This window comes from Salinicola endophyticus (assembly GCF_003206575.1).
GTDB classification, from domain to species: Bacteria; Pseudomonadota; Gammaproteobacteria; order Pseudomonadales; family Halomonadaceae; genus Salinicola; species Salinicola endophyticus.
The window spans coordinates 143,239-200,069 of record NZ_PZJO01000010.1; the positions used below are offsets into that span (position 1 = coordinate 143,239).

Consider the following 56,831-nt stretch of genomic DNA (forward strand, 5'->3'; position numbering starts at 1 on the left):
GCGTGGCTGCACCGGCCACGGCTTACATCAGGGGCGTGACGATTTCCAGCGGCGTCATGGTGTCGCTGTCCAAGGTGCGCTGGCCCAACTGATCGAACTGCTGCTGGCTGCGATTGACGTACTTCAATATCTCGTAATAGCGGCGCACGTTACGCACGTAGATCACCGGCTCCCCGCCCCGAGCATACCCATGGTTGGCTTGCGAATACCACTCGCGCTGCTGCAGCAGCGGCAGCGCCTCGCGCACGTCGATCCAGCGGTCGGGGTCGCCGCCGCGCTGGGCGGCGATGGTGCGGGCGTCGAAGAGGTGGCCAAGCCCCACATTGTAGGCCGCCAGCGCCATCCAGGTGCGGTCGGGTTCGGGGATCGAGGCGTCCAGCCGATCGCGCACGTGAAGCAGATAGCGCGCGCCGCCGTCGACGCTCTGGCGTGGGTCGAGGCGATTGTCGATGCCGATCTCGTCGGCGGTGGGTCGGGTCAGCATCATCAGGCCGCGCACGCCGGTGGGCGAAGTGGCATCCGGCCGCCAGTGCGACTCCTGATAACCCAGTGCGGCGAGCAGACGCCAGTCGAAGCCGGTATCCCGGGCGGCTTCCTTGAAGTAGGGCACGAAGCGCGGCAGGCGGTTGCGCACATGGCGAATGAACAGGCGCGCGCCGACGTACTCGAGATAGTCGTCGTGGCCGAAGTAGCGCCCGATCAGCTCGTCGAGATCGCCGCTCGAGCGTTGCTCCGCGATGAAGCGGTTGGCTGCTTGCTGCAGCGCCAGCGGCTGGCTGGCGGAGAACGCCCAGACCAGCGTCAGCGGCTTGCCCAGGGCGAAGCCGCGCTCGACGTTGGGGAAGAACAGCCGGTTGAGCTTGAACTGGTGGGTATAGATCACCGCGGCATCGAGATCGTCGCGCTCGACCATCTCCAGCAGATCGGCGATGGCCAGATCGTCGGCTTCGCGCCAGCCCAGGCCGGGCAGATTCTGCTGCTGGGCACGCAGCGCGGCGGCGCTGCCGGAGCCGGCGATCACACCGATCCGCAGATTGAGCAGGTCATCGAGGGTACGCACCGGCGGCAGCCCGCGGCGATAGACCACCAGCGGCTGCAGGGTCAGGATCGGCTGGCTGTAGCGCAGCCCGCTGCGGCTCTGATCCAGGGTGAGCGCGGCCGCGCCGAGGTCGGCCGTGCCCCGGCGGACGTCGTCGAGCACATCCATGATGCGGCTGTCGTTCTTGACCGCCAGGCTGACCCCCAGCGAATGCGCGAAGCGCCGCACCAGCTCGTACTCGAAGCCGGTCGGCCCATGGCCACCCTGATAGAAGGTGATCGGGCCATTGCGGGTAGCGACCTGCAGGAAGTCGCGCTGACGGATCGAATCGAGTCCGTCGCCCAGGCGCGGCAGCAGCTCGGCGGGGCATAGCAGGGTGGCCAGGGCCAGCAGTACCGTCAACGCAGCACGCAGGCGCTTTGAAAGATGGAGCATGCGATGGGATCGGTCACGGCGTGACGCCACACCATAGCCGGCCGCGGCGCCGATGTCATCTCCTCCGCGGGCGCGCCGGCGGGCGCTAATTAAGGTGCGATTGGTGGTAGGCGCGGTTTCGGCGCTGCCCGCGGTGCGGGCTTAGCGAGCGGCGCCGCTTTCCAGTATCATGGCGCCCTGATTCGGCCGTGCTGCCCCGATTCGCCCGATCGATCCGCGCTCAGACAGCCACGCGATCCCTGACCGTCCTGGAGGCTTTCCTCGCCATGCTCGAATTGCAAGGCGCTCCCGCGCTATCTGCATTCCGTCACGCCAAGCTGCTCGCCGACCTGCGCGACGCAGTGCCCGAAGTCGAGACCCTCGAAGCCCACTACGTCCATTTCGTCGACCATCGTGACGATCTCGACGCCGCGGCCCGCGAGACCCTCGAGCGGCTGCTCGACTACGGTCACGACACGCCGGCTGGCCACGACACGCAGGCGCGTGGAACGGCAGGCAACGACGCCGCGGCGCACGGCCACCGTTTCCTGGTGGTGCCGCGGATCGGCACCATCTCGCCGTGGTCGTCCAAGGCCACCGATATCGCCCGCAACTGCGGTCTGACTCAGGTCGCCCGGCTCGAACGAGGTATCGACTACCGCGTGACCTTCCGGCAGGCGCCCCAGGCCGAGGCCTTCGCCGCGCTGATCGCCTGTCTTCACGACCGCATGACCGAGAGCGTGCTGCAGGATGCCAGCGATGCCGCCAAGCTGTTCTCGCAGCAGGCGCCGGTGCCGCTGGCCACGGTCGACGTGCTCGGCGGCGGGCGCCCGGCGCTGGCCGCTGCCAACGGCGAGCTGGGGCTGGCCCTGGCCGACGACGAGATCGACTATCTGGTCGCGGCGTTCGGCGAGCTCGGGCGCAACCCGACCGACGTCGAGCTGATGATGTTCGCCCAGGCCAACTCCGAGCACTGCCGCCACAAGATCTTCAACGCCGACTGGGTGATCGACGGCGAGGCGCAGAGCCACTCGCTGTTCAAGATGATCAAGAACACCTTCGAGCAGTCGAGCGACAAGGTGCTCTCGGCCTACAGCGACAACGCCGCGATCATCGAGGGCAGCCGCGCCGGCCGCTTCTTCCCCGCGCCCGAGACCCAGGTCTACGCCGCGACCCAGGAGCCGATCCACATTCTGATGAAGGTGGAGACCCACAATCACCCCACCGCGATCGCCCCGCACCCGGGGGCGGCCACCGGAGCCGGCGGCGAGATCCGTGACGAGGGCGCCACCGGCCGTGGTGGCAAGCCCAAGGCGGGGTTGACCGGCTTCACCGTCTCCAACCTGCGCATCCCCGAGTTCGTGCAGCCGTGGGAAGCCTTCGACTACGGCAAGCCCGAGCGTATCCAGTCGGCCCTAGACATCATGCTCGAGGGGCCGATCGGCGGTGCGGCGTTCAACAACGAGTTCGGCCGCCCCAACCTCAACGGCTTCTTCCGCACCTTCGAGCTCGACGCCGTGGGGGCGGCGGGCATCGAGCGCCGCGGCTACCACAAGCCGGTGATGCTGGCCGGCGGCTACGGCAGCGTGCGCGACGCCCATGTGCTCAAGGGCGAGATCCCTGTCGGTGCCAAGCTGATCGTGATGGGCGGCCCGGCGATGCTGATCGGCCTCGGCGGCGGTGCCGCGTCGTCGATGGCGTCGGGTGCCTCCAGCGAGGATCTCGACTTCGCCTCGGTGCAGCGCGGCAACCCCGAGATCGAGCGCCGCGCCCAGGAGGTGATCGACCGCTGCTGGGCGCTGAACGAGGCCAATCCCATCGCCTTCATCCACGACGTCGGCGCCGGCGGGCTCTCCAATGCGCTGCCGGAGCTGGTCAAGGATGGTGGCCGCGGCGGCCTGTTCGATCTGCGCGCGGTGCCCAATGCCGAGCCCGGCATGAGCCCGCTGGAGATCTGGTGCAACGAAGCCCAGGAGCGCTACGTGCTGGCGGTATCGCCGGACCAGCTCGAGCGCTTCGATGCCATCTGCCAGCGCGAGCGCTGCCCCTACGCGGTGGTCGGCGAGGCCACCGAGGCGCACCATCTGAGCGTGCGCGACGACCAGTTCGAGGCCGATCCGGTGGATCTGCCGATGAGCGTGCTGTTCGGCAAGCCGCCCAAGATGCAGCGCAGCTTCGAGCGTCACACCCTCAACCTGCCCGGCCTCGGACTCGACAATCTCGACCTGCGCGAGGCGCTGGACCGGGTGCTGCGGCTGCCCACGGTGGCGTCGAAGAGCTTTCTGATCACCATCGGCGACCGCTCGATCACCGGCCTGGTGGCGCGCGACCAGATGGTCGGGCCGTGGCAGGTGCCGGTGGCCGACTGCGCGGTCACCACCGCCAGCTTCGACACCCATGCCGGTGAGGCGATGGCCACCGGTGAACGCCCGCCGGTGGCGCTGATCGACCCGGCGGCGAGCGCCCGCCTGGCGGTGGCCGAGACCATCACCAACCTGGCGGCGGCACCGATCGCCGCGCTCTCCGACGTCAAGCTCTCCGCCAACTGGATGAGCGCGGCCGACCATGCCGGCGAGAACCAGGCGCTTTACGATGCCGTGCACGCCGTGGGCATGGAGCTGTGCCCTCAGCTCGGCATCGCCGTGCCGGTGGGCAAGGACTCGATGTCGATGCGCACCGCCTGGCAATCCGACGATGAAGAGAAGAGCGTCACCGCGCCGCTGACGCTGGATATCACCGGCTTCGCCCCGGTCACCGATGCGCTCGCGACGCTGACCCCGCAGTTGCGTCTCGACCAGGACGAGAGCGACCTGATCCTGATCGATCTGGGGCGCGGCCAGAACCGCCTCGGCGGCTCGGCGCTGGCCCAGGTCTACGGCCAGGTCGGCAATGTCTGCCCGGATCTCGACGAAGCCGAGGATCTGGTGGCGTTCTTCAACGTCATCCAGGGTCTAAACGCCGACGGCAAGCTGCTGGCCTACCATGACCGCAGCGACGGCGGGCTGATCGTGACCCTGCTGGAGATGGCCTTCGCCGGTCACGGCGGACTGGAGATCAAGCTCGACTGGCTGACCGACGATGCGGTGGGCGCGGTGGATGCGCTGTTCGCCGAGGAGCTGGGCGCGGTGATCCAGGTCAATCGCCACGAGACCGAGTTCGTGCTGGCACAGTTCGCCGCCGCCGGGATCGACACCTGTGGCGTGATCGCGCGCCCGCGCTACGATGATCAGGTGCGCGTCACGCTGTTCGAGGAGCCGCTGCTCGAGACCACCCGAGCCATGGCCCAGCGCACCTGGTCGGAGACCAGCTACCGCCTGCAGGCGCTGCGCGACAATCCGGAGAGCGCCAAGAGCGAGTTCGATGGCCTGCTCAACCTGCGCGATCCGGGGCTTTCCGCCAGCCCCACCTTCGACGTCGACGACGATGTCGCCGCGCCCTTCATCAACCAGGGCGTGCGGCCGCGGGTCGCCATCCTGCGCGAGCAGGGGGTCAACGGCCATGTCGAGATGGCGGCGGCCTTCGATCGTGCCGGTTTCGAGGCGGTCGACGTGCACATGAGCGACATCCTCGCCGGGCGCATCACCCTGGACGAGATGAAGGGGCTGGTCGGCTGCGGCGGTTTCTCCTACGGCGACGTGCTCGGCGCCGGCGGCGGCTGGGCCAAGTCGGCGCTCTACAATCCGCGGGCCCGCGACCAGTTCGCTGCCTTCTTCGCCCGCGAGGACACCTTCGGGCTGGGCGTGTGCAACGGCTGCCAGATGTTCTCGCAGCTCAAGGAGCTGATCCCCGGGGCCGAGCGCTGGCCGCGTTTCGTGCGCAACCACTCCGAGCAGTTCGAAGCGCGGGTATCGATGGTCAAGGTCGAACAGACCCCCTCGATCCTGTTCGCCGGCATGGCCGGTTCGACCCTGCCGGTGGCGGTGGCCCATGGCGAAGGGCGTGCGCTGTTCGCCGACAGCAGCCATTTGCGCGGAATGCAGGGCAGCGGCCAGATCGCGCTGCGCTATGTCGACAACGACGGCCAGGTGACCACGCGTTACCCGGCCAACCCCAACGGCTCGCCCTCCGGGGTGACCGGGCTGACCACGCCGGATGGACGCGTCACCATCATGATGCCCCATCCGGAGCGGGTCGCCCGCGCGGTCACCAACTCCTGGCGGCCGGCCGAGTGGACCCGGGACGGGGCCTGGATGCGGCTGTTCCGTAACGCGCGGGTATGGGTGGGCTAGACCACGCACCAGCGTAGCGGTCGAACGCGAACCAGCCGGCTTGCCCCAGGGCAAGCCGGCTTTTTTGTGCTCTTCATTCGGAGACCGACGCCCGCCAGTGCTAGAGCGGCACGATTAGAGCGGCACGATGGCGGTGAAACGCCCACCCCCATCGAAATACAGCCGAAAGCGGCCGTGTACGCCGTCATGGCTCACCAGGCGGTGCAGGGCGCGGGCGGGAAAGCGCACCCGCCGCCCATCGAGGGTGTAGGTCTGAATGCTCTCCACCGCGCCGGCGTAGTAGCTTCGGCACTGGTCGAGGCTGAGATCGAGCGTGATATCGACGCTGGGCATGGGGTGTCCGGGGATCTGACGAGCGGCCAGGCCGCAGCGTGCCTCAAGCGCGGCCGCCGGGCAATGCCGTGCCGGCGGTCGGGGGCTCAGCCAGGCTGGCGCCGCTCGCGCTTGACCTGCTGGCGCAGCCTGGGCAGCTGGCGTGCCACCGGCGGCAGCCGCAACAGCATCAGACCGGCGCCGATCGCGGCGTACAGGCTCCACTCGCCGAGATCGGCGCGCACCACCCAGAAAAAGTGCAGCAGGCCCAGCGCCAGGACCAGGTAGACCAGCTTGTGCAGCGTCTTCCAGCGCTTGCCCAGTCGGCGCATCGAGGCGCGGTTGGAGGTCACTCCCATCGCCACCAGGCCAAGCAGCGCCAGCATGCCGACGATGATATAGGGGCGGCGGACGATCTCGCTGCCCAGCCGGCTCAGGTCGAGGCCGAGTATGAACAGCGCATAGCAGAGCAGGTGGGCCACCGCGTAGGCCAGAGTCCACAGCCCCATCTGGCGCCGGATCAGGGCGAAGCCTTTCCAGCGGGTGAGCTTGCCGAGCGGGGTCAGGCTCAGGGTGGCGAACAGCATCCACAGCGTGCCCTGGCCGATATTGAGCAGCAGGTAGCGCCCGGGCTCGGGGCCGGCGGCGTTGAGCGCGACCTGATAGCTCCAGTAGAGCAGGGGGGCCAGGGCGATGCAGAAGACCGCGACGCGCCACAGCGTCAGCGTAGAGCGCGGGGTGGCCATCAGAACTGCTTCCTCAGGTCCATGCCGGTATACAGGCTCGCCACCTGGTCGGCGTAGCCGTTGAACATCCGGGTATCGATGATATGCGGGTTGAACAGGCTATTGGGCAGGCGCCGCTCGGTGGCCTGGCTCCAGCGCGGATGGTCGACCTGGGGATTGACGTTGGCATAGAAGCCATATTCGTCGGGGGCGATCGCCTGCCACGAGTTGACCGGCTGCTCGCTCACCAGCGAGATTCGCACGATCGACTTGATGCTCTTGAAACCGTACTTCCAGGGCACCACCAGGCGCAGCGGGGCGCCGTTCTGGTTGGGCAGCTCGCGGCCGTACATGCCCACGCCGAGAATCGTCAGCGGGTGCATCGCCTCGTCCAGGCGCAGCCCTTCGGTGTAGGGCCAGTCGATCAGCGCGAAGGCGGAGTCCTGCCCCGGCATCTCCTGGGGCCGCACCAGGGTCTCGAAACGCACGTACTTGGCCTTGGAGGTGGGCTTGGCACGTGCGATCACGTCGCCCAGCGGAATCCCCAGCCACGGGATCACCATCGACCACGCCTCGACGCAGCGCAGGCGATAGATGCGCTCTTCGAGCCGTGACGGGGTGATCAGATCCTCCAGCGCCACGCGCCCGCCGTTGTCGACCTCGCCATCGATCACCACGCTCCATGGCTGGGTGGTGAGCGAGTCGGCGCGCTTCGACGGATCGCCCTTGCCGGTGCCGAACTCGTAGAAGTTGTTGTAGGTCGAGGCGTCCTGATAGGGGGTCAACTTGTCCAGTTCGGGGTCCTGCGGTACCACCGCATCCCACTGGGCACGCTCGATCTCCCCGGCGAGCCACGCGGGCGGATGGCCGGCGGGTACGTCGGTGTAGTCCGCGGCGGCCGCCTGCGCGCGTCCGGAGAGCGCCAGGCCCGCGCCGACGCCGGCCAGGCCGCCGAGGAACCGCCGCCGTGACAGGTAGACCGACTCGGGGGTGACGTCCGACTCGCGCAGGTCGCCGGGTTGGGGGATCTTGATCAACATCGCGGGTACTCCCTGTTCTGGCGCATGGCTCGCGCTGGCGGGCCCTGTCTCCGTGCCCCTGGGGTGCACTGGCCGACGCCGTTCGCCGAGCCTCACAAGCGCATACGCAGGCTGTCGACGCCTGGATGCAGCCGCTGTCTACCAGGGCTCAGAACGCGCCCAGCCAGCGCCACCAAAGATAGTCCAGCGGCCACAGCAGCACGATGGTGATCAGTGCCAGCGGCAGGGTGACCCGGATGGCGTGGCGCAGATCCACCCGGGCGGCGAGCAGGCCGACGATCAGCGGTGGCGATTGATAGGGCAGCACGATGGTCGAGAAGCCGAGCACCTGGATCATCACCGCCGCCTGTGGCGACCAGCTGGTGACCTCGGCCAGCTGCGGTGTCAGCGGGGTCATCACCGCAGGGATGCCCGGCAGCGTCGCCAGCATCCCCAGCAGGGTGGCGAGGCCGGCGAGCCAGCCGAAGTTGCCGGCATCCGCGCCGGGGGCCAGCGGCAGCACCCCCAGCAGATGTCCGGCGAGTGCTGCGCCGACGCCGCTGGCATGGGCCAGGGCGCCGAGGCTGACGATCCCGGCGACATACAGAAACGGCTCCAGGTTCATCTGCGCCAGCGGCTTGGGCGGCAGCAGGCCACTGCCGGGGTAGAGGCACACCAAGGCCACCAGCATGCCGATCCAGGCCGGCGAGATGCCGTGCCAGGCATCGGTCATCCACATCACCACGGCGAATGCCAGCAGCGCCACCATGATCAGGTTGGGACGCCCCTCGGGCAGCGTCGGTGCCACCGCCGACGTCTGATGCGGCCCCGGCGCAGCAGGGAACAGGCGCAGGATCAGGCCCAGCATCAGCAGCCACTTGAGCAGGCCCAGCACCGGGAAGTGGAGCAGGAAGTAGTGGCCGTAGCTGGGCGAGAAGCCGAGTACCGCCTCGCTGGTGCCCATCAGCACGTTGTTGGGTACGTTGGCCGGGAGGATGGCGAAGGCGGGGAGGAAGCTCGACATGATACCGCTGAGCAGAAAGCCGCTGCGTGCCGGGTCGCCGGGGGCGTAGCCCAGGCGCTCGACCAGCGTCAGCATGATCGGCGTCAGCAGCAGGATGCGACCCATGGAGGAGGGCATCACGAACGACGCCAGCAGTGCGGCGAGACCGATCCCGAACACCGCCTGCGGATAGCCCGAGGCCAGATAGGGGCCGATCCGCACCGCCGCACGCTCGCCCAGCCCGGTGTGATTGATCGCCGCGCCGATCACCATGCCCGAGAACACCAGCCAGGTCGCCGCCGACTCGAAACCCGAGAAGGTCACCGCCGCGGGGGCCACCTTGGCGGCCATGCACAGGGTGAAGAACACCAGGGCGGTGAGCCACTGCGGCAGCCAGCCGGTGGCCCACAGGCCGATCCCCAAGCCCACCACCATGGCCGCCCGGGTCAGCGGCGCCAGCCCCGCGCCCAGCAGGAGGGCAAAGACCGTGAGCACGGCGAGCGCGGCGACGGTGTGACGCCACGCCAGCGGCGGATGGGCTGAGGACATGCAGGGCTCCTGGGCTGTACGGACACGAGGCGACGGGCAGTATATCAGCCCGCTGGGGCCGGACCGCGCCCACCTTTGCGCCCTCGGCCGCGCTAGCGGCTACGCTGATAGCCTGGGCGCCGGCGGTTCCGCTGCGGGGCGCCATCCGCGATATCGGAAATGCCCGTCATGGGAGGAGGAGACATGCGCGCCATGGCCACGCTGTGCCTGAGCGGCGAGCTGATGAGCCGGCTGGAGGCGATCGCCCGGGCCGGTTTCGGCGGCGTCGAGATCTTTGTCGACGATCTGCAGCGCGATACGCACAGCGCGCGGCGCATCGGCGAACACTGCCGCGATCTCGGGCTCGCGGTGGTCGCCCTGCAGCCGTTCCGCGACGCCGAAGGGCTCACCGGAGAGGCCCACCGGCGCATGCTCGACCGCGCCGCACGCCACTTCGACACCCTCGCCGACCTGGGCGGCACCCAGCTGCTGGCGACCAGTACCACCCTGGCCGAGGCGCGCCCCGAGCTGACGGCAGCGGCCGACAGCCTGGGCGAGCTGGCCGAACGGGCTGCCACGCGCGGCATGACCATCGCCTATGAAGCGCTGTGCTGGGGCCGGCATGTCAACGATTACCGCCAGGCGTGGGAGGTGGTGACGCTGGCAGACCATCCGGCGCTGTCGCTGGTGCTCGACAGCTACCACGTGCTGGCCCTGGGGCTGGAGCTGGAGACCCTGGCTGCGCTGCCGGCGGCGCGGATCGGGCTGGTGCAGCTGGCCGACGCGCCGGCACCGCTGCGTGAAGATCTGCAGACCGTCAGCCGCCATCGGCGCGCCTTCCCGGGGGAGGGAGAGCTCGAGGTCGAGCGTTTCATCGCGGCGCTGGCGCGCACCGGCTATGCCGGGCCGATCTCGCTGGAGGTGTTCAGCGATGTGCTCGGCGTGATGCCCACCGGAATGACCGCGCTGGCCGGCTGGGAGCGGCTCGAACGGGCGTTGCAGGCAGCCGGCTGAGGGCGGCACGTCTCAAACCGTGGAGCGCCGTACTTGTCAGCCGGTGCCGAGCAGCCACTGGTTCGACAGCCAGATCCCCACCGCCAGCGTCAGGGCTGAGAGCAGCGTGGCCATCACCATCGCCGCGGTGCCCATCTCGGCGAAACCGTAACGTTGCCCCAGCAGCGGGTACATCGACAGCATCGGTGCGCAGGCGAAGACGATCGCGGCGGTGGCCAGCACCGGGTCGAGGCCCGGTATCAGCATCACCATCAGCGCCACGCACAGCGGATGCAGGGTCAGCTTGGCCAGGGCGATGCGGGTCACCCGCTTGACCATGCCGCGCACGCGCAGTCCGCACAGGGTGCCGCCGATCACGAACAGCGCCACCGGCGATGATGACGCCGCGAGCATCTCCAGCACCCGCGCCAGCGGCGCCGGCGGGTGCAGATCGAGCCCCGCGAGCAGGCTGCCGGCGGCGATGGCGAGGATCAGCGGATGGCGCAGGATGCGCAGCGCCACTGGGCGGATGGTCGCCCACAGGCTGCCCCGGGCCTGGCTTGCCAGCTCCGCCAGCACCAGCGCGGTGGGGATCACCAGCAGGTTCTCGATCAGCATGTTCAGCGCCAGGGCGATGCCCGCGCTGGGACCGACCACCAGCACCGCCACCGGGTAGCCGATGAAACCGCTGTTGGAGGCCGAGGTGCCAAGTGCGTACATCGCCCGGCGCGCCAGCGGCGCGTTGCCGCGCAGTGTCACCAGGGCGAAGGTGAGGGCGAAGGCGAGCCCCGAGCCGAGCCCGTAGACGAGCAGGTAGGGGACGTTGAAGACCTCGCCCAGCGGGCGTTGCAGCAGTGCCTGGATCACCAGCGCGGGCAGCGCGATATTGATCACGTAGCGGCCCATGCCCTGGATGTGTGCCTTGTCCACGACCCGCTTGAGCACGGCCAGATAGCCGATCGCGAGCAGAATGAAGATGGGCACGATGGCGCCGAAGATGTGACTCAAGGCGGGGACTCGAAGAGGTGGAGAGGATCAGGCTTTAGACTTAGGTCGAATAGCATGATCCTCGGCGACGTTCGGGGCAAGTGCGATCGGTGCCGGGGTCAGTTGACCTGGGTCGCGATCTGCGCCGCCTTCTCGCGCAGCAGCGGCAGGAAGGTCTCGGTGAGGGTGGCGAGCTCGACGCGTGCCGCATTGGTGCTGACGTTGAGTGCGCCGATCAGCTCGCCGTGGGCGCCGAAGGCGGGGATCGCCAGTGAGCGCAGGCCGGAGTCCAGCTCCTGGTCGACCACGCAGTAGCCCTGCTCGCGGACCCGGGCCAGGCAGTCGCGCAGCGCGGCCTTGTCGGTCAGGCTGTGCTCGGTATGGCGCTGGAGGTTGACCCGTGCCAGGAAGGCGTCGTGCTCCGCCGCCGGCAGCTGGGCCAGCAGCACCCGGCCCATCGAGGTGTAGGCCGCCGGCAGCCGCGTGCCGATCGCCAGTGAGATCGACATCAGCCGGTGTGGCGCCGCCGAGCGCGCCACGTAGGTCACGTCGTCGCCGTCTAGCACGCCCATCGACGACGACTCGCCGGTGGCCTCGGTGATCGCCTCCAGATGCTGCTGGATCACCGTGCGATAGCCGTTGGAGGAGAGAAAGGCGTAGCCCAGCTGCAGCGCCTTGGGCGCCAGCTCGAAGGTGCGCTGCTGCTTGCGCACGTAACCCAGCGCATGCAGCGTGAGCAGAAAGCGCCGCGCGCGGGCGCGGTTCATGCCGGTCTTGGTGGCGACCTCGCTCAGCGTCATGCGCGGTGTGCGCTGGTCGAAGGCCAGAATCACCTCGAGCCCGCTGGCCAGGGCGGTCACGAAGTCGCGATCCTCGGGGGTGAGCGTCTCGTCGGCATCCATGCTGATCTCTTCCTTCCATTCGCGAGGCGGTGTCGGTACCCCCATCTTACGCAAGGTTCGCTTGGCGAACATCCGTTCAGATCGCGCCGGAGCCCAGGGAGGCTATTGGCCTGCGCCGTATGCTGGTCATGCTGCCGTCATGTGCCGGTCACGGTGCTGTCATGGTGACGGAGCAGGATTCTTGGCCTGTCAAAGCATGCCTGATCGGCTGCCGCGACTTCCCCGACCCGCCTGGAGCCTGCCGATGAATGCCTTGCCTCGCCGCCGTCCCAACCCGCTTTCCTGCCTGGCAGGGTCACTGCTGTTGACTGCCATGGTCTCCAGTGCCGCCCAGGCGGCACCCTCGCAGCAGCTGATCGACGCTGCCAAGCAGGAGGGCATGCTGACCACCATCGCCCTGCCGCATAGCTGGTGCGGCTATGGCGAGGTCATTGCCGGCTTCGAGAAGAAGTACGGCATCAAGGTCAATGAGCTCAACCCCAACGCCGGATCGGGCGACGAGTTGCAGGCGATCAAGGCCAACAAGGGCAATACCGGCCCCCAGGCGCCGGACGTGATCGACGTGGGCCTCTCTTTCGGGCCGGTGGCCAAGCAGGATGGCCTGCTGCAGCCCTACAAGGTCTCGACCTGGGACTCGATCCCCGATGACGCCAAGGATGCCGAGGGCTACTGGTACGGTGACTACTACGGCGTGCTCGCCATGGGTGTGAATCGTGACATCTACCCCGAGTCGCCGCAGAGCTTCGCCGATCTGAACGCCAGCGAGTACACCAACGGCGTGGCCCTGGCCGGCGATCCGCGCACCGGCAACAGCGTCATGATGACCGTCTACGCCGCCGGGATCGCCAACGGTGGCAAGGCGGGCGCCGATGCGCTCAATGCCGGTATCGCCTATTTCAAGCAGCTCAAGGACAAGGGCATTCTGGTGCCGGTCAATGGCACGGCGCAGAACATCGCCCAGGGCACCACGCCGATCTACTTCGATTGGGATTACAACCTGCTGGCGATGCGCGACAAGCTCGACGGCAACCCGCCGATCGATGTCGTCGTGCCCAGCGATGCGGTGGTGGCGGGGGTCTACGTACAGGGCATCTCCGCCTATGCGCCGCACCCCAACGCGGCCAAGCTGTGGATGGAGTATCTCTACTCCGATGAGGGTCAGCTCGGCTGGCTCAAGGGGTACTGCCACCCGATTCGCTTCAACGATATGGTCGAGCGCGATGTCGTGCCGCAGGCGCTGCTCGATCGCCTGCCGCCGGCGGAGAACTATCGCAAGGCGATCTTCCCCACCCTGAAGGCGCAGTCCGAAGCCAAGACGGCCGTGGCCGATAACTGGGCGCGGGAGATGGGAGTCCAGTAATGGCGCACCGCCTTCTCCGGGTGCGGGCAGAGGGGGCGAACCTGATGGGTTCGCCGCTGTGGCGCTGGCTGGGCCTGCTGCCGTTCGCGCTGTTCGTGCTGCTGTTTCTGGTGCTGCCGGTGCTCTATCTGGTGCAGGGGGCTTTTCAGACCCCGCAGGGGCAGTTCACCTTCGATAACTTGCGCGCGCTGGCGTCGCCGACGATCGCCAGCGCCTACTCGCTGTCGATTCGCCTCAGCCTGGTCTCCGCCGGGCTGGGTGCGCTCGGAGGGCTGCTGGTCTGCTATGCGCTGGTGCATGGCGGCCTGCCCTCCTGGCTGCGGCACGCCTTCACCACCTTCTCCGGCGTGGCCTCCAACTTCGCCGGCGTGCCGCTGGCATTCGCGTTCATTGCCACACTCGGTCGGCTGGGACTGGTCACCGTACTGCTGCGCGATCTGTTCGGGATCAACCTCTACGCCAGCGGCTTCAGCCTGTTCTCCTTCTGGGGGCTGGCGCTGACCTATCTCTATTTTCAGCTGCCATTGATGCTGCTGATCATCACTCCGGCGATGCAGGGGCTCAAGCGCGAGTGGCAGGAAGCGGCCGAGAGTCTCGGCGCCAGCCGCGCCCAGTATTGGCGCCGGGTCGCGCTGCCGGTGCTGACGCCGTCGGTGCTGAGCTGTTTCATGCTGCTGTTCGCCAACGCCTTCGGGACCCTGGCGACGGTGGTGGCGTTGACCGGTGCCAACTTCCCGGTGGTGCCGATCCTGCTGTTCCAGCAGATCCGCGGCAACGTGCTCTACAACCCCAATCTCGGTTTCGCACTGGCACTGGGGATGGTGGCGATCATGGTGGTGACCAATCTGCTCTACTTCGTGCTGCGCGCCCGCGCCGAGCGGTGGCAGCGATGAGGCTCGGCAAGGGGGCGCCCGTGACACGCTGGCCGCTGCTGTCGTGGAGCATCGTGCTGCTGGCGGCGGGCTACTTCCTGCTGCCGCTGTATGCCACCTTCCAGTTCTCGCTGGGCATGCAGCGCGGCGAGCTCAGCTTCGCCGCCTATCACTGGCTGTTCGGCAGCGATCGCTTCCTCGATAGCCTCTCCTATTCGGCGGTGGCTTCGCTGCTGGCCATTCTGGCGGGGACGCTGCTGGTGGTGCCAACGGTCTACTGGGTGCGGCTGAAACTGCCCCGGGCGCGTGGTGTGGTCGAGTTCGCCAGCCTGCTGCCGCTGATCATTCCGCCGATCGTGGTGGTGTTCGGCTATATGCGTCTTTACGGCGATGGCTCGCTGCTGCCGCTGACCACCAGCGATGGGCGCCTCGATCTGCTGCTGGTGATCGGCTATGTGGTGCTCGCGCTGCCCTATATGTTCCGTGCCGTCGATACCGGGATGGCGGCCATCGATATCGTCACCCTGACCGAGGCGGCGGAGAGTCTCGGCGCCTCGCGCTGGCGTATCGTCGTCAGCGTGATCTTTCCCAACGTGCGTTCGGCGATCGTGGCCGGCGCTTTCCTGACGCTGTCGATCTCGCTGGGCGAGTTCGTCATGGCGAGTCTGTTGAGTCGCCCCGCCTTCGGCCCCTATCTGGTGCAGATGGGGCAGGACTACGCCTACCAGCCGGCGGCGCTGGCGATCCTGGCCTTCGTCATCACCTGGGTGTGCATGGCACTGATGCAGTTCTTTGCGCTGCGCAAGCCGGGGCAGCGTGTGCTGCCGCGGCTGTGGGCAGGGCGCGCGACCAAGAAGGAACGGGAAGTCTCATGAGTTTTTTGCAATTGCAGGCCCTGGGCAAGCGCTTTGGCGAGCATACCGCCGTCGCCGGGTTCGATCTCGAGGTGGAGCAGGGGGAGTTCATCGCCTTCCTCGGCCCCTCCGGCTGCGGCAAGACCACGGTCCTGCGCATGATCGCCGGTTTCGAGACGCCCTCCGCCGGTGTGATCCGTATCGGTGACGAGGAGGTGACCCGGCTGCCGGCCAATCGCCGGCATATCGGCATGGTCTTCCAGAGCTATGCGCTGTTTCCCAACATGAGCGTCTACGACAACGTCGCCTTCGGGCTGAAGATCGCCGGCATGGCGAAGCGCGAGATCGATGTCCGGGTGCGCGAGATGCTGGCGCTGATCGATCTCGAACCGCTGGCGGGGCGCTATGCGTATCAGATGTCGGGCGGCCAGCAGCAGCGTGTCGCCCTGGCCCGCGCGCTCGCACCGCGCCCCCGGGTGCTGCTGCTGGACGAGCCGCTGTCGGCGCTGGATGCCCGTATCCGCGTGGCGCTGCGCGACGACATTCGCCGCATCCAGCGTGAGCTGGGCATCACCACGGTCTTCGTCACCCACGACCAGGAGGAGGCGCTGTCGATCTCCGACCGCGTGGTGGTGATGCATCAAGGGCGCGCCGACCAGATCGGCTCGCCGGCGCAGATCTACAACCGCCCGGCGACACGCTTCGTGGCCAATTTCGTCGGCACCCTCAACACCTTCGAGGCGCGCGTGGTGGCCCCGAGCGAGGCGCTCGTCGAGATGGCCGGTCAGCGCTTCTGCGTGCCGGCCCTGGCGCAGCGTGCGGCGGTCGCGGCGGGTGACACCATCACCCTGGCCCTGCGTCCGGAAACGCTGGGCATCCAGCCCCACGGTGCCGACGACGTCACCCTCGATGGCGAGGTGCTCGACTGTCGCTTTCTGGGCTCGGTGATCCGCGTCCAGGCCGAGGTGGCGGGCCAGCGGATCGCCTGCGACATCTTCAATCAGGCCGGGACGCTCGAGCCGCGCCCGGGAGAACGCATCGCGGTGCATTTTTCCGCCGGCGACGTCCTGCTGCTCGATGACTGACGCCATGCGTCCTTGCGTGCCCATGCGTCGATGACAAAAGAGAGAGTTCCCATGAGACCGACTGCCTTCTCCCGCCCCGGCCGCTTCTATCGCGGCAACCTGCATACCCACTCGACGTTCTCCGATGGTGCCCTGGACGCCGCCGAGGTCTGCCGACGCTATCGCGCCGAGGGGTACGATTTCATCGCCCTGACCGATCACTTCATCGGCATGTACGACTATCCCGTCACGGATACGCGCGCCATGCGTGACGAGGGCTTCACCACGCTGCTGGGTGCCGAGCTGCACAGCGGGGCGATGGGCAATGGCGAACTCTGGCATCTGCTGGCGGTGGGGCTGCCGCTGGATTTCGCGCCCTCCCACACGCCGAGCTTTCAGCCGGTCGACGGCCAGGAGAGTGGCCCCGAACTCGCCGCCAGGGCATGTCAGGCCGGTGCCTTCGTGGCCATCGCGCATCCCCAGTGGTCGGGGCTGACGCTGGACGATGCGCGCACCATCGAGGCGGCGCATGCGGTGGAGATCTACAACCATGGCTGTGCCATGGGGTGCGATCGCGGCGACGGCATGGCGATCGCCGACCTGCTGTTGACCGAAGGGCGGCGGCTCAGTCTGATCGCCACCGACGATGCACACTTCACCGAGCCGGATCACTTCGGTGGCTGGGTGGAGGTGAAGGCCGAGGCGAATACCCCGGAACGGCTGCTGGAAGCGCTCAAGCGCGGTGACTTCTACGCGACTCAGGGCCCACGCTTCGAGGACATCGTCGTCGAGGACGAGGCGGTCGAGATCGCTTCCTCGGCGGTGTGCACGGTCATCGTCCAGGCTTCGGGCACGGCGGCCAGCGCGATTCACGGCCACTCGATGACCCGGACCCGCCTACCGCTGGCGCGCTTTGCCCGGCGAGACTGGATCCGCGTGACGCTGATCGACGCCGCCGGGCGTCGCGCCTGGAGCAATCCCATCTGGCGTGAGTGAGCGCCGCGGTCGCCGACGTGATGCGTGCACCGGCAGCATTCTCCCGCGCGGCAGAGGCCCGCGCGGAGGGTTGTCGAGCCGCAGGTAGTGTCTCGAGTCATACTTTAGCATTAGTCCCGTGCCATGCTGCCCAGGCAGCGGCACCGCAAGGGAACATACTGAACTGATAAGAGAGGCTACCGACAATGAGTATTTCCGTCATTCCGTCGACCGGCATTGATGCCCGTCCAGGGCCATCGGATTCACGCACCGCTACGCGAACTTGGCTCTCTGCCCTGTCGCTGCGCCGCCAACGGCTGCTGGGGGTGGCCATTCTGTGGCTGATTCTGGCCGTCATGATCGGCATCAATGCGCTTCAGAGTCGCGCTCAGCTTTATGCCGAACGCGAAAAGCGCATGATCACCGCCGTGGATATCGGGGTCTCCACGCTGGCGCACTACCACCAGCTCGCCGAACAGGGCCAGCTCTCCATGCAGGAAGCGAAGCGGCAAGCCTTCGACACGCTACGCGATGTGCGCTTCGGCAAGAATAACTATCTGTTCGCCTTCAGCGGCGACCTGCACATGCTGGCTCACCCCAAGCGCCAGGTGGGCGAGGATCTCTCCCGGGTCAGAGACCCGGATGGCACGCCGATCTTTCAAGCCATACTGGACAAAACCCGGCCAACGGGTAGCGGCTTTACCGAGTACTACTCCAATTTCGCCCGCGACGGCGATACCAAGCCGAAAGTGCGCGCCTATGCCGCCGCCTTTCCCGCGTGGGATGCCTACGTGGCGAGCGGGGTTTTCGTCGGCGACGTGAACGGCGCCATCATGCACCAGATTCTAAAGAGCGTTCTGGTGGGCATTGTCGCGGGTGCCCTGGCGACCCTGGCACTCTGGGGCATGATCTCGCTCATTCTGCGCCGGCTGGGCGGAGAACCCCAGTACGCGGCGGGGCTGGTAAAACGCATTGCCAGGGGGGATCTGACCGCGCCCATCACACTGCGCCCTAACGATCAGAACAGCCTGCTGTGTGACATTCGCCAGATGCGCGACAAGCTGCACGAGGCCATGCAGGAGATCCATGCCACCAGCTCGGCGGTCGACCATAGCGCCGGCGACATCGCCGCCAGCAATCAGGAGCTCTCGTCGCGCACCGAAGAGCAGGCCGCTGCGCTGCAGCAGACGTCTTCCAGCATGGAGGAGGTGACGGCCACGGTGCGCCAGACCGCCGATAGCGTCGAGCAGGCCAAGGTGCTGGTGAGCAGTGCCAGCGACACCTCCCAATCAGGCCAGAAGACCATTGGTGATGCGGTGGTCTCCATGCAGGCGATCAGCGCGGAAGCGGACAAGATCAGCGATATCGTCACGCTGATCGATAGCATTGCGTTCCAGACCAATATTCTCGCGCTCAACGCCTCCGTCGAAGCCGCTCGGGCAGGCGAGCATGGACGCGGTTTCGCGGTGGTGGCGGGAGAGGTGCGCCAGCTCGCCAACCGTTCGGCCACCGCCGCAAACGAGATCAAGGGGCTGATCGAGGCGTCGAACGCCCAGGTGAGCAACGGGGCTGCGTTGGTGGATGCCGCCAAACAGCGCATGCAGGATATCGATCGGAGCATTCAGCGGGTGAACGATTTGTTTGCCGAGATCACTGCCGCCACCCATGAACAGACGCGGGGCATCGAGCAGATCAACGTCGCCATTGCCCAGCTCGACCAGGCCACCCAGGACAACGCCTCCATGGTCCAACAGACCGCCCACTCTGCCCACGACCTGAAACAGCGCTCCCTGTCGCTCAATCAGGTCGTCGGCCACTTCACGTTGGAGGCGTAAACCCCTCGGCCGCCGCCGACGCTGACGCAGCGCGCGTCGTCAGGCGGCCTTCTCCCGGCGCAACAGACGCTTGAGCGGCGAGTGGCCGAGCAGCAGAAAGAGCACCGCCAGGGTCAGCACCAGCGACAGCGGATGGGTGAACAGCGCGCTGACGAAGGCGGCGCTGTCGTTGCCCACCGAGGCCATCGCCTGGCGGTAGGACTTGTCCATCAGCGGGCCCAGAATCACGCCCAGGATCACCGGCCCCATCTGGAAGCGGAACACCTTCATGAAGTAGCCCAGCAGGCCGAAGCCGAGCATCCAGTAGACTTCGGTCATGCTGCCGTTGAGCGAGTAGGTGCCGACCACGCAGAGCACCAGGATCAGCGGAATCAGGATCGCCTTGGGCAGCTCCACCACCTTGGCGAAAAGCTTGATGCCGGTGAGCCCGAACAGCAGCAGGAACAGGTTGGCCAGCACCAGATTGCCTACGGTGAACCAGAAGATGTAGGGCGTCTCGATCATCAGCATCGGGCCGGGGTTGAGGCCGTGGATGGTCAGCGCACCGATGATGATCGCGGTCACCGCATCGCCCGGCATGCCCAGCGTCAGCATCGGCACGTAGGCCCCGCCCACGGCGGCATTGTTGGCGGTCTCCGGGGCCACCAGACCTTCGTAGGCACCTTCGCCGAACGGTTTGCTCGGCTTCTTCACCGTGCGCTTGGCATGGTCGTAGGCGAACAGCGAGGCGATGTCGCCGCCGGTACCGGGCAGGGCGCCGACGATCACCCCGATCAGCGAGGTGCGGATCGACAGCGGCAGAAACTTCAGCACCAGACTCAGCGACGGCAGGATCTTGTCCACCTTCTGGCGCACCGGCTGGGTATCGAGCTGGTGCAGCTGGAAGAACGCCTCGGCGACCCCGAACATGCCGATCATCACCACCACGTAGTGGATGCCGCCCATCAGCTGCATGCTGCCCAGGGTGAAGCGCGGGTCGGCGGTCACCGGATCGAGCCCGACCAGACCGATCACCGCGCCCAGGGCGGCGGCGAAGATCCCGCGGGAGAGCGATTCGGCGGCCAGGCTGCCGACCAGCAGCAGGCCCAGCGCGGCGATCAGGAAGTAGTCGCGCGGGGCGAACTCGAGGGCCATGTCGGCGAGGAAGGGCGACACGCTGGCCAGCACCAGGGTGCCGAGCAGGCCACCGATCACCGACATCACCGTGCTCAGGCCGATGGCGCGGCCGGCCTCGCCCTGCTGGGCCAGCGGATAGCCGTCGAAGGCGGTGGCCACCGACGAGGGGGCGCCGGGAATGTTGAGCAGGATCGCGGTCCGCGAGCCGCCGTAGACGCCGCCGGTATAGATGCCGACGATCAGCGCCAGGGCGTCGTTGACGTCCCAAGAGAAGGTGAAGGAGATCAGAATCGACGTCGCCATGGTGACCGAGAGACCGGGAATGGCGCCGACATAGATCCCGGCCAGGGTGCCCACCGCGGTCAGGATCAGCAGCGAGGGATCGAGCCAGGACATCAGGAAGAAAGAGAGGGTATCACCCATGGAAAACCTCGTTGGCGAAACGCTGGCGGCTCAGAGGGGGGGGTACAAATTCGACGAGCGAAGGCGAGACAAGGCGAAATCGGCCGAAAAGACGGAGTTTACGCGGTGTAAATGAGTACTTTGAGGTCGATTTCAACGCCGTATCGTCGAGCGCAGACATTTTGTAAACACCCTCTCAGGGGAGATAGACCTGGAACAGCAGTGTGAACAGCGCATAGATCACCGCGGTGATCAGCACGGTGACGAGCACGGCGCTGAGCCAGTGGCCGCGCCGCAGACAGAGCTGGGCCACGAGCAGGAACAGTGCCGTGGCAGCGATGAAACCGAGTGCCGGCAGGGCCAGCAGATAGCCCACGGCGAGCAGCGAGAAGAGCACCACCGGTAGCGGGAAGTGGGTGGCGAGGAACTGGCGCCACTCGCCGAGGACACCGCCGGCCGCGGGGCGGGGATGGTGGCGCTGGCCGAGCAGGATCGAGACCATGGTGACGATCATGATCGCCCCCAGCAGCAGCGGAAAGGCGCCCGCCGAGTTGGGCAGATCGAAGCCGGAGATGCGATAGGCCTCGTAGAACACGCCGACGCTGAACAGCAGCAGCAGCAGATTGAAGGCGCGCTCGCCGGCCTTCAGTGGCGGGGGGTGTGACATGCGACACTCCAGGTCGGCGGCGTTCGGCGCCGTCGAGGGTGGGCGGAATGGCGCGCCGCTCCGCGCTCATGTGCGGCGGGGCGGCGCGCGTCTATCGTTTTCAGGCAAGGGCGTTTTCAGGCCCGGGCGCTTTCAGGATCAGACGTCGTCAGGATCAGGCGCGTTCGGGCCCGCATGCCTCAGGGCTTGGGGATCCCCACGCTTTCCGGCGAGACCTTGGCCGAGCCGGCTTTTTCCAGGGCCCAGGCGGTCACCGATTGCCAGCGCTTCAGGAACTGCTCGGCCTCCGCGCCCTGCAGGTTGAGCGACTTGGCGCTGTTGTCGGACAGAAAGCGCTGGAACTGCTCGTTGGCCACGCCCTTGGCGTAGGCGTCGCTGAGGGTGTCGACGATCGCCTCCGGGGTATCCTTGCGCACCGCCACGGCCCAGAACGGGCCCCACGGCAGGTAGGCGGCAATGTCGGGCAGCGCCTGGGTGATCGGCGGGGTGTTCGGCAGGCCATCGACCGGCTCGCGGGTGAACACCGCCAGACCCTTGAGCCGGCCGGCCTTGATCTGCTCCTTGGCCGCGGCCAGGCTCAGCGGCATGAAGTCGATATGGTCGCCGAGCATGGCGGTGATGCCGGGGCCGTCGCCGCCGAAGGTGACGCTGCGCACCTTGAGACTATCGACCGAGTTGATCATCGCCAGCAGGGTGCTGGGCAGGCCACCGGCACCGGTGTCGCCCATGCGCAGCTCGTCGGGGTGCTGATGGGCGTAGTCGAGCAGGTCCTGGAAACTGTCGAACGGGCTGTCGGCGGGGGCGGCGATCATCACCAGGCCCTGGGCGATGACGTTGATCGGCTGCATGTCGGCGTAGGTGAAATCGGCCAGGCCCATGATCGGATAGAGCTGCGGGTTCTCGGCGCCGTAGAGCACGGTGTAGCCGTCGGGGCGTTTGTGCATGACCGCGTTCATGCCGATCACGCCGGTGCCGCCGGGACGGTTGTTGAGGATGATCTTGGTGCCCAGCGCCTCCTCCACGTGCGGGGTCAGGCTGCGTGCCACGTTGTCCGTGGCGCCGCCGGCGCCCCACTGGATGATGCCCTGGATGTTGTGCTCGGGGTAGTCCGCCGCGGCCAGCGAGGTCGCCGTCAGTCCAGTGGCCAGCGCCAGCGCCGTGAGGGTGTGCTTGAGCATGGGAGAAGCCTTTTGGATATTGTCTCGGGTGTGTCAGCGTACTGTTGTTCGTTCTGCGAGTGGCGGTGCTCGGGGGGCGAGCACGCCTTGATGGCCGGCCAGCGCCGGGGCGCCCACCCACCGGGTGCCGATTATGCCTGAAAGCCGCGGCCTCTTGGTGGCCGGGTTATCATAACCCTTTGTCTATCATCTCTTCGCAATAGGGGCTCTCACATGCAGTTGGGCTTGATCGGCCAGGCGATCCAACACTCCAGCGCGCCCGATCTGCACCGGCGTCTCGGCCGGCTGATCGGCGTGTCGGTAAGCTACACGCTGTTCGATGCGCTGATCGCCCCACCCCCTTCGGTGCCGGCGCAGGTGGATGCGCTGCGGTCCCAGGGCTTTCGCGGGGTCAATGTCACCTACCCCTATAAAGAGCAGGCGCTGGCGCTGGCCGACAGCGCCGGTGAGGGCGCGCGGCTGGTGGGGGCCGCCAACACCCTGATCTTCGGTGCCGACGGGGTGCACGCGGAGAACACCGACTTCACCGGCTTCCTGGCCGGTTACCGCGCCACGCTGGGCGAGCGCGCGCCGGGCCGGGTGCTGATGCTCGGCAGCGGCGGGGTGGGCAAGGCGGTGGCCTTCGGACTGGGCCAGCTCGGCGCCGAGGAGATCCTGCTGCTGGACCTCGACCGTGCCAAGGCCGAATCCCTGGCGGACCAGCTCGCGGCGGCCGGGTTCGCCGCGCGGGCGGTGGCGCCCGAGGCCCTCACTGCGCTGGCCGGCGAGTGCGACGGGCTGGTCAACTGCACCCCGATCGGTCATGAGAAGAGTCCTGGCTGCCCCCTGCCCGGGTCGCTGATCCGCGCTGACCAGTGGATCTTCGATGCCGTCTACGTGCCCGCGCGCACCGAGTTCATCGCCCTGGCCGAGGCCGCCGGCGCCGCGGTGATCAGCGGGGTCAGCCTGTTCGTGTTCCAGGGCGTCGACGCCTTCAAGCTATTCTGGGGCGAACCGGCTCGGGCGGCCGAGGTCGACGCCCAGACGCCGGCGCTCTATCGCCACTATCACCAGCAGCTGTTGGGCGGCGCCGGCGGGTGACTGCGGCGACGGTCTGCCCCCGCGCCCCGTCGGGATCTGCTCGATGGGGTATCGTATCTCGGCGGGCTCGTCGACAGATCCTCGTGCGACGCGATGGTCGACTGGCGCCATAACGACATCGGCGCCCATGGCGCACGGGAGAGCATATGCATACGCCCACCATCATCCTCTGTGGTGTTGTCGTCTCGCTCGCGGCCGCGGTTGCCTGGCTCTGGTGCTGGCCGGCGCGTACCACCGCGGGCGGGCTCGACTACGCCGGGGTGACGGACGCCCTGGAGCCGGCGCCGCTCGTACACTTCACCGCTCGCGACGGCAACGAACTCGACTATCGTGCGTATCCCGACGGTGACGCCCGTACGCTCGCCATCGTGCTGCACGGCTCCGGCGCCGACAGCCGCTACCTGGAACCGATGGCCCGTACGCTGGCCGAGCAGGGCGTCGCGCATGTGGTGACGCCCGACATCCGCGGGCACGGGCGCAGGCCCGCCCGCCGCGGCGATGTCGACGATGTCGAACAGCCGCAGCGCGACCTGGCCGACCTGATCGAGCACCTGCGCGGGCAATGGCCGGTCGACCGGGTCGTGCTGATCGGTCACTCCTCCGGTGGGGGGCTGGCGGTGCGAATGGCCGGCGGGCGTTTCGCCGGTCTCGTCGACGGCTATGTCCTGCTGGCGCCATACCTCGGCCACAAGGCGCCGACTTCGCGCGCCGGCGCCGGTGGCTGGGCCCAGGCGAACGTCGGGCGAATCGTGCTGATCGAGATCGTCAGTCGGTTCGGGCTCGATTCCGCCGCCGGCTGCAACGTCGTGCGCTTCAATATCCCCGAGTCGCGTCGTGACGAGTACTCGACCCCCGCTTACTCCTACCGCCTGCAGCAGGCGATGGAACCGCGCGACTGGCGCCAGGATCTGGCGGCCATCGAGGTACCAGCGCTGCTGCTGGTGGGCGCGGAGGACGAGAGCATGCACCCGGACGCCTATGGGCCGGCCGTCGCCGACCATTTCGGCGGTACCGTGGAGGTGCTGGACGGGATCGGCCATCTCGGTATCGTGCGCGCCGAACCGGCCATCGAGCACGCGGCCCGGTTCATCCGGAGGCTGGCGACCGACGCGATGGCGAAACCGGATACGCCGTGACCGCCGCCGATCCGGGGTTGTGTCGGTACTGCCCGCGCCGCGGGGCATGACCGTGCCGCGCTTGCCCTGTCGACGCGCGTCGACCTAGCATGGGTGCGTATCACGAACATTCGTTCGCCACGCGATGCGCGCCGGGAGATCCCTCCATGTACGACACCCTGTTCCGCCACCCCTTCATGAGTGCCGCCGGCCTCGCCGCCCTCGAGGCCAGGGAGGTCGTCGCGGCGATGCGCGAGGTGGAGCTGGCGCTGGCCGCGGAGCAGGAGGCGTGTGGGCTGCTGCCGGCGGGAACGGCGGACGCGCTCACTGCGGCACTGCCGCTAGCGGCGTTCGATCTGACGGCGCTGGCCGCCGAGGTCGAGAACGGCGGCAATGCCGCCATCCCCTTCGTCAAACAGGCCAAGGCGCGACTGTCGGAGTCGCTGCGGCGGCACTTCCATCGCGGCGCCACCAGCCAGGATATCGTCGACTCGGCACTGATGCTGCTGCTGCGCCCGCGACTGGCGGCGCTGCGCGAGCATCTGGCGTGCAGCCGGCGTGCCGCCTGTGCGCTGATGCGGCGTCACCGGGGGACACCGATGATCGGGCGCACGCTGATGCAGCAGGCGCTGCCGATCACTTTCGGTGCCAAGGTGGCGCAGTGGGCCTGGGGGCTCGAGAGCGCCGACGCGCGCCTGGCAGCGGTGGCCGAGGGCGGGCTCTATGTGCAGTTCGGCGGTGCGGTGGGGGTGCACTCGGGGCTCGACGACCAGGGGCTCGAGATCATGGCCGGGCTCGCTGCGCGGCTCGGGCTGGCGGCGCCGCTGCTGCCGTGGCACACCGACCGCCAGCCGCTGCTGGCGCTGATGGGGGCCCTCGATGCCGCCGCGGTGGCGGCGGAGAAGGTGGCGCTGGATATCGCCCTGCTGTGCCAGAGCGAGGTGGCCGAACTCAGTGAGCCCGCCGCCGAGGGGGTGGGCGGCTCGTCATCGATGCCGCACAAGCGCAATCCGGTCGCCTGCGCGCGCATCCGCGCCGCCGCGCGTCAGGTACACGCGGCCCATGCCACCGTGGTCAACGCCGGGGCCCAGCCGCTGGAGCGCGGTCTCGGCGAGTGGCATGCGGAGTGGGCGCCGCTGCTGGATGGGGTGCTGCTGGTGGAGGGGGCACTGGGTTCGCTGGCGCCGCTGCTGGCGGGGCTGGAGGTCCACGTCGAGGCGATGGCGCGCAACCTGCGCCTGAGCGGCGGGGCGGTGCTGGCGGAGCCGGCGGCGCGTCTGCTGGGGGAAGCGCTGCCCAGCGCGACGGCCCAGCGGATCGCCCGCGAGGCCGGCGAGACGGCGCGCCGCGAGCAGCGTGATTACGCCGAGGTGGTGCTGGCCCAGCCCGAGGTGGCGGCGGCGGTGGAGGACGCGACGCTCGATGCCGCTGCGTTGCGTGCCGCGCTGACGATCGACTTATACATTGGTAGTAGCGAGGCCCAGGTCATGCGCGTGCTGATGCGCCTCGATCCCTCCTAACTTACTGTTCTGCAAGACATCGTCGACGCACTTCAGCGAGTCGGCAACGATCTCGGCGAGGCCTCCATGGAGGCCTCTTCGCGTTGTGCGATTGACCGCGGGTCACGGTGGGGATAGCGTGTTCGTATCACAAACCGTTGTTCGCAATGCGAACATTTGCCAGTGTCACTGGGAATGTCGATACCCACCGGGGGCCGCGCTGGCGGTCGCTGGTTTCCCGTCACCTGACAGCCCATCACCTAACAGGGAGTCGCGCACGATGGCCGAATTCCTCTCGCTCCACGACGCCGTGGCGCGTTACGTCGAGGATGGGGCAACCCTCGCCATGGAAGGGTTCACCCATCTCATTCCGTTTGCCGCAGGGCACGAGATCATCCGCCAGGGGCGGCGCGAGCTGACCCTGATCCGCATGACCCCGGATCTGATCTTCGACCAGATGATCGGCGCCGGCTGTGCCCGTCGCCTGATCTTCTCCTGGGGCGGCAACCCCGGTGTGGGCTCGCTGCACCGCCTGCGCGACGCGGTGGAGAAGGGGTATCCGCAGCCGCTGGAGATCTTCGAGCACAGCCACGCCGCCATGGCCTGCGCCTTCGAGGCCGGCGCCGCCGGTCTGCCGCTGGCGGTGCTGCGCGGCTACGTGGGCAGCGACCTGCCCAAGGTCAATTCGCAGATCAAGTTCATCGAGTGCCCGTTCACTGGTGAGCGCCTGGCCGCGGTGCCGGCGGTGCGCCCTGACGTGGGTATCGTCCACGCGCAGAAGGCGGACCGCGCCGGCAACGTGCTGGTAGAGGGGATCATCGGCGTGCAGAAGGAGGTGGTGCTGGCGGCGCGCCACAGCATTGTCACCGTCGAGGAGGTGGTCGATGAGCTGCAGGCGGGGCCCAACGCCTGCGTCATTCCTGGCTGGGCGATCGATGCCATCGCCGTGGCCGAGCAGGGCGCCTACCCCTCCTACGCCCATGGTTACTACCCGCGGGACAACGCCTTCTACAAGGCCTGGGATGAGATCGCCCGCGACCGCGAGGCCTTCGCCGCCTGGCTCGAGGAACATGTCTACCACGCTGGAGGAGCTGCCTGATGAGCCTCGACTACACCGCTGCGGAAATGATGACCGTCACCGCCGCCCGGGCGCTGGCCAACGGCACCACCTGTTTCGTCGGTATCGGCCTGCCCTCCGAGGCGGCCAACCTGGCGCGCCTGACCCATGCCCCGGAGGTGGTGCTGATCTACGAGTCCGGCACCCTGCAGACCAAGCCCAATGTCCTGCCGCTGTCGATCGGCGATGGCGAGCTGTGCGAGACCGCGCTGACCACCGTCTCGGTGCCGGAGATGTTCCGCTACTGGCTGCAGGGCGGGCATGTCGACGTCGGCTTCCTGGGTACCGCGCAGATCGACCGCTACTGCAATCTCAATACCACTCTGATCGGTGACTACCGCGAGCCCAAGGTGCGGCTGCCGGGTGGCGGCGGAGCCCCTGAGATCGCCACCAATGCGGGTGAAGTGTTCATCACCGTCAAGCACTCCCGGCGCACCTTCGTCGAGGCGGTGGACTTCGTCACCACGGTCGGCTTCGGACGCGACGGCCGCGCGCGTGACGGCGTGCCCAATATCGGTCGCGGCCCGACCCGGGTGATCACCGATCTGTGCGTGATGAAGCCCGATCCCGAGACCAAGGAGCTGGTGGTGGTCTCGCTGCACCCTGGCGTGACCGCCGAGCAGGTCCAGGAGGCCACCGGTTGGGAGATCCGATTCGCCGAGCGGCTCGAGACCACCCCCGAGCCCGGTGCCGAGGAGCTCAACGTGCTGCGCGAACTCAAGGCTCGCACCGCACGCCACCACGCCGGCAACGAGACGGGAGCGCAGGCATGAACGAAGTGTTTCTGTGTCGCCCGCTGCGCTCCGCGGTGGGCCGCTTCGGTGGCGCCCTGGCGAGCGTGCGCCCCGACGATCTGGCGGCGCGGCTGTTCGAGGCGGTGCTGGCGCAGCATCCGCAGCTCGATCCGGCGGCGATCGATGACGTCATCCTCGGCTGTGCCAACCAGGCCGGTGAGGACAACCGCAGCGTGGCGCGCATGGCGGCGCTGCTGGCGGGGCTGCCCACCAGCGTGCCGGGTTCCACCATCAACCGTCTGTGCGGGTCGAGCATGGACGCCATCGGCACCGCGGCGCGGGCGATCCGTGCCGGCGAGGCCGAGCTGATCCTCACCGGCGGCGTCGAGTCGATGTCGCGTGCGCCCTATGTGATCGGCAAGGCCGGCTCCCCCTATGCGCGCAATCAGCAGATGGAGGACACCACCATCGGCTGGCGCTTCGTCAATCCGCTGATGGAGAAGCGCTACGGGGTCGACTCGATGCCCGAGACCGCCGAGAACGTGGCCGAGCAGTTCCGTATTTCGCGCGAGGACCAGGACCGCTACGCCTACCGCTCGCAGCAGCTGACCGAGGCGGCGCAGGTGGCCGGCCGGCTGGGCGAGGGGATCGTGCCGATCGAGATTCCGCGGCGCAAGCAGGCGCCGCTGATCTTCGACCGCGACGAGCATCCTCGCCCCGAGACCACGCTGGAGGCGCTGGCCAAGTTGCCGACGCCGTTCCGCGAGAACGGTAGCGTCACCGCCGGCAACGCCTCCGGGGTCAACGACGGCGCGGCGGCGATGCTGGTGGCGAGCGAAGCGGCGCTCACTCGCTTCGGGCTCGAACCCATCGCGCGCATTCACGGCATGGCTACTGCCGGGGTCGAGCCGCGCATCATGGGCATCGGCCCGGTGCCGGCGACGCGCAAGCTGCTCGCGCGACTCGGCCTGAGCCTCGATCAGATGGACGTGCTCGAACTCAACGAAGCCTTCGCGGCCCAGGTGCTGGCGTGTGCCCGCGAGCTCGGCGTGGCCGACGACGACCCGCGGCTCAACCCCAACGGCGGCGCCATTGCGCTGGGCCATCCGCTGGGCATGTCGGGGGCGCGCATCATCAGTTCGGCGGCCTACGAGCTGGCGCGCAGCCGCCAGCGCTTCGCGCTGTGCACCATGTGCATCGGCGTGGGGCAGGGCATCGCCACGGTGATCGAGCGGGTGTGACGCCCGCCAGCAACTACCCATAACGACAACCCGATAACAGAGGGAACCTCGATGCAAGCGGTGACGCAGTTTTCCGTGCGTCTGGTGCAGCGCTATCTGCCCAGCGCCTTCGTGCTGGCGGTGATTCTCACCGCCATCGTCTTCGTGCTCGGCATCGTGCTCGGTGAGCGTACGCCGCTCGACATGGCGCAGTACTGGGGCGAGGGCTTCTCCTCGCTGTTCAAGTTCGGCATGCAGATGGTGCTGGTGCTGCTGACCGGCTACGTGCTGGCGCTGACGCCGGTGATGCAGCGCCTGCTCGGCGCGCTCACCCGGCAGGCCTCGACGCCGCGCCAGGCGCTGGCGATCACCATCGTGGTCAGCTTCGTCTGCTACTACCTCAACTGGGGCTTCGGCATGGTCGCCGGGGCGATCCTGGCCCGCGAGATGGGGCGCCGGGTGGCGGTGCACTTCCCGCTGATCGTGGCCGCCGCCTATGGTGGCGAACTGGTACGCGGGCCCTCGACCTCGATCCCGCTGGTGATCGCCACGCCGGGCCACTTCATGGAGGATGCGATCGGCATCGTGCCGGTCTCCGAAACCCTCTACGCCAGCTGGAACATCGCCCTGACGCTGGCGCTGCTGGCCCTGCTGGTGGGCTTCTTCATGCTGCAGAAGCAGCCGGAGCAGATCGTGCGCCTGGAGGCGGCGGACCCTGCCGAGGAGGCGCCGGCCCAGCGCGGCGACGGCAGTTTCTCCGACTGGCTCGAACACAGCCGGCTGCCGACGCTGTTCCTGGGTCTGCTCGCCGCGGTCTATCTGCTCGGTGAGGTGGTCAAGGGTGACTTCAGCATCAATCTCAATACGGTCATCCTGATCTTCTTCACCCTGGGGCTGCTGCTGCACCGCAGTGCGGCGGCCTACCTGGGCGCGGTGGAGAAGGCGGTGGGCGCCGCCCGCGGGATCATCGTGCAGTTCCCGCTCTACGCCGGGATCGCCGGCATGATGACCCACGCCGATCTGGTCACCCAGTTCTCCCAGGCGATCATCTCGGTGGCCTCGCGGGAGACCTTCCCGCTGTGGACCTTCCTCTCCGCCGGGGCGGTCAACTTCTTCATCCCCTCCGGGGGTGGCCAGTGGGCAATCCAGGGGCCGATCATGATGAAGGCGGCCTACGCCCTCGGCGCCGACCCCGCGCGCACCATCATGGCGTTCACCTGGGGCGACGGCTGGACCAACCAGATTCAGCCGTTCTGGGCCCTGCCGCTGCTTGGGGTGGCCGGACTCTCGGCTCGCGACATCATGGGCTATCTGTTGATCTGGCTGGTGATCTCGGGCGTTGCCATTGCGGGGACTTTCGTCGCCCTGGCGGCTTTCGCCTAGGCACTGTCTGAAAAGGACTGCGCTCGGCAATACGGCGTTAAAAATCGGCTCACTGAACAACGTTCAGAAGGTCCGTAGGACGGCCCGAAGGGCGAGCGGAGCGAGTCACATGCTCATTTACACTGCGTAAACTCCGCTCTTTCGCCTATTTTCGCCTTGTCTTGCCCACGCTCGTCGACTTTTCATACAGCGCCTATGTTCTTTACGCCAACTGCCTGCGCGCACTCGAACCAAGGAGCCTCGTCATGCCTTTCGTCACGCTCGATGACCGCACCGTCGCCTATCGTCTGCTCGGTGGCGACACCCAGCCGCTGCTGCTGCTGGCCCACCCGCTGGGGATGAGCCAGGCGGTGTGGGACAGCGTCATCACCCCGCTGACTCGACGCTTCCGCGTGCTCACCTGGGATCTGCCGGGACACGGCGCCAGCGCCGGCTGGCCCGTAGCGCGGGGCGAGATCACTCCGGCGGCGCTGGCCGCCGAGGCCCTGGCCCTGGCCGATCTCGCCGGGGCCGAGCGTTTCCATTTCGCCGGCACCTCGATCGGCGGCGTGATCGGCCAGCAGCTGCTGAGCGCACATCCCGAGCGGCTCTACTCGGCGACCCTGACCAACACCGGCGCGGTGATCGGCAGTGCCGAGATGTGGCAGACCCGCGCCGACCGGGTACGCAGCGAGGGGCTGGCTGCGATGAGCGCGGAGATCGTGCCGCGCTGGTTCGCGCCGGCGAGCGTCGAGGGCGACCCCGCCCTGGCTGCCGGCTGGCGGGTGGCGATGTCGCGCAACGAGGCCGAGTCCTACGCGCTGATGTGCGAGATGCTCGGCCGCCACAGCTTCGTCGGGCGTCTGGGCGCCAACGCCGGTGAGGCGACGCAAGCGGTGCCGCTCACGCTGGTCGGCGGTAGCGAAGACGGCGCCACGCCACCGGCGACCCTCGCCGCGCTGGCCGAGGAGTGTGGGGCCGAGGCCCCGACGATTTTCGAGGGCGTGGGCCACGTGCCCTCGCTGGAGGCACCGGCGCGCCTGGTGGAGTTGCTGCTGACACGGCTGTCACCGGCCGCATCCAAGGCGCAGGGCGTCGATCTCGCCACCGGCATGGAGGCCCGTCAGGCGGTGCTCGGCGCGGACCACGTCGCCCGTGCCGCGCAGCAGGCGACCTCGCTGGACCGGCCGTTCCAGCAGATGATCACCCGGCTGGCCTGGGGGGAGCTGTGGAGCGATCCCGATCTCGACCATCGCGAGCGCAGCATGATCACCACCGCGATTCTCGCCGCGCTGGGGCGCGAGGAGCTGGTGCTGCATCTCAAGACCGCCAAGCGGATCGGCCTGAGCGAAGCCGAGCTGCGCCAGGTACTGATGCACGTGGCGGTCTATGCCGGGGTGCCGGCCGCCAACCACGCCTTCGGCCTGGCCAAGCAGCACGGCTGGGGCGGTTGACGCCCCCACGCGGCTGGGCTCTCATCGTGGCTGATCGCCATCCGGGCCCGCCGCGGCCCGCGTGAATCCCGCTTCAGGAGTGCCGTGATGCTCAATGCCCGGGTCAAGCTGCGCCACCTGATGGCGTTCCAGGAGGTGGCTCGGCTCAACAGCATGGCGCGGGCGGCGCAGACCCTCTCGATCACCCAGCCGGCGATGTCGAAGACCATCCGCGAGCTCGAGGAGATTGTCGGTGCGGCGCTCTTCGCCCGCAGCCCCTCGGGGGTTACGCTGACCGCGGCGGGCTCGATGCTGCTGCGCCATGCCGGCCCGGCGCTGCGCAGCCTGGATGCCGGCTTCCGCGCGGTGCACCAGACCAGCGCCCAGGCGGTGGTGCGTCTCGGCGCGCTCTCCAGCGTCGAGCAGGGGCTGCTGCCCCGGGCGCTGGTGCGGCTTGCCCAGACGCTGCCCGGGGTGCGGGTGCAGGTGACCACCGGCTCTAGCGCCTACCTGCTCTCGCGGCTGGGGCTCGGCGAGCTGGAGATGGTGGTGGGGCGGATGAGTGAGGCACGCGAGATTCGCGGGCTGCATTTCGAGCCGCTCTACCACGAGCCGCTGGTCCTGGTCGCGCGCGCCGGTCATGCGCTGGTGGCGGCGGAGGTCGATATCGATGCCGCGGCGCTGGCCGAGGCCGCCTGGGTGATTCCACCCGAGGCCACCACACTGCGCGAGCAGGTCGAGCGCTTCTGGGTCGAGCAGGGCGGCTGGTGCCCGCCGATCGCGCTGGAGACGCTCTCGCTGTCGCTCAGCCGGCGCTACGTGCTGGCCACCGACGCGGTGTGGGTGGCGCCACTGGACGCGGTGCGCGAGGACCTCGCCGCCGGCGTGCTGGTGCGTCTGCAGGTGGCGCTGGAGGCCCATGGCGGGGCGCTCGGCCTGTGCACCAATCTATCGCTGCCGCTGAGCGCCGGGGCCGAACAGCTGCAGGCGTGCCTGAGAGAGATCGCCGCTGAGGTGAGTGACGCTGACGTTGACGACGCCGAGGTGAACGCCGACGGCCAGACGCCTTTCGATCTTTGAGCGCACCTTGAGCTTTGACCGATCTTCGACCTTTGCCCGATATAGCCCCCCGGTTATGTCCGGGCGCGAGGCTTTCACTTGGCAGGCGGTGGTGGTGGGGGAGAATGGAGCCATCGACGAGCTGGAGAGGCCCATGCCCCACAACGACGACACGCGCTTCGTGCCCCGCGACCACAACTGGCACCCCCCGGCCCACGCCCCCGGCTACAAGACCAGCGTGGCGCGCTCGCCGCGCCAGGCGCTGGTCAGCCTGGTCGCGCCGACGCGCTCCGAACTCGCCGGCCCCGACTTCACCAGCCTGCGCCTGGGGCCCCACGACAACGACCTGCTGCTCAACTTCCGTGAAGACCCCGCCCTGGCGGGCACGGCCGGCCTGCCCATCGGCGAGCGTATCCTGCTGTTCGGCCGCGTGGTGGATCAGTTCGGCAAGCCGGTGCCGCAGACCCTGGTGGAGATGTGGCAGGCCAATGCCGGCGGCCGTTATCGGCATAAGAAGGATCGCTATCTCGCCCCGCTCGACCCCAACTTCGGCGGCGTCGGGCGCTGCCTGAGCGACGCCGACGGCTGGTACCGCTTCCGCACCATCAAGCCCGGCCCCTATCCCTGGCCCAACGACGTCAACAGCTGGCGCCCGGCGCATATCCACGTCTCGGTGATGGGACCCTCGATCTCCACTCGGTTGATCACCCAGATGTACTTCGAGGGCGATCCGCTGATCCCGCTGTGTCCGATCGTCAACACCCTGCGCGACCCGGAGGCGGTCGCCACCATGACCGGGCGCCTCGACATGGCGCGCAGCCGCAGCATGGACTGCCTCGCCTACCGCTTCGATCTGGTGGTGCGCGGCGCGGTGCAGACCTATTTCGAGAATCAGGGGTAAGGAGTCCGTCATGCATCAGCCCAATTCGCGCCCGCTAGCCGACACCCTGCTCAAGGAGACAGCCTCGCAGACTGCCGGGCCCTATGTGCATATCGGCCTTGCGCTGGAACTCGCCGGCCTGCCACCGCGCGATGAAGAGATCGGCCCGCGGCTTGCCGGCGACGGCGCCAAGGGCGAGCACATCGATCTCGTCGGCCGGGTCATCGATGGCAATGGCGACACCGTACGCGATGCGCTGCTCGAGGCCTGGCAGGCCGACGCCGATGGCGAATACCAGTGCCAGTTCGATCTCGCCGCGCCCTTCAACAGCTTCGGGCGCAGCGCCGCCACCGCGGAGAACGACGGCGAGTGGCGCTTCGCGACCCTCAAGCCCGGGGCGGTGGCACTGGCGGATGGCCGGCGCATGGCGCCCCACGTCAACCTGGCGATCTTCGCCCGGGGCATCAACATCCAGCTCCAGACCCGGCTCTACTTCGACGACGAAGAGGCCGCCAACGCTGCCTGCCCGATCCTCAACGCGATCGAATCCGTCACCCGGCGCCAGACCCTGATCGCGACCCGGGAGACGCGCGAGGGGCGTCCCTGCTACCGCTTCGATATTCGCCTGCAGGGTGAGGGCGAGACGGTGTTCTTCGATTTCTGACACCTGGCGGTGGCATGATCGCTCTGGCATGCCGTGCCCTGGGTCCAGCCCGCTATCCCGGCACGGGTGAGTGCCATGTCACTCCTTGGCCGGGCTCGGCAGCGTGGCGTTGAGGGGCAGCTTCAGCAGCACGGCGTAGCTCGCGGCCGCCACGATGACACCCACCAGCGGCGGGAGTAGCGGCGAGAAGTAAGCCGCCGCGGAGGCGATCGCATAGGCGGCCAGCCCGGTCCCGTTGAAGGCGGGCAGGCGGACCTCGGCCAGCGCCGGGTAGCGGCCTTTGTGGTTGAGCCAGAAGTCCGCCATGATCACGCCGCCGATCGGTGGGATGAAGGTGCCGAGTAGCACCAGGAACGGAATCAGCAGGTTGTACATGCCGCCCACGGCCAGCACGGTACCGATGGCGGCGCCGGTCACGGTGACCACCCGGCGCTTGTCGGTACGCAGCAGGTTGCAGCCGGCCACGGCGAAGTTGTAGATGGTGTTGTCCTGGGTGGTCCAGATGTTGAGGAACAGCATCAGCACGGCCAGCGTCACGAAGCCCTGGGCCAGCATGACATCGACGATATCCGCCTGCTGATAGATCATCGCGCCCAGCGCCCCGGTCAGCACCATCAGGCCGTTGCCGACGAAGAAGGCGCCCAGCGTCGCGATCACGGCGACCCTGGGGGTACGGGCGAAACGGCTCCAGTTGGTGGCCTGGGTGCCGCCGCTGATGAAGGTGCCGATCACCACGGTGATGGCCGCGGCGACGCTCATGCTCGTGCTGGGCGTCTGACCCGCCAGGCCGGAGAGCCCGCCCACGTCCACCATGCCGGTGTAGAGGCTGATCAGGATGAACAGCAGCATCGCCGGTACGGCGACCCGGGACAGCAGGTCGAGCCCGCGAAAGCCGATCATCGCGGTGACGCAGAAGGCCATGCCGAAGAGCACCATCAGCGGCGTCTCCAGCGCTGCCGACAGGCCCAGCGTCTTGACCAGCACCACGGCGATGGTGGCGGTACCCCAGGCGTACCAGCCGATCTGGGTAAAGCCGAGGAGGGCGTCGGAGAGTTTGCTGCCCACCTCACCGAAGCAGAAACGCCCCATCAGTACCGAGTTGAGACCGCTCTTGCAGGCGATGTAGGCCAGAGCCGCCGCATAGGCGCCCAGCAGCAGGTTGCCGATGAGGATCACCCACAGCAGTTGGCCGAACGAGAAGGCGCTGCCGAGGGAGCCGCCTGCCCACATGGTGGCGGTGAAGAAGGTGAAGCCGAGCAGTACCGCCGAGGTGGAGAGCAGCCCCTTGCGTTCGCTGTCGGGTACTTCGCTCAAGGGGTAATCCGAGGTTTCCATGACGTTCTCCGCATGATGTTCGCCTGAACAGTAGTGTGTCCCCTGCCTGAATCCTCCATGAAGCAAGGTGCGTTCCACTATTCGTCGGATGACCAAAGACGGGGCGCGGTTGTCGGTTTTCGATCGCTGGCGTGTCGATAACGCGTGTCATCCGCACGAGCGGCCCGCGGCGGGGCGAGTCGGGTCGGCGGGCGCACGCGGTTCATGCACCATCCTGGTTCGCTAAATGCACCACTCAGGGGCGTGGCTCTCCGCGTGCTGTGACAAGAAGGGCTGGTAAAGCGAATGTTCGAGGCCGGGCGCTCATCCCCGCGCATCGCTGCGCTGGCGAAAGGCGCGCGGCGTCATGCCGGTGCCGCGCTTGAAGAAGCGCGTGAAGTAGGTGGGTTCGGTGAAGCCCAGGCGCTCGCCGATCTGGGCGATGCTCTGTTGGGTATAGGTGAGCTGGCGCTTGGCCTCCAGCAGCAGCCGTGCGTGCAGCAGCTGCAGTGCACTGTGGCCGGTGAGCCGCCGGCACAGCGCGTTGAGATGGGCGTCGCCGATGCCCAGTTCGGCCGCCAGTTCGGGAATCGAGGGCTGGTCGGCGAAGTGGGTCTCGATCAGTTGCCGATAGCGTTCGAGATGACGCTCGCCGCGCTCCTGGCCGGCCCTGGGGAGGCGCTGGCGGCGTCTGGCGCGGCGCCATAGCTGCAGCGTCACCGCCTCGATCAGGGTCGTCAGCATCGCCTCGCGATCCTCCTGGGTGCCCCCCGGCGCGCGCCGGTACTCGCTATCCAGCAGTGCGATCAGCTGTGCCAGCGGCGCGGCCTCGGCCTGTGCCGCCAGCGGATAGTGAGTGGCGGCGTCGAGCACCTCGGCCTGGGGCAGGCGTTCGCGTAGGCGCGCCACCAGCGGCTGCGCCAGGGTGACGATATGCCCCTGGGTCTGGGGCGAGAAGCGAAAGCCGTGAATCACGGTGGCCGGCACGCAGATCATGGCCGGCGTGTCGATGGCGGCCTCGAGGTCGCCCAGCTGCAGCTCGACCTGGCCCTCGCGCAGCAGCAGCAGGTGCATCAGATCGGCGTGGCGGTGCGGGCGGATATGCCAGGCATAGAGCCGGCTGCGCTCGGCGATGGTCTCGCAGTGGAGCAGGTCCGGGGTGGGCCAGTGGCGAGTCTCGCCGTAGAGCTGATAGGTGGGAACGGGCGGTGAAGTCACCATGCTGATAGCCCTCGGGTCGTGGCGTGCTGGGGTCTCTCCCGGGATCAGACTAAAGTCAGGTGCCTATCCGTGGAAATGATCATTTTGGCTAGGAATCTTGCCTTATTCGAGGCTCTTCGATGGCGAACAATGGTGGTGAAAAGTGCCATTTCGGGCTGTGGCCCGCCATTGGAGGAGAGGCATCATGCGCACGCAAGTCGCGATCGTCGGCGCCGGCCCCGCCGGCCTGCTGCTGGGACAGCTGCTATATCGTCACGGTATCGATAACGTCATCGTCGAGCGGCGCTCGGCGGACTATGTCCTGGGGCGTATCCGCGCCGGCGTGTTGGAGCAGGGGATGGTCGAGCTGCTGCACCAGGCCGGGGTCGGGGCACGGGTGGACGCCGAGGGAATTCCCCACGACGGTTTCGAGATGGCGCTGGGCGAGCGCCGGGTGCGCGTCGATCTGGCCGCGCTGACCGGGGGAAAGCGAGTCACCGTCTACGGCCAGACCGAGGTCACCCGCGATCTGATGGCGGCCCGGCGTGAGGCCGGGCTGACCACCCTCTACGACGCCGAGGAGGTGGCGCTGCACGGCATCGAGAGCGAGTCGCCCCATCTCGAATGCCGCTACAACGGCGAGTGGATGCGCCTCGAGTGCGACTACATCGCCGGCTGCGACGGCTTCCATGGCGTCTCGCGCCAGTCGATCCCCGCGACGAAGCTCACCACCTTCGAGCGTGACTATCCGTTCGGCTGGCTGGGGCTACTCGCCGATACCCCGCCGGTACACCATGAGCTGATCTACGCTCGCCATGAACGTGGCTTTGCGCTGTGCAGCATGCGCTCCGCCGAGCGCAGCCGCTACTACCTGCAGGTGCCCGCCGGCGAGCGGGTCGAGGCGTGGTCGGACGACCGTTTCTGGGACGAGCTGTCGCGCCGGATACCGCGGGAAGTGGCAGCGCAGCTGGTCACCGGGCCGTCGCTGGAGAAGAGCATCGCGCCGCTGCACAGTTTCGTCGCCGAGCCGATGCAGCACGGGCGGCTGTTCCTGGCCGGCGACGCCGCGCACATCGTTCCCCCCACCGGCGCCAAGGGGCTCAATCTGGCCGCCAGCGACGTGAGCGTGCTGCATCGACTGTTCGCTGCCATCTACCACCAGGGGCGCACCGATCTGATCCCGCGCTACTCGCCCACCTGCCTGCGCCGGGTATGGAAGGCCGAGCGCTTCTCCTGGTGGATGACGCGTCATCTGCACGACTTCGGTCAGCCGCTCGACTTCGACGAGCGGGTGCGCCAGGCGGAGTTCGACTACAGCCTCGGCTCCCACGCCGGCCTGACCACGATCGCCGAGAACTACGTCGGTCTGCCCTACGAGACCCTGGAGTAAGGCACTGCCGTCCCGAGGAGAGCGGGAGCGGGGAAAGCTTGGGGCGAGGAGAGGCTGGGGGAGAGGAGAGAGAAACGAGAAGGCGCTGAGACGAACACGCCTTCGCCAGTGGCGAAGGCGTGTCCGGTAGGTGACGCGGAGGGTGTGTGGATGAGACGCGATCTGGGCGCTCAGACCGCGCGGGCCGCTGCCGCCGACGGTGGGAAGGCGATGATCTCTTCGGCGCGCTCGCGCTGGGCCGGGGAGGCGCCGAACAGCAGCGAGCCCCCGACGCACAGCAGCAGATTGAGCGACAGCCCCCAGAGCCCGCTGAACACCCCCAGCGGGCGGTAGCCGGCGAAGGTGAAGGCGGCCGCCAGGATAGTGCCGGCGAGCATGCCGACGAACACCGCCTGGGTGTTCAGGCGCCGCCAGTAGAGGCCCAGAATCAGCGCTGGGGCGGTCTGGATCAGCACCTCGAACTTGAGCACGAAGATCTGATAGAGCGTGCCCGGCGGATACCAGGCGATCAGCACCAGCACCACCACCGCGGCGACACCGACCAGCTTGCCCACCAGGATCTTGCGGTACTCGCTGGCGTCGGGGGCGACGTAGCGGCCGTAGAGGTCGTGGGAGATGATCGAGGAGAAGGTCAAGAGCACCGAATCCGCGGTGGAGACGATCGCCGCGATCACCCCGCCGAACAGCAGCACCATGGCCCAGTAGAAGAAGGCGTTCTGGTTGGCCAGGGCGTTGGCGAGCATGCCCACCAGCTGCTCCGACTGCGCCGTGGTGAGATCGGGAAAGGCGCTGATGCCGATGATGCCGACCATGAACACCACGCCCGCGGTCAGAAACGGCATGTAGGCCATGCGGATGAACGAGCGCTTGAGAGTGCGTTCGCTACGCGCGGAGAAGATACGCTGGAAGGCGTGGGGGTAGATCGCCGCGCCGATCCCCACCAGCACCAGTAGGCAGAACCAGGTGGTCAATGCAGTGCCCGTGGGCGCCCCCAGCTTCTGTGGCGCGTTGGCGGCCATGGTCGCGGCGGCGCTGGGCAGCCCACCGAGATAGATCAGCGAGCCGATCAGCAGGGTGAACACCCCGAACAGCAGCGCCAGGCCCTGAATGGTGTCGGTATAGGCCACCGAGCGCATGCCGCCGAGCCAGCTGTAGGCGACCATGATCACGATGAAGAATATCACCCCGACCTGATAGGGGATGGTGCCGCCGGTGAGCCCCGAGACGCCCTGACCGATGGCCACGAACTGCTCCAGCAGATAGTTGCCGAGGCCGTAGAGCATGAGGATGGCGGCGAGTACGCTGACCCGCTTGGAGCGGAAGCGCAGGTCGATCCAGTCCACCGGGGTGAGCAGGCTGAAGCGCCGCCCCAGTGAGTAGAGCCGGGGGGCGAAGAACAGATACACCATGATGATCATGATGAAGAACGGCACCGACACCAGGTACTGATAGCCCAGGCGGTAGGCCGTCGGCGGATAGCCGACCACGGTGTTGCCGCTGTACTGGGTGGCGAAGAAGGTGAAGAACAGCACCATGGCGCCGAGGCCGCGTCCGCCCAGATAGTATTCGTCGAGACTCTCGCGCACGCCGCGGTGGCGCAGGAAGGCGAACAGCCCCACCGCCAGCATCAGGCCGCCGTAGAGCCCCAGGACCAGAATCCCCGACCAGCCGCCGAAAGCGAGCTCCATGTTCATCGCTCATCCTCCGTCTCGTCGGCGCCGGTATCCCACTGGCACAGCACCACCCAGGTGATGAAAATCGACAGCGCCAGCGACACCGCGATGATGATCAGCGCCCAGTAGGGAATGCCCCAGAACAGCGGCGACCAGGATCCGGCCGGAAAGTACCAGGGCGTGACCAGGGTGAAGAGCACGCCGAAGCCGATCCACACGGCGGGCTTTTTGACCGGTTCGGTAATCCGTTTTTTCATGTGTTCCCCCGATGGCGTGCGTGCGTCGGCGCACGACGAATTCGACCGTGGACTATAGCCAGCGCGTTTGCGCCCTGGCTATTGACGTTCGGCAAAGCGAGGCTTCGCGACGGGCGAACGCTTACGACCTTGGTGGAGGGTGTCGGTGGCGGTCGGGAGAGTCGTGCTGGCGGTCGGAAGGGTGGCTAGGCGTCAGGTGGATGTCAGCTGGACGCCGGATACGCCGACCGCTGTCGACCACTGTATCCGGGCTATCCGTCGGGGGGGAAACGTCCGCTGAGCCGGTTGCCCCACAGCGCCTTCAGGATATCGTTGGTCATGGCCATCGCGGGCGTCACGGGCTCTCGCCGACGACTGCAGATGATCGGCGAGGTGATGTTCTCCTCGGCCAGGCGGGCGTAGGCCACCTCGCGGCGCTGCATGCGCATGACCTGCTCCGGAACCAGGCTGAAACCCAGCTCGGAGGCGACCAGCCCCAGTGCGGTCTGGAGTTCGTTGGTTTCCTGGATCACCTGTACCTTGAGCCCGCGCAGGCGGAACAGGCTGAGGATCGTATCGGCGTAGCTCGGACGTGGCGCGGCCGGGTAGATGATGAGGGGATAGGCGGCGAGCTGAGCCAGTGTCGGGCGGGTGCCCGCCAGTGGATGCGCCGCTGGCAGGGCGGCGACGATCGGCTCGTCGAGCAGGATCTCCTGCACGACGTCCGGATCATCGACCCAGAGGCGGCCGAAGCCGATGTCGATGCGGCCGGCCTTGAGCGCCTGTACCTGACTGACCGTGGTCAGCTCCAGCAGCAGGAGTTCGATGTCATCCTTTTGTCGCAGTCGGCGAATCAGCTGTGGCAGCTGACCGAACAGCAGGGATCCCACCAGACCGATCCCGAACACCTGGTGCCCGCGCCGCGCCATGCGCCGCGTGGCCGTCACGGTGGTATCGACCTTTTCCAGAATCTGCAGCGCGTGCTCGAGGAAGAATTTGCCTTCGTGGGTCAGTGTCAGCCCACGTGCCCGGCGCGTGAATAGCGGTGCCCCCAGTTCTGTCTCCAACTGCTTGATTTGCCGAGACAAGGGAGGCTGCGCCATATGTAGTCGTTGGGCCGCGCGGGTGAGGTTGAGCTCCTCGGCGACCGCACAAAAGTAGCGTAGCTGACGCAGTTCCATGCATACCTTCAAAGTATGGGAAAGAACCCAAACGATATTTTTCGCCGCTCGTGGGCGCAATCAGACTTAGGTCACTTCACTGGCCATCGTCTGGACAAGAGGCGCCCATGCCCCCCGTCATCTCTTCGATCTCCACCCAGCTCGTCGATCTGCCCACCATTCGGCCGCATCGGCTGTCCATGACCACCATGGCCCGCCAGACGCTGGTCATCGTGCGCCTGCGCAGCTCCGATGACATCGAAGGTGTGGGTGAAGCCACCACCATCGGCGGGCTGAGCTACAGCGCGGAGAGCCCTGAGAGCATCCAGTGCAACATCGATGCCTGGCTGGCCCCGCTGCTGATCGGTCAGCCGGCCGACAACCTCAATGCGCTGATGGCCCGCCTCGACCGTCACGCGCGCGGCAACGCCATCGCCCGCTCGGCACTGGAAACGGCGCTGCTGGATGCTCAGGGCAAGCGCCTCGGCGTTTCGGTGGCGACGCTGCTGGGCGGCGCGGTGCATGACCATCTCCCGGTGCTGTGGACGCTGGCCAGCGGCGATACCCGCAAGGACATCGACGAAGCCTTTCAACGACTGGACGAGCGCCGTCACTGCCAGTTCAAGCTCAAGCTGGGTGCCAACGCCTTGGGTGAGGATCTGCGTCATACCGAGGCGATCTGCGCGGCACTCGAAGGGCGCGCCGGTGTGCAGGTCGATATCAATCAGGCCTGGGACGAAAGCACTGCCGTTCAGGGGATCTCCGCACTCGAGGCGGCCGGCGTCGCACTGATCGAACAGCCGATTCCCGCCCGCCAGGTGTCCGGGCTCACGCGTCTGGCCAACCGTTTCCGAGTGCCGATGCTGGCCGACGAAGCCGTTCAGGACGCCGGCGATGGCCTGACACTCTTGAACGCCGGTTTCAGCGGTGCTTTCGCGCTCAAGATCGCCAAGGCCGGTGGGCCACGCGGCGCCCTCAAACTGGCTCACCTGGCACGGAGTGCGGGTGTCGGCCTCTACGGCGGCACCCTGCTCGAAGGCACCATCGGCACCGCCGCCTCGCTGCACGCCTGGTCCACACTGCCGTCGCTCGAGTGGGGTACCGAGATGTTCGGGCCGCTGCTGCTGCAGGACGACATCGTCACCGAGGGGCTTTGCTACCACGAGTTCGGCGTCGACCTGCCCAGCGGTCCGGGCCTGGGGATCACCCTCGATGAAGACCGGCTGCGCTTTTACACCCGCCCCTGATCCGGAGAAGTCCCATGCTGTTTCACGTCGAAATGCGCGTTCATCTGCCAAGTGACATGCCCGAAGCGAAGGCCGCCGAGATCAAGGCGACCGAAAAGGCTTACTCCCAGACGCTGCAGCGAGAGGGTACCTGGCGTCATCTGTGGCGGGTGGCCGGCAGCTACTCGAACGTCAGTATCTTCGATGTCGAGGACAACGAGGCCCTGCACCGCATCATCAGTGGTTTGCCGCTGTTTCCCTACATGGAGATTCAGGTCCGTCCGCTGTGTCGTCATCCCTCCTCGATTCGTGACGACGACAGCTGACCGATCACCAGGCCGTCTGACCGTGGCACATTCAAACGACACAAAGAGGTGATACCCATGAGCGTGAAGATCTTCGATACCCCTGAGGTACAGGACTTTCTGGCCAAGATCAGCGGGCTGGAAGCGTCGGGTGGCAACGCACGGTCCAAGCAGATCGTGCATCGTCTGGTGAGCGATCTGTTCCGACTGATCGACGATTTCGACGTCACCGAGGAGGAGTACTGGGCCGCCGTCAATCTGCTCAATGCCCTCGGCAGCCAGACCCAGTTCGGTCTGCTCTCGCCGGGCCTTGGGTTCGATCATTTTCTCGACATGCGCCGAGACGCCATCGACGCCGAAGCCAAGCGCACCGGCGGTACGCCACGCACCATCGAAGGCCCGCTATACGTGGCCGGCGCCCCGGAAGCCGAGGGCTTTGCCCGCATGAGTGATGAGGCCACCGAAGGCGAGACCATGTGGCTCACCGGCCAGGTGCGCGACGTCGACGGCACGCCGATCCAGGGCGCCAAGGTCGAGATCTGGCACGCCAACGACAAGGGGGGCTATTCGTTCTTCGACCCGTCGCAATCCGAGTACAACCTGCGCCGCACCCTCTATACCGACAGCGACGGCCGCTACACCGCCCGCAGCGTCATTCCCTCCGGCTATGGCGTCCCCGAGGGCTCGCCCACCGATGTCGTCCTCACGTCGCTGGGGCGCCACGGCCGACGCCCGGCGCACATTCACTTCTTCATCTCGTCGCCCGGCCACCAGCACCTGACCACCCAGATCAATCTGGCCGGCGACCCCTACACCTTCGACGACTTCGCCTTTGCCACCCGCGAAGAGCTGGTGATCCCCGCCGAGCGCATCGAGGACGCCGACGAGATCCAGCAGCGCGGACTGGAGGGGCCTTTCTCGCAGGTGATATTCGACATCGAGCTCGCCCCGACCGATGAGTCGGCGTTGCAGACGCGTCACGCCAGACCGCGTGCCAAAGAGAACGCCCACGATCTGGCGAGCCAGCTGGCCGGTACCGCCAAGGTCTAGGTTGCCCACTGGCGTCATGGCCCAACGTCTTCGGCCTCGGTGACGATGAGCTGGACGAGGCGCTCTCCGACGAGGCGGGCGATATCAACGGCTCGGCAGGGCCAGCGGCGGGTGGCGACAGCGGCTGCGTCATCGAAGTCAAAAACCGCTACCGACGCGCTCGTCGCTGGGCGCTGTCGCCTCATGGCGGTCTCGAGGTGACACTGTTCGCGCCGCGCCGTGCCCTATCGGCTTCGAGACGCGGCCTTTTCCGCTACGCTTGTGGTCACCGATAACGTTGTGAGGAGAGAGTCCCATGAGCGAGCTGACACTCTTCTACGATGGTGCCTGCCCCCTGTGTGTCCACGAGATCAGCCATCTGCGGCGGCTGGATCGCCACCGGCGCATCCGCTTCGAGGATATCCACGCCACCGATTTCAGCGAGCGCTGGCCCGATGTCGACCCGGCGGACGCCAGCGCGATCCTGCTCGGGTACTACCGCGGCGAGCGCCTGCGCGGGCTCGATGTGACCCACCGGGCCTGGTCGCTGGTGGGGCGTGGCTGGCTCACCGCACCGTTGCGCTGGCCGCTGATCAAGCCGCTGGCGGACCTTGTCTACCGCTGGTTCGCGCCACGCCGCTATCTGCTCTCTGGCTGGCTGACCGGTCGCCAGCGCTGTGCACCCTGTGACAGCGGCCAGTGCCGGATCGACGATGACGCGCCGCCGCGCGCCTGAGCTTGTCGACTTTTCAGACAGCACCTAGGGCGCGGCTCACTCGCTGAGGATGTTGAGCTCGCGGTCCCAGCGGCGCAGAAAGGCCTGGCGCCGCAGGGGGTCGACGAAGGCGAGCAGGGTGGCGTTGACGGGAATCGGATAGAGGTGGTCGCCGACCTGATCGCGCAGGCGCTGGGCGGTGTAGGGGCCGATGACGTCGTCGCGCACGCTGAACAGCGGCGTGCTTCCGGCCAGGATGTGCTGGCCGCGCTGGCTGAGCAGGAAGTCGACGAAGCGGCGTGCGGCCTCCGGGTGCGGCGCATCGCGGTGGACGAAGACCATCCGCATCAGCACCAGCGAGTAGTCGCTGGGCACCTGCACGATGATGTCCGGGTGGTTCTGCGCCCACACCATGGCGTAGGAGCCGAGCAGGTTGTAGCCGAGCCAGTAGCGGCCTGCGCTCAGGCCCTCGAGCATCTCCTGGGTACTCTTGGCCAGATCGACGTCGGCGGCCCCCATCGCCGCGACCAGATCCCAGATACGTGACGTGTAGCGGGCATCCTGCTGCAGCAGGGTGTAGCCGACGCCGCTGTCGCGGGGTGAGTAGGTGACCACGCGCCCGCGCAGCCAGTCGCGGTCATGGGTCAGCATATCGAGCAGATCGCGGTGGGTGGTCGGCGGCAGCATGTGCGAGGCGAGTTCCAGCCGATAGGCCATCACCACCGGCTCGAAGGTGAAGCCGAACACCTCGTTGCGCCACTTGGCCCAGGCGGGCCAGTGCTGGGCCTCGACGCTGTCGAGCGCCTGCGCCCGGCCCTCGTTGCTCAGCGCCAGCTGCCACGGCATCGCCGAGCTGATCACCACGTCCGGTGGTGCCTCGGGGTCGCGTGCCCGGCGGTCGGCCTCGAGCGATGAACTGTCGCGGTAGTCGAGGGTGATCTGCGGATACTCGGCGCTGAAGGCGTCGAGCACCGGCTGGAACACCGGGCGATCCAGCGCTGCCTCGACGATCAACGGCTCGGCCATGGCGGATGGCACTCCCGATCCCAGCCCTAGCCACAGACCCCATCCCAGCGATAGACAGAGGCGGGCCAGGGCGGCCGATCGCTGGCGCTGCGGGTGGCTCATGCGTGTGCTCCGGTGTCAGGGGTGTGCGTGTCGGGGGCCGAGTCAGGCGGGTCGAGGCGCACCAGCGTCAGCGACAGGCGCAGCCCGTGCGGGCTCACCGCACTCAGTTCGAGCGGGCTGCCGTGACGCCGGGCGATGGAGTCGACGATCGCCAGGCCCAGCCCCGAGCCCTCGGTGTCCTGGCGCTGGCCGCGCTCGAACGGGCGTGTCAGGCGCTCGCGCGCCGCTGCCTCGACCCCGGGGCCGTCATCCTCGATCGACAGCATCAGCCGGCCGGGGGCGAGATCGCGCAGCGTCACCGTGATCTGGCTGCCGCGTGGGGTATAGCGGCAGGCGTTGTCGATCAGATTGTTGAGCAGCTCGTGCAGCGCCCAGGACTCGCCGGCGACCCAGGCGGGCAAGGTGCACGCCAGCGCCAGGCCGAGATCGTGATCGCGGCTCTCCTGGCGATCGGCCCACTCCGTCACCACCTCACGCAGCAGCGTATCCAGCGCCAGTGGCTGGCGCTCCTGATCGGGGCCCAGATGGCGCAGACGGGTCAGGCTGAGCATCTGGCCGGCCAGCCGGCTGGTACGGCTGGCGCTGTCGTGGACCTCACCCAGGGCGCGCCGCCAGGCTGCCGGGTCGGGGCTGGCCAGGGCCAGCTCCGAGGTGCTCTGCAGCCCCGCCAGCGGCGTCTTCAGCTGGTGCGAGGCGTCGGCGATGAAGCGCAGCAGGGTGGCGCGACGATCGCGCTGATCGGCGAGCAGGCGGTTCAGGGTATCCACCCATTCACGCATCTCCCGCGGGACCTCCAGGGCGAGTGGCTCGACGTCGTCCGGGTGGCGGTCGCGCAGCGCCCGGCGCAGGCGCTCCAGCGGCGCCAGCAGCGCGCGCAGGGCGATCATCAGCAGCGCCGCGGTGATCAGCACCATGGCGGCGAAGCGCGACGCGCTCTTCTCGAACAGTTCGCCGGCGAGCAGTTCGCGCCCGCGGCGGGTGTGGCCGACCCAGAGCTGCACCGGCTCCTGGGTATCCCAGCCGGCGGAGTCGATCTCGCGGCCGTGGAGACGGATCGGCACGCCGTCCAGGTCGGCGTCGTAGAACACCGGGTGATGGCCGGCGGCCCGGCGCATGGCGGCGCTGATCGGCAGCTCGGCGTTGCGCGTGATGAGTCGGCCGTTGTCGGCCTGGAGCCAGTAGAACACCCGCTCCTGCCACTGGGTGGCGAGAATCTGCAGCGCCGAGGCGGGCATCTCCAGGGTGGGCTGGCCGTCGGGCCACTGCAGCGACTCCGCCATGGTCAGGCTGGCGGCGGCGAGCTGGCCGTCGAGGGCGCGGTCGGCGGCCTTGTGGGCGCTGGTGTAGGCCTCGATCAGCAGCAGCGTGCCGAGCCCGGCGACGATCGCGATCAGCCACAGCGCCAGGCGGCGCTTGAGCGACACCGGGGGCACGCTCACTCGCGGCGCTCCTCCAGCCGGTAGCCCAGCCCGCGCAGGGTGCGGATCGCCAGCGGGGTCTCCTGGAGCCGCTTGCGCAGCCGGCTGACGTAGACCTCGAGGGCGTTGGCGCCCACCGCTTCGAAGCCGAACAGGCGATCCTCCAGGCTCTCCCGGGCCACGATGCGCCCGGCGTTGAGCATCAGCGCTTCGAGCAGGCGGAACTCGCGGCGCGGCAGGTCCAGGGGTTCCCCCGCCAGCCACACGCTGGCGGCGTGGGTGTCCAGGGTCAGGCAGGCGAAGTGCAGGCGGTCGTCGATGCGCTGCTGGCTACGCCGCAGCAGCGCGCGCACTCGCGCTTCCAGCTCGCTGATCGAGAAGGGTTTGGCCAGGTAGTCGTCGGCGCCCAGGTCGAGCCCGCGCACACGATCCTCGAGCCCATCGCGGGCGGTGAGGATCATCACCGGGGTGGCATCGCCGGTGTCGCGCAGGCGTGCCAGCAGCTCGAGCCCGCTGCCGTCGGGCAGGCCCAGGTCGAGCAGGATCAGATCGAAGCGGCGCTGGCGCAGCGCCTGCCAGGCGTCCTCGACCCGGGTCAGCGCATCGATGCCATAGCCGGCGCGGGACATCGCCTCGCCCAATGAGCGCGACAGCAGCGGATCGTCCTCGATGACCAGCAAGTGCATGACGGGCCTCCGGGCCGGGTGTGGAAAGTGTCAGCTCGCAAGCACGAGATCGACAGTGCCAGATAAGACGTGCCAGCCCGCGAGCCTATTGGGGCGTGCTTTCAAGCCCCCGCTCGTTCGAGCCCCAGGCCTTTAAGACCAATGTCTTAATTAGACCAAAGGTTTAGATGACAGGTTGATGAAAGGTTGGCGGCCTAGCATCGCCCAGGTGCTGTTTGACAAGTCGCTCACAGGCCGATGCCGACGAGAGCCCGAGCGGATAGCGAGCATAACAATCCAGGAGACGCTGAGCATGCCGAAATCATCTTCCCTTCGCCGCTGGTTGGCCGCCGCCGTGGCCGGTGGCGCCCTGCTGGCCGGTGCTGTCCAGGCCCAGGCCAAACCCCCCGAATGTATCGCCCCGGCCAAGCCCGGCGGTGGCTACGACCTCACCTGCCGTCTGGCTGCCAATGGCCTGCAGGAGGCCAAGCTGATCGACGAGCCGATGCTGGTCACCTACATGCCGGGCGGGATCGGCGCAGTCGCCTATAACCACGTCACCGGTGTGCGCAACGACGACCCCAACCTGATCGTCGCCGCGAGTACCGGTGCCGCGCTCAATCTGGCGCTGAAGAAGTTCGGTGCCAAGCAGTCGGTCGACGATGTGCGCTGGCTGGGTGCGCTGGGGGTCGACTACGGTGCGGTGGTGGTGCGTAACGACGCCCCTTGGCAGAACCTCGACGAGCTGATGCAGGCGCTGAAGAAGAATCCCTCCAGCGTGGTGATCGGGGCCGGCGGCACGATCGGCAGCCAGGACTGGATGAAGGCGGCGCTGATGGCGAAATCCGCCAGCATCGACCCGCGCAAGCTGCGCTACGTCTCCTTCGAGGGCGGTGGCGAGGCGCTGGCGGCACTGCTGGGCGAGCACATCCAGGTGTTCACCGGTGACCTGGCCGAGCTCAAGCCGCAGCTCGACAGCGGTGAAGTGCGGATCCTCGCGGCACTCGCCGAAGAGCGTCAGGGTGGCCCCTATGCCGACATCCCCACCGCCAAGGAGCAGGGCTACGACGTCGAATGGCCGATCTGGCGCGGCTACTACATGGGTCCGAAGGTCAGCGACGAAGCCTATCAGGCGTGGGTCGAGCGTCTGCGCGAGCTGAGCCAGACCGAGAGCTTCGCCAAGCTGCGCGAAGGCCGTGGGCTGTTCCCGATGAGCAAGTTCGGGGATGACTTCGACCAGTACGTCAAGCAGCAGGTCGCCGGCTTCTCGCAACTGGCCAAGGAAGTGGGTCTGACCCAATGACACACGCCGCCGACCGAATCCTGAGTCTGCTGTTGCTCGGTCTGGCGGCGTTCATCGCCGTCCAGGCCTGGCATCTCGAGGTGCCGTTCAGCTACGACCCGGTGGGTCCGAAGGCCTTCCCGCTGCTGCTGGCGGGATTGCTGGCGCTGCTCGCGGTGGTGCTGTTCGTGCGCCCGGGGCCCAACGGCGAATGGCCCAGCGGGGCGCTGCTGCTGCGCCTGCTGGTGGTGATGGGGCTGCTGGTGGTGTACGCCGCACTGTTCATCCAGGCCGGCTACCTGCTGATCACTGCGCTGGTCAGCGTGGCGATCGCCTGGCTGTTCGGCGCGTCACCGCCCAAGGCACTGGTCGGCGGCGTGCTGCTCTCCCTCGGCAGCTATCTGCTGTTCACCTACGCGCTGGGCATTTCGCTACCCACCGGTAGCTGGATCGAACCGCTGCTGGGAGCCAACTGATGTTCGATTTCCTGATCCAGGGCTTCGGCGTCGCGCTGACGCCGCTCAATCTCGGGCTCGCCTTCCTCGGCGCACTGCTGGGCACCTTGTTCGGTGCGCTGCCGGGCATCGGCCCGATCAACGGCATCGCCATCCTGATGCCGCTGGCCTACACCCTCGGCTTGCCGGCGGAGTCGTCACTGATTCTGCTGGCGGGCATCTATACCGGCTCCGAGTACGGCGGACGCATGTCGAGCATCCTGCTCAACGTGCCCGGTGACGCCGGCGCGGTGATGACCACGCTGGATGGCCATCCGCTGGCCAAGAAGGGCCTCGCCGGCCCGGCGCTGGGGCTCTCCGCGGTGAGCTCGTTCATCGGTGCCACGGTGGCGATCCTGGGGCTGACCCTGTTCGCGCCGCTGCTGGCGATAGTGGCGGTCAAGTTCGGCCCCGCCGAGTTCTTCGCGCTGATGATCTTCGCCTTCGCCTCGATGTCGGCGATGATGGGCAAGGACCCGCTCAAGACGCTGATCGGCGCCGTGCTCGGCGTGCTCATCTCCACCGTCGGGGTCGACTCCGGCACCGGCGTGCTGCGCTTCACCTTCGACATGCCCGAGCTCTACGACGGCATCGACTTCGTGGTGATGATCATCGGGCTGTTCGCGGTCAGCGAGATCCTGCTGATGCTCGAGCACGCCTTCCGCCACGATCAGGATGGCGAGATGGCGCCGATCGGCCGTGTCATGGTCAAGATGAGTGAGGTGCTCTACTGCAAGTGGGCGATCCTGCGCTCCAGCGTGATCGGCTTCGTCATCGGCGTGCTGCCGGGTACCGGCGCCTCCGTTGCCAGCGCCGTGGCCTACACCACCGAGAAGCGCATAAGCGACCACGACAACAGCTTCGGCACCGGCAACATGCGCGGTCTGGCGGCGCCGGAAGCGGCCAACAACGCCTCCGCCGCCGGCTCCTTCGTGCCCATGTTGACCCTCGGCATCCCCGGTTCCGGCACCACCGCGATCCTGCTCGGCGCGCTGATGCTCTACAACATCAATCCGGGGCCGATGATGTTCCGCGAGCAGCCGATGGTGGTGGGCGGGCTGATCGCCTCGCTCTACATCGGCAACGTCATGCTGCTGCTGCTCAACCTGCCGCTGGCCGGGGTCTTCGCCCGCGTGCTGCAGGTCCCGCGCTGGCTGCTGGTGCCGAGCGTGGCGATTCTTGCCTTCGTCGGCGTCTATCAGCTGCACTCCGACCTGATGGCGATCTACCTGATGCTGGTCATCGGTGTGTTCGGCTATCTGCTGCGCAAGTTCGGCTTCTCGCTGGCACCGGTGGTGCTGGGCTTCGTGCTCGGCGGGCTGATGGAGGAGAACCTGCGCCGGGCACTGTCGATCAGTGGTGGCGATCTCGCCATCCTGTGGCAGTCTGGGCTCTCGATCGGGCTGTGGATCGCTGCCGCCGCGGTGGCGTTCATCCCGCTGTTCGCAGGCAGGCTCAAGGCCAGGTTCCTGCCCGGCCGCACCGCCTGAGGCGCATCCGCTGGCAGGGTCGGGCGGCGCGCTCCCGCTGCCGGTGTTGCCGTTGGCCTTCAAGCCCCGCTTCGGCGGGGCTTTTTGCTGGGACTCATGTCGAAGATGACTTGATGCCGGCAGGGGGCTATTGTCTGCCCATCTTTCACAGCGCGCCGAGTCTCGGCCATCGGGAGTGATCATGCAGACATCGAAAGGTCAGGTTCGGGCCCTGCTGGCGCCGGAAGGGCGGCTCAAGGTGGCGATCAACTACGGCAATCCGGTACTGGCCCAGCGCCGTGAGGATGGCGAGCCGGGCGGGGTCTCCGCGGCCCTGGCCCGGGCGCTGGCGGCGGAGCTGGATGTGGCTGTCGCGTTCGTCACCTACGAGGCCGCCGGCGCCGTGGTCGCCGATCTCGAACACGCCGACTGGCGGCTGGCGTTTCTGGCCCGCGATCCCAAGCGCGCCGAGACGATCCACTTCACCTCGCCCTATGTGCTGATCGAGGGCACTTATCTGGTCCCCGAGGCGGCGCCGTTCGCCCAGGTCGATGAGCTCGACCGTGACGGTGTGCGCATCGCGGTGGGCGAGGGCGCGGCCTACGACCTCTATCTCTCGCGCACCCTCCAGCACGCCGAGCTGGTGCGCGCGCCCACCTCGGCGGCGGCGATCGAGAGGTTCGTCGAGCAGGGGCTCGACGCCGCCGCCGGGGTGCGCCAGCCGCTGACCCGCTACGCCGAGGCACACCCCGGCTATCGAGTGCTGCCGGGGCGCTTCACTGCGATCGAGCAGTGCATGGCGCTGCCCCGCGCCCAGGCCGAGGTCGCCGACTACGTCGAGGCGTTCCTGGCGCGGATGAAGCATGAGGGCATGGTCCAGCGTGCGCTGAGCGAGAGCGGGCAGGGCGATGCGGAGGTCGCCCCCTGAGACGGTGCCTATAAACGGCCTGCGCTCGGCGAGTTCGTGAACACCCTCTCGAGCGCGGAGCCCTAGCGCAGGTGGCGGTTTTTGCCCCGAAAAATGCCGGGGGGCTTCACACGATGCGGGTATTTTCTGTTATGCTTCGTCACCGCGAAACGCCGGTAACCTCTGGCGGCACCCTGTGAGTGCTTTCAGAACGTTGTTGGCCTTTGCGTCAGGAGAGGTGGCAGAGTGGTCGAATGCACCGCACTCGAAATGCGGCATACCTTCGCGGGTATCGAGGGTTCAAATCCCTCCCTCTCCGCCACGAACAGCAAAAAGCCGGCTCATGTAGCCGGCTTTTTCGTGGGCTCTCCTCAGGTACGCCATCGAATCGTCTTCAGCGGGCCGTGCCCGAAAGACGACGGCCCGGCAGCGGCGCCACTTCCAGGACCGCCGCGGCGATCACCAGCAGCGCACCGCCGAGCTGGAGCGCGCTGAGCGGCTCGCCGGCGAACAGCGCCGCCGAGAGTACCCCCACCAGCACTTCGCTCATCATCAGAATGCCCAGGCGCGCCGGCGGCAGCACGCTGGCCGCCCACACCACGATCGCCAGCGATATGGCCCACCACAGGATGGCGGAGACGGCGATCCAGGCCACGGCCTGACCCAGCGCCGGCATCGGCGGCAGCCCGGGCCAGGGGCCGAGCAGCGGTGTCAGTGCCAGCGCGCCGAGCAGCGCTCCCAGTGCGAACACGAAGCTGCCCTCGCCGGGGCCGAGGGTGCTGCGTGCGCGCATGCCGCTGGAGGCGATCGCCCAGAGCAGGCCGGAGACCAGCCCCAGCCAGTCGCCCAGGGTGCGCGGCAGCGGCGAACCGGCGGCGCCCAGCACCAGTGTCAGGCCGGCCAGCCCCAGGGCGATCACGGCAAGACGTCGGCCGGTGAGCGGCCAGCGCCACCACAGTCGCTCGATCAGCGAGCTCCACACCGGGGTGAGATAGAACAGCAGGATGACCACGGCGACCTGACCCTGGACCAGGCCCACCGAGTAGCACATGAAGGCTGCGCCGCCGAGCAGCACCGCGAGTATCCCCAGCGGATGGCAGCGGCGCAGCCGTTCACGTCCGGCCAGCGCCCAGGGGATGAGCAGGCAGCAGGTCGTGAGCGCGACGATCAGCGAGCCCCAGACGCCGCCCAGGGACAGCGCCTCGAGGCGGCGGATGGGAATCCAGTAGAGCCCCCACAGCGCCCCGGCGAACAGAATGCCCGCGGCCGCCAGGNNCCTGGCGGCCGCGGGATTCGGCGCGATCGTCTTCGGGTTGGCCACCCGCGCTCAGCGTGCGGCGGCTTCGAGCGCGGCGACGGCAGGCAGGGTCTTGCCTTCGACGTACTCGAGGAAGGCGCCGCCGCCGGTGGAGATGTAGGAGACACGCTCGGCGATGCCGTACTTGTCGATGGCGGCCAGGGTGTCACCGCCGCCGGCAATCGAGAACGCCGGGCTGTCGGCGATGGCATGGGAGAGGGTCTCGGTGCCCTTGCCGAACTGGTCGATCTCGAACACCCCCACCGGGCCGTTCCAGAGAATGGTGCCGGCGCTGCCGAGCAGTGCCGCCAGGCGCTTGGCGGTCTCCGGCCCGATATCCAGGATCATCTCGTTGTCACCGACCTGGTCCACCGGCTTGACCGTCGCGGTGGCGGATTCGGAGAACTCGGTGGCCACCACCACGTCGCTGGGCAGCGGGATCTCGACCTTGGCCATCAGCGCCTTGGCCTTGTCGATCAGGTCGGCTTCGTAGAGCGACTTGCCGACATTGTGGCCGGCCGCGGCGATGAAGGTGTTGGCGATCCCGCCGCCGACGATCAGCTGGTCGCACTTCTCGGCCAGGGCGTAGAGCACCTCGAGCTTGGTCGAGACCTTGGAACCGCCGACGATCGCTGCCATCGGGCGCTTGGGCGCGCTGAGCGCCTGCTCCAGTGCTTCCAGCTCGCTCGCCAGCAGCGGGCCGGCGCAGGCCTGGGGCGCGAAGCGGGCGACGCCGTGGGTCGAGGCCTGGGCGCGGTGGGCGGTGCCGAAGGCATCCATCACGTAGACGTCGCAGAGTGCGGCGTAGGCCTTGGCCAGCGCCTCGTCGTCCTTTTTCTCGCCGCGGTTGTAGCGCACGTTCTCCAGCATGACCACTTCGCCGTCGGCGATCTCCACCGGCTGCTCGAGGTAGCTCTTCTCCAGGCGTACCGGCTGACCCAGCAGCTCGCTGAGATGCCGGGCGACCGGGGCGAGGCTGAACTCGTCGGCCGGTTCGCCTTCGGTGGGGCGGCCCAGATGGCTCATCAACAGGACCCGGGCGCCGGCGTCGAGGGCGGCGCGGATGGTCGGCAGGCTGGCGCGGATGCGCGCGTCGCTGGTGACCTTGCCGTCCTTGACCGGCACGTTGAGATCCTCGCGGATCAGGACGCGCTTACCCGAGAGATCCAGCTCAGTCATCTTATGCACGTTCATGCGTTCCTTCCTTAGGTTTTGTACGAAAACGGCCTACGCTGGGCAATACCGCGTTAAAAATTGGCTCAAGATGCTCATTTATGCCCATAAACTCCGCTCTTTCGCCACTTTTTGCCTTGTCTTGCCTTCGCTCGTCGACTTTTCGTACAGAACCTAGCGAGGAGAGGCGGTAGCGGAGGATGGGCACTCGAGCCAGTGGTGGGCCACGTCGAGCATGCGATTGGCGAAGCCCCACTCGTTGTCGAACCAGCACAGCGCCTTGAGCAGGCGGCCCCCGGCGACGCGGGTCTGGGTGGCGTCCACGATACCCGAGCGCGGGTCGTGGTTGAAGTCGACCGAGGCCATGGGCTCGTCAGTGTAGCCGAGCAGGCCCTGATAGCAGCCGAGGCTGGCGTCGCGCAGGCAGGCGTTGACCGCTGCGGCATCGGTCTCCCGGGCGAGCGAGATCGCCATGTCCATGGCCGAGACGTTGATCGTCGGCACGCGCACGTGGAGGCACTCGAAGCGCTCCGCCAGGTGCGGCATCAGACGGCCGATGCCGCGGGCGAGACCGGAGTCCACCGGCACGATCGACTGCATCGCCGAGCGCGTCAGGCGCAGGTCGCTGTTGTGGTAGGCGTCGATCACCGGCTGGTCGTTCATCGCCGAGTGGATGGTGGTGGTGACGCCGTGCTCGACTCCGAAGTGGCGGTCGAGCACGTGCAGGATCGGCACCAGGCAGTTTGTGGTACAGGAGGCGGCGGAGACCACGCGCATAGCCGCCGTCAGCGTCGACTGGTTGACACCGAAGACCACAGTGGCGTCGACGTCCGCCTCGGCGGGCTGCGAGAACAGCAGCCGCGCGGCGCCGGCCTGCAGGTGGCGTTCGGCGGTGGCGCGATCCTTGAAGCTGCCGGAGCACTCGAGCACCAGATCCACCCCCAGGTCGCCCCAATCCAGCGCTTCGGGGTCAGCGGCGCGGCGGATGGCGATGGCCTGGCCGTTGACCACCAGCGCGCCGCCGCGCGTCTCGACGTGCCCGGGGAAGCGGCCGTGGGTGGTGTCGTAGCGGGTCAGATAGGCGAGCGTTTCCAGCTCGGAGAGCTCGTTGATGGCGACCACCTGGAACGGCAGCTCGGGGCGTTCCACCAGGGCGCGCAGCACGCTCTGGCCGATCCGCCCGTAGCCGTTGATGGCAATGCGATACGTCATGCCGGGGCCCGTTCGAGAGATTCACGAAGGCAGGCATGTTAGCGCATTCACTGCGCCGCCGCAGGGGCCGAACCCGGCTCCCGGCCTCAGCGGCAGCTGGCCGCGATGGCATCGAGGCGCGCGGCCAGAGCCGCGGGCATCTCCATCGGCAGTAGATGGCCATAGCCGGGGAAGATCTCCAGTTCGCCGGCGCTCAGGTGCGGCATCACCGACTCGCGCTGCACCGCCGGGGGCAGCGAGGGGTCGCGATCCCCCACCAGCACCCAGGCGGGCAGGTCGAGCACGCCGACGCGCTCGCGCCAGTCCTCGGCGTAGGTGTGCTCGGGCCAGGCGCGCCACGCCGCCGGGGTGGCGTTGATCGCGTCCTCCACCGCGCGCTGGTAGAGCGCCGGATCGAGCGTCACCGCGCTGGCGCCGTCGATGAAGGCCCGCGCCTGGGCCTCGCTGAAGTCGAAGTCGAGCTGGAAGCGATGTTCTTCGGCGCTGATCGCCTGGGGGCCGGGTGGCGACGGGGCGATCAGCACCAGCGCGCGCAGCCAGGCCGGGCGCTCGGCGGCGACGGTCATTGCGATGCGCCCGGAGAAGGAGTGACCGACCAGCACCACCTCGTCGAGTCCCGCGGCCTCCACCTCGGCGATCACATGGCGGGTCATGGCGGCGACGTCGTAGCCGGGGCGGTCGCGGGCGTCGCCGAAGCCCGGCATATCCAGGGTGGCGACGCGTGCCGCCGGGTCGAGTTGGCGGATCACCTCGCGCCATTCGCGGTGGGAGCTGCCGAAGAAGTGCATCAGGACCAGGGTCGGGCGCCCCTGACCGCTATCGCTCGAAAGTGTCATCGCCGGGCTTCCATGCCGTGGGTGTCACCCAAGCGTAGCCTCTCACCCCAGCGTCGTCTGTCATC

The 56,831-nt window shown here is 67.8% G+C and carries 50 protein-coding genes and 1 tRNA gene; 29 read left to right on the top strand and 22 right to left on the bottom strand.

The window, feature by feature from the left end:
* Positions 1-22 precede the first annotated feature (22 nt).
* Positions 23-1,474 carry a membrane-bound lytic murein transglycosylase MltF gene (mltF, locus tag DOM66_RS17750; RefSeq protein WP_110677126.1) on the bottom strand — a complete coding sequence of 484 codons (1,452 nt, stop codon included), beginning with the start codon at positions 1,472-1,474 and terminating at the stop codon, positions 23-25.
* A 266-nt stretch (positions 1,475-1,740) separates the two neighbouring features.
* Here mltF and purL point away from each other — a divergent pair, with 266 nt between their 5' ends.
* On the top strand, positions 1,741-5,682 hold the full coding sequence (purL, locus tag DOM66_RS17755) for a phosphoribosylformylglycinamidine synthase (RefSeq protein WP_110677128.1): 3,942 nt from the start codon (positions 1,741-1,743) through the stop codon (positions 5,680-5,682).
* A 114-nt stretch (positions 5,683-5,796) separates the two neighbouring features.
* On the opposite strand, the gene DOM66_RS17760 is transcribed toward purL, so the two are convergent.
* From DOM66_RS17760 to DOM66_RS17775, 4 genes are all read right to left on the bottom strand, one after another.
* Positions 5,797-6,015: a DUF2835 family protein gene (locus tag DOM66_RS17760; protein WP_110677130.1), complete on the bottom strand. Its 219-nt coding sequence runs from the start codon at positions 6,013-6,015 to the stop codon at positions 5,797-5,799.
* Positions 6,016-6,101: 86 nt separating this feature from the next.
* Positions 6,102-6,740 (bottom strand): protein-methionine-sulfoxide reductase heme-binding subunit MsrQ, encoded by a 639-nt coding sequence (msrQ, locus tag DOM66_RS17765; protein WP_110677132.1) that lies wholly within the window; start codon positions 6,738-6,740, stop codon positions 6,102-6,104.
* A complete protein-coding gene (gene msrP / locus DOM66_RS17770; RefSeq protein WP_110691056.1) occupies positions 6,740-7,759 on the bottom strand; it encodes a protein-methionine-sulfoxide reductase catalytic subunit MsrP in 1,020 nt (339 codons plus the stop codon). The genes msrQ and msrP overlap by 1 nt, the downstream gene beginning before the upstream one ends.
* 148 nt (positions 7,760-7,907) lie before the next feature.
* A complete protein-coding gene (locus tag DOM66_RS17775; RefSeq protein WP_110691057.1) occupies positions 7,908-9,290 on the bottom strand; it encodes an SLC13 family permease in 1,383 nt (460 codons plus the stop codon).
* Positions 9,291-9,473: 183 nt separating this feature from the next.
* Between DOM66_RS17775 and DOM66_RS17780 the strand changes: the two genes are divergently transcribed.
* On the top strand, positions 9,474-10,283 hold the full coding sequence (locus DOM66_RS17780) for a sugar phosphate isomerase/epimerase family protein (protein WP_157959095.1): 810 nt from the start codon (positions 9,474-9,476) through the stop codon (positions 10,281-10,283).
* Positions 10,284-10,319: 36 nt separating this feature from the next.
* On the opposite strand, the gene DOM66_RS17785 is transcribed toward DOM66_RS17780, so the two are convergent.
* Positions 10,320-11,270 carry an AEC family transporter gene (locus tag DOM66_RS17785; RefSeq protein ID WP_110691059.1) on the bottom strand — a complete coding sequence of 317 codons (951 nt, stop codon included), beginning with the start codon at positions 11,268-11,270 and terminating at the stop codon, positions 10,320-10,322.
* Positions 11,271-11,368: 98 nt separating this feature from the next.
* Positions 11,369-12,151 carry an IclR family transcriptional regulator domain-containing protein gene (locus DOM66_RS17790; protein ID WP_110677142.1) on the bottom strand — a complete coding sequence of 261 codons (783 nt, stop codon included), beginning with the start codon at positions 12,149-12,151 and terminating at the stop codon, positions 11,369-11,371.
* A 244-nt stretch (positions 12,152-12,395) separates the two neighbouring features.
* On the opposite strand from DOM66_RS17790, the gene DOM66_RS17795 reads away from it, so the two are divergent.
* The 6 genes from DOM66_RS17795 to DOM66_RS17820 all read left to right on the top strand — a co-directional run bounded on the left by DOM66_RS17795 (position 12,396) and on the right by DOM66_RS17820 (position 19,111).
* The gene (locus DOM66_RS17795; RefSeq protein WP_110677143.1) at positions 12,396-13,511 is read left to right on the top strand and encodes an ABC transporter substrate-binding protein; all 1,116 of its coding nucleotides are present in this window, start codon (positions 12,396-12,398) and stop codon (positions 13,509-13,511) included.
* The gene (locus DOM66_RS17800) at positions 13,511-14,404 is read left to right on the top strand and encodes an ABC transporter permease (RefSeq protein WP_223162060.1); all 894 of its coding nucleotides are present in this window, start codon (positions 13,511-13,513) and stop codon (positions 14,402-14,404) included. Before DOM66_RS17795 ends, DOM66_RS17800 begins: the two co-directional genes overlap by 1 nt.
* Positions 14,405-14,424: 20 nt before the next feature.
* Positions 14,425-15,258 (top strand): ABC transporter permease, encoded by an 834-nt coding sequence (locus DOM66_RS17805; protein WP_198651829.1) that lies wholly within the window; start codon positions 14,425-14,427, stop codon positions 15,256-15,258.
* Entirely contained in the window at positions 15,255-16,322 is a 1,068-nt protein-coding gene (locus DOM66_RS17810; protein ID WP_110691060.1) for an ABC transporter ATP-binding protein, read from the top strand. Before DOM66_RS17805 ends, DOM66_RS17810 begins: the two co-directional genes overlap by 4 nt.
* Before the next feature lie 51 nt (positions 16,323-16,373).
* The gene (locus DOM66_RS17815) at positions 16,374-17,297 is read left to right on the top strand and encodes a PHP domain-containing protein (protein ID WP_110691061.1); all 924 of its coding nucleotides are present in this window, start codon (positions 16,374-16,376) and stop codon (positions 17,295-17,297) included.
* A 185-nt stretch (positions 17,298-17,482) separates the two neighbouring features.
* Complete coding sequence (locus DOM66_RS17820) at positions 17,483-19,111, top strand: methyl-accepting chemotaxis protein (protein WP_110691062.1); 1,629 nt, start codon at positions 17,483-17,485, stop codon at positions 19,109-19,111.
* A 39-nt stretch (positions 19,112-19,150) separates the two neighbouring features.
* Here the strand turns inward: DOM66_RS17820 and DOM66_RS17825 are convergent, their stop codons facing one another.
* From DOM66_RS17825 to DOM66_RS17835, 3 genes are all read right to left on the bottom strand, one after another.
* Positions 19,151-20,650, bottom strand: coding sequence for a tripartite tricarboxylate transporter permease (locus DOM66_RS17825; protein ID WP_110691063.1), 1,500 nt, complete (start codon positions 20,648-20,650; stop codon positions 19,151-19,153).
* A 175-nt stretch (positions 20,651-20,825) separates the two neighbouring features.
* Entirely contained in the window at positions 20,826-21,296 is a 471-nt protein-coding gene (locus DOM66_RS17830; protein ID WP_110677157.1) for a tripartite tricarboxylate transporter TctB family protein, read from the bottom strand.
* A 179-nt stretch (positions 21,297-21,475) separates the two neighbouring features.
* On the bottom strand, positions 21,476-22,474 hold the full coding sequence (locus tag DOM66_RS17835; RefSeq protein ID WP_110691064.1) for a tripartite tricarboxylate transporter substrate binding protein: 999 nt from the start codon (positions 22,472-22,474) through the stop codon (positions 21,476-21,478).
* Between the two features lie 213 nt (positions 22,475-22,687).
* Here DOM66_RS17835 and DOM66_RS17840 point away from each other — a divergent pair, with 213 nt between their 5' ends.
* The 11 genes from DOM66_RS17840 (at position 22,688) to pcaG (ending at position 34,637) form a co-directional block, all read left to right on the top strand.
* The gene (locus DOM66_RS17840; protein WP_110691065.1) at positions 22,688-23,554 is read left to right on the top strand and encodes a shikimate dehydrogenase family protein; all 867 of its coding nucleotides are present in this window, start codon (positions 22,688-22,690) and stop codon (positions 23,552-23,554) included.
* Between the two features lie 146 nt (positions 23,555-23,700).
* Positions 23,701-24,690, top strand: a complete 990-nt coding sequence (locus tag DOM66_RS17845; RefSeq protein WP_110691066.1) for an alpha/beta hydrolase — start codon at positions 23,701-23,703, stop codon at positions 24,688-24,690.
* Between the two features lie 146 nt (positions 24,691-24,836).
* On the top strand, positions 24,837-26,189 hold the full coding sequence (locus DOM66_RS17850; protein WP_110691067.1) for a lyase family protein: 1,353 nt from the start codon (positions 24,837-24,839) through the stop codon (positions 26,187-26,189).
* A gap of 259 nt (positions 26,190-26,448) precedes the next feature.
* On the top strand, positions 26,449-27,267 hold the full coding sequence (locus DOM66_RS17855; protein WP_110691068.1) for a CoA transferase subunit A: 819 nt from the start codon (positions 26,449-26,451) through the stop codon (positions 27,265-27,267).
* Entirely contained in the window at positions 27,267-28,058 is a 792-nt protein-coding gene (locus DOM66_RS17860) for a CoA-transferase subunit beta (RefSeq protein WP_106418641.1), read from the top strand. Before DOM66_RS17855 ends, DOM66_RS17860 begins: the two co-directional genes overlap by 1 nt.
* A complete protein-coding gene (gene pcaF, locus DOM66_RS17865) occupies positions 28,055-29,260 on the top strand; it encodes a 3-oxoadipyl-CoA thiolase (protein WP_110691069.1) in 1,206 nt (401 codons plus the stop codon). The genes DOM66_RS17860 and pcaF overlap by 4 nt, the downstream gene beginning before the upstream one ends.
* A gap of 51 nt (positions 29,261-29,311) precedes the next feature.
* Positions 29,312-30,622: a short-chain fatty acid transporter gene (locus tag DOM66_RS17870; RefSeq protein ID WP_106418640.1), complete on the top strand. Its 1,311-nt coding sequence runs from the start codon at positions 29,312-29,314 to the stop codon at positions 30,620-30,622.
* A gap of 245 nt (positions 30,623-30,867) precedes the next feature.
* Positions 30,868-32,055, top strand: coding sequence for an alpha/beta fold hydrolase (locus DOM66_RS17875; RefSeq protein ID WP_110691070.1), 1,188 nt, complete (start codon positions 30,868-30,870; stop codon positions 32,053-32,055).
* Positions 32,056-32,142: 87 nt separating this feature from the next.
* Complete coding sequence (locus DOM66_RS17880; RefSeq protein ID WP_110677174.1) at positions 32,143-33,114, top strand: LysR substrate-binding domain-containing protein; 972 nt, start codon at positions 32,143-32,145, stop codon at positions 33,112-33,114.
* A gap of 133 nt (positions 33,115-33,247) precedes the next feature.
* Positions 33,248-33,994 carry a protocatechuate 3,4-dioxygenase subunit beta gene (pcaH, locus tag DOM66_RS17885; protein ID WP_110691114.1) on the top strand — a complete coding sequence of 249 codons (747 nt, stop codon included), beginning with the start codon at positions 33,248-33,250 and terminating at the stop codon, positions 33,992-33,994.
* Between the two features lie 10 nt (positions 33,995-34,004).
* Positions 34,005-34,637: a protocatechuate 3,4-dioxygenase subunit alpha gene (gene pcaG / locus DOM66_RS17890; protein ID WP_110677176.1), complete on the top strand. Its 633-nt coding sequence runs from the start codon at positions 34,005-34,007 to the stop codon at positions 34,635-34,637.
* A gap of 78 nt (positions 34,638-34,715) precedes the next feature.
* Here pcaG and codB read toward each other — a convergent pair whose 3' ends face one another.
* Complete coding sequence (gene codB / locus DOM66_RS17895; RefSeq protein WP_110691071.1) at positions 34,716-35,972, bottom strand: cytosine permease; 1,257 nt, start codon at positions 35,970-35,972, stop codon at positions 34,716-34,718.
* Positions 35,973-36,275: 303 nt separating this feature from the next.
* Entirely contained in the window at positions 36,276-37,172 is an 897-nt protein-coding gene (locus DOM66_RS17900) for a helix-turn-helix domain-containing protein (protein ID WP_110677179.1), read from the bottom strand.
* A gap of 184 nt (positions 37,173-37,356) precedes the next feature.
* Here DOM66_RS17900 and pobA point away from each other — a divergent pair, with 184 nt between their 5' ends.
* Complete coding sequence (gene pobA, locus DOM66_RS17905) at positions 37,357-38,541, top strand: 4-hydroxybenzoate 3-monooxygenase (RefSeq protein ID WP_110677180.1); 1,185 nt, start codon at positions 37,357-37,359, stop codon at positions 38,539-38,541.
* 170 nt (positions 38,542-38,711) lie between these two features.
* On the opposite strand, the gene DOM66_RS17910 is transcribed toward pobA, so the two are convergent.
* The 3 genes from DOM66_RS17910 to DOM66_RS17920 form a co-directional block, all read right to left on the bottom strand.
* Entirely contained in the window at positions 38,712-40,235 is a 1,524-nt protein-coding gene (locus DOM66_RS17910) for a sodium:solute symporter family protein (RefSeq protein ID WP_110677182.1), read from the bottom strand.
* Complete coding sequence (locus DOM66_RS17915) at positions 40,232-40,471, bottom strand: hypothetical protein (RefSeq protein WP_110691072.1); 240 nt, start codon at positions 40,469-40,471, stop codon at positions 40,232-40,234. The genes DOM66_RS17910 and DOM66_RS17915 overlap by 4 nt, the downstream gene beginning before the upstream one ends.
* Positions 40,472-40,722: 251 nt before the next feature.
* Positions 40,723-41,631, bottom strand: coding sequence for a LysR family transcriptional regulator (locus DOM66_RS17920; RefSeq protein WP_110691073.1), 909 nt, complete (start codon positions 41,629-41,631; stop codon positions 40,723-40,725).
* Positions 41,632-41,738: 107 nt separating this feature from the next.
* On the opposite strand from DOM66_RS17920, the gene DOM66_RS17925 reads away from it, so the two are divergent.
* The 4 genes from DOM66_RS17925 to DOM66_RS17940 all read left to right on the top strand — a co-directional run bounded on the left by DOM66_RS17925 (position 41,739) and on the right by DOM66_RS17940 (position 44,906).
* A complete protein-coding gene (locus DOM66_RS17925) occupies positions 41,739-42,857 on the top strand; it encodes a muconate cycloisomerase family protein (RefSeq protein WP_110677189.1) in 1,119 nt (372 codons plus the stop codon).
* 14 nt (positions 42,858-42,871) lie between these two features.
* Positions 42,872-43,162: a muconolactone Delta-isomerase gene (gene catC, locus DOM66_RS17930; protein ID WP_110677191.1), complete on the top strand. Its 291-nt coding sequence runs from the start codon at positions 42,872-42,874 to the stop codon at positions 43,160-43,162.
* Positions 43,163-43,219: 57 nt separating this feature from the next.
* On the top strand, positions 43,220-44,191 hold the full coding sequence (gene catA, locus DOM66_RS17935; RefSeq protein WP_110691074.1) for a catechol 1,2-dioxygenase: 972 nt from the start codon (positions 43,220-43,222) through the stop codon (positions 44,189-44,191).
* Positions 44,192-44,486: 295 nt separating this feature from the next.
* Positions 44,487-44,906: a thiol-disulfide oxidoreductase DCC family protein gene (locus DOM66_RS17940; RefSeq protein ID WP_110691075.1), complete on the top strand. Its 420-nt coding sequence runs from the start codon at positions 44,487-44,489 to the stop codon at positions 44,904-44,906.
* 36 nt (positions 44,907-44,942) lie between these two features.
* Here DOM66_RS17940 and DOM66_RS17945 read toward each other — a convergent pair whose 3' ends face one another.
* From DOM66_RS17945 to DOM66_RS17955, 3 genes are all read right to left on the bottom strand, one after another.
* Complete coding sequence (locus DOM66_RS17945; protein ID WP_110691076.1) at positions 44,943-45,911, bottom strand: ABC transporter substrate-binding protein; 969 nt, start codon at positions 45,909-45,911, stop codon at positions 44,943-44,945.
* A 98-nt stretch (positions 45,912-46,009) separates the two neighbouring features.
* A complete protein-coding gene (locus tag DOM66_RS17950) occupies positions 46,010-47,452 on the bottom strand; it encodes a sensor histidine kinase (RefSeq protein WP_110691077.1) in 1,443 nt (480 codons plus the stop codon).
* Positions 47,449-48,117, bottom strand: a complete 669-nt coding sequence (locus tag DOM66_RS17955) for a response regulator (RefSeq protein ID WP_110677201.1) — start codon at positions 48,115-48,117, stop codon at positions 47,449-47,451. The genes DOM66_RS17950 and DOM66_RS17955 overlap by 4 nt, the downstream gene beginning before the upstream one ends.
* 292 nt (positions 48,118-48,409) lie before the next feature.
* On the opposite strand from DOM66_RS17955, the gene DOM66_RS17960 reads away from it, so the two are divergent.
* From DOM66_RS17960 to DOM66_RS17980, 5 genes are all read left to right on the top strand, one after another.
* Entirely contained in the window at positions 48,410-49,399 is a 990-nt protein-coding gene (locus tag DOM66_RS17960) for a Bug family tripartite tricarboxylate transporter substrate binding protein (protein ID WP_110691078.1), read from the top strand.
* Positions 49,396-49,854: a tripartite tricarboxylate transporter TctB family protein gene (locus tag DOM66_RS17965; RefSeq protein ID WP_110691079.1), complete on the top strand. Its 459-nt coding sequence runs from the start codon at positions 49,396-49,398 to the stop codon at positions 49,852-49,854. Before DOM66_RS17960 ends, DOM66_RS17965 begins: the two co-directional genes overlap by 4 nt.
* On the top strand, positions 49,854-51,362 hold the full coding sequence (locus DOM66_RS17970; protein ID WP_110677207.1) for a tripartite tricarboxylate transporter permease: 1,509 nt from the start codon (positions 49,854-49,856) through the stop codon (positions 51,360-51,362). Before DOM66_RS17965 ends, DOM66_RS17970 begins: the two co-directional genes overlap by 1 nt.
* A gap of 181 nt (positions 51,363-51,543) precedes the next feature.
* Positions 51,544-52,269: a transporter substrate-binding domain-containing protein gene (locus DOM66_RS17975; protein ID WP_110677209.1), complete on the top strand. Its 726-nt coding sequence runs from the start codon at positions 51,544-51,546 to the stop codon at positions 52,267-52,269.
* 211 nt (positions 52,270-52,480) lie between these two features.
* Positions 52,481-52,570 (top strand) — tRNA-Ser (locus DOM66_RS17980).
* Between the two features lie 72 nt (positions 52,571-52,642).
* Here the strand turns inward: DOM66_RS17980 and DOM66_RS17985 are convergent.
* From DOM66_RS17985 to DOM66_RS18000, 4 genes are all read right to left on the bottom strand, one after another.
* Positions 52,643-53,569, bottom strand: coding sequence for a DMT family transporter (locus DOM66_RS17985; RefSeq protein WP_245392483.1), 927 nt, complete (start codon positions 53,567-53,569; stop codon positions 52,643-52,645).
* 6 nt (positions 53,570-53,575) lie between these two features.
* Positions 53,576-54,739, bottom strand: coding sequence for a phosphoglycerate kinase (locus DOM66_RS17990; RefSeq protein WP_110691080.1), 1,164 nt, complete (start codon positions 54,737-54,739; stop codon positions 53,576-53,578).
* 153 nt (positions 54,740-54,892) lie between these two features.
* The gene (locus DOM66_RS17995; protein ID WP_110691081.1) at positions 54,893-55,930 is read right to left on the bottom strand and encodes a type I glyceraldehyde-3-phosphate dehydrogenase; all 1,038 of its coding nucleotides are present in this window, start codon (positions 55,928-55,930) and stop codon (positions 54,893-54,895) included.
* Positions 55,931-56,016: 86 nt separating this feature from the next.
* Complete coding sequence (locus DOM66_RS18000; RefSeq protein ID WP_110691082.1) at positions 56,017-56,766, bottom strand: alpha/beta fold hydrolase; 750 nt, start codon at positions 56,764-56,766, stop codon at positions 56,017-56,019.
* Positions 56,767-56,831 lie beyond the last annotated feature (65 nt).

Bases quoted from the DNA above. Each gene is read 5' to 3' on its own strand.
- mltF (WP_110677126.1), bottom strand. From the start codon at position 1,474: ATGCTCCATCTTTCAAAGCGCCTGCGTGCTGCGTTGACGGTACTGCTG.
- purL (WP_110677128.1), top strand. From the start codon at position 1,741: ATGCTCGAATTGCAAGGCGCTCCCGCGCTATCTGCATTCCGTCACGCC.
- DOM66_RS17760 (WP_110677130.1), bottom strand. From the start codon at position 6,015: ATGCCCAGCGTCGATATCACGCTCGATCTCAGCCTCGACCAGTGCCGA.
- msrQ (WP_110677132.1), bottom strand. From the start codon at position 6,740: ATGGCCACCCCGCGCTCTACGCTGACGCTGTGGCGCGTCGCGGTCTTC.
- msrP (WP_110691056.1), bottom strand. From the start codon at position 7,759: ATGTTGATCAAGATCCCCCAACCCGGCGACCTGCGCGAGTCGGACGTC.
- DOM66_RS17775 (WP_110691057.1), bottom strand. From the start codon at position 9,290: ATGTCCTCAGCCCATCCGCCGCTGGCGTGGCGTCACACCGTCGCCGCG.
- DOM66_RS17780 (WP_157959095.1), top strand. From the start codon at position 9,474: ATGCGCGCCATGGCCACGCTGTGCCTGAGCGGCGAGCTGATGAGCCGG.
- DOM66_RS17790 (WP_110677142.1), bottom strand. From the start codon at position 12,151: ATGGATGCCGACGAGACGCTCACCCCCGAGGATCGCGACTTCGTGACC.
- DOM66_RS17795 (WP_110677143.1), top strand. From the start codon at position 12,396: ATGAATGCCTTGCCTCGCCGCCGTCCCAACCCGCTTTCCTGCCTGGCA.
- DOM66_RS17800 (WP_223162060.1), top strand. From the start codon at position 13,511: ATGGCGCACCGCCTTCTCCGGGTGCGGGCAGAGGGGGCGAACCTGATG.
- DOM66_RS17810 (WP_110691060.1), top strand. From the start codon at position 15,255: ATGAGTTTTTTGCAATTGCAGGCCCTGGGCAAGCGCTTTGGCGAGCAT.
- DOM66_RS17815 (WP_110691061.1), top strand. From the start codon at position 16,374: ATGAGACCGACTGCCTTCTCCCGCCCCGGCCGCTTCTATCGCGGCAAC.
- DOM66_RS17820 (WP_110691062.1), top strand. From the start codon at position 17,483: ATGAGTATTTCCGTCATTCCGTCGACCGGCATTGATGCCCGTCCAGGG.
- DOM66_RS17825 (WP_110691063.1), bottom strand. From the start codon at position 20,650: ATGGGTGATACCCTCTCTTTCTTCCTGATGTCCTGGCTCGATCCCTCG.
- DOM66_RS17830 (WP_110677157.1), bottom strand. From the start codon at position 21,296: ATGTCACACCCCCCGCCACTGAAGGCCGGCGAGCGCGCCTTCAATCTG.
- DOM66_RS17835 (WP_110691064.1), bottom strand. From the start codon at position 22,474: ATGCTCAAGCACACCCTCACGGCGCTGGCGCTGGCCACTGGACTGACG.
- DOM66_RS17840 (WP_110691065.1), top strand. From the start codon at position 22,688: ATGCAGTTGGGCTTGATCGGCCAGGCGATCCAACACTCCAGCGCGCCC.
- DOM66_RS17845 (WP_110691066.1), top strand. From the start codon at position 23,701: ATGCATACGCCCACCATCATCCTCTGTGGTGTTGTCGTCTCGCTCGCG.
- DOM66_RS17850 (WP_110691067.1), top strand. From the start codon at position 24,837: ATGTACGACACCCTGTTCCGCCACCCCTTCATGAGTGCCGCCGGCCTC.
- DOM66_RS17855 (WP_110691068.1), top strand. From the start codon at position 26,449: ATGGCCGAATTCCTCTCGCTCCACGACGCCGTGGCGCGTTACGTCGAG.
- DOM66_RS17860 (WP_106418641.1), top strand. From the start codon at position 27,267: ATGAGCCTCGACTACACCGCTGCGGAAATGATGACCGTCACCGCCGCC.
- pcaF (WP_110691069.1), top strand. From the start codon at position 28,055: ATGAACGAAGTGTTTCTGTGTCGCCCGCTGCGCTCCGCGGTGGGCCGC.
- DOM66_RS17870 (WP_106418640.1), top strand. From the start codon at position 29,312: ATGCAAGCGGTGACGCAGTTTTCCGTGCGTCTGGTGCAGCGCTATCTG.
- DOM66_RS17875 (WP_110691070.1), top strand. From the start codon at position 30,868: ATGCCTTTCGTCACGCTCGATGACCGCACCGTCGCCTATCGTCTGCTC.
- DOM66_RS17880 (WP_110677174.1), top strand. From the start codon at position 32,143: ATGCTCAATGCCCGGGTCAAGCTGCGCCACCTGATGGCGTTCCAGGAG.
- pcaH (WP_110691114.1), top strand. From the start codon at position 33,248: ATGCCCCACAACGACGACACGCGCTTCGTGCCCCGCGACCACAACTGG.
- pcaG (WP_110677176.1), top strand. From the start codon at position 34,005: ATGCATCAGCCCAATTCGCGCCCGCTAGCCGACACCCTGCTCAAGGAG.
- codB (WP_110691071.1), bottom strand. From the start codon at position 35,972: ATGGAAACCTCGGATTACCCCTTGAGCGAAGTACCCGACAGCGAACGC.
- DOM66_RS17900 (WP_110677179.1), bottom strand. From the start codon at position 37,172: ATGGTGACTTCACCGCCCGTTCCCACCTATCAGCTCTACGGCGAGACT.
- pobA (WP_110677180.1), top strand. From the start codon at position 37,357: ATGCGCACGCAAGTCGCGATCGTCGGCGCCGGCCCCGCCGGCCTGCTG.
- DOM66_RS17910 (WP_110677182.1), bottom strand. From the start codon at position 40,235: ATGAACATGGAGCTCGCTTTCGGCGGCTGGTCGGGGATTCTGGTCCTG.
- DOM66_RS17915 (WP_110691072.1), bottom strand. From the start codon at position 40,471: ATGAAAAAACGGATTACCGAACCGGTCAAAAAGCCCGCCGTGTGGATC.
- DOM66_RS17920 (WP_110691073.1), bottom strand. From the start codon at position 41,631: ATGGAACTGCGTCAGCTACGCTACTTTTGTGCGGTCGCCGAGGAGCTC.
- DOM66_RS17925 (WP_110677189.1), top strand. From the start codon at position 41,739: ATGCCCCCCGTCATCTCTTCGATCTCCACCCAGCTCGTCGATCTGCCC.
- catC (WP_110677191.1), top strand. From the start codon at position 42,872: ATGCTGTTTCACGTCGAAATGCGCGTTCATCTGCCAAGTGACATGCCC.
- catA (WP_110691074.1), top strand. From the start codon at position 43,220: ATGAGCGTGAAGATCTTCGATACCCCTGAGGTACAGGACTTTCTGGCC.
- DOM66_RS17940 (WP_110691075.1), top strand. From the start codon at position 44,487: ATGAGCGAGCTGACACTCTTCTACGATGGTGCCTGCCCCCTGTGTGTC.
- DOM66_RS17945 (WP_110691076.1), bottom strand. From the start codon at position 45,911: ATGGCCGAGCCGTTGATCGTCGAGGCAGCGCTGGATCGCCCGGTGTTC.
- DOM66_RS17955 (WP_110677201.1), bottom strand. From the start codon at position 48,117: ATGCACTTGCTGGTCATCGAGGACGATCCGCTGCTGTCGCGCTCATTG.
- DOM66_RS17960 (WP_110691078.1), top strand. From the start codon at position 48,410: ATGCCGAAATCATCTTCCCTTCGCCGCTGGTTGGCCGCCGCCGTGGCC.
- DOM66_RS17965 (WP_110691079.1), top strand. From the start codon at position 49,396: ATGACACACGCCGCCGACCGAATCCTGAGTCTGCTGTTGCTCGGTCTG.
- DOM66_RS17970 (WP_110677207.1), top strand. From the start codon at position 49,854: ATGTTCGATTTCCTGATCCAGGGCTTCGGCGTCGCGCTGACGCCGCTC.
- DOM66_RS17975 (WP_110677209.1), top strand. From the start codon at position 51,544: ATGCAGACATCGAAAGGTCAGGTTCGGGCCCTGCTGGCGCCGGAAGGG.
- DOM66_RS17990 (WP_110691080.1), bottom strand. From the start codon at position 54,739: ATGAACGTGCATAAGATGACTGAGCTGGATCTCTCGGGTAAGCGCGTC.
- DOM66_RS17995 (WP_110691081.1), bottom strand. From the start codon at position 55,930: ATGACGTATCGCATTGCCATCAACGGCTACGGGCGGATCGGCCAGAGC.
- DOM66_RS18000 (WP_110691082.1), bottom strand. From the start codon at position 56,766: ATGACACTTTCGAGCGATAGCGGTCAGGGGCGCCCGACCCTGGTCCTG.